Origin of the sequence: Streptomyces sp. CB03234 (assembly GCF_001905885.1) — a bacterium.
In the GTDB taxonomy this organism is placed as follows: domain Bacteria; phylum Actinomycetota; class Actinomycetes; order Streptomycetales; family Streptomycetaceae; genus Streptomyces.
In genome coordinates this window covers 111,564-166,228 of sequence record NZ_LIYH01000002.1, presented here as the reverse complement: position 1 = coordinate 166,228, position 54,665 = coordinate 111,564, and the positions used below count along the sequence as shown (strand labels likewise).

Sequence of the window (54,665 nt, the reverse complement as noted above, 5' to 3'; positions counted from 1 at the left end):
GCCGCAGCACGGTCACCGGTCGCGAAGACCAGGACCCGGGCGGTCTTACCGGTGCCGTGCGGAAGGTTCACGGTGCCACGGACCATCTGGTCGGCCTTGCGCGGGTCAACGCCCAGGCGGAAGGCGACCTCGACGGTGCCGTCGAACTTGGTGGCGGCGGTGTCCTTGGCGAGACGGACGGCCTCGAGGGGGGCGTAGTTACGCTCCCGGTCGATCTTGGCGTCCGCGCCGCGGAGTGCCTTGCTGCGCTTCACTGCTTCTCCTGGTGTGGTTCAGGTGTGGAGTTGTGGTCCGGGCCAGCGCGTGGCCCTCCCACAGGTCGTACGGGGGCTGCTCAGCCCTCGACCGTGATGCCCATGGAACGGGCGGTGCCGGCGATGATCTTCTCGGCGGCGTCCAGGTCGTTGGCGTTCAGGTCGGGCAGCTTGACCGAGGCGATCTCGCGGACCTGGGCGCTCGTGAGCTTGGCGACCTTGGTCTTGTGCGGCTCGCCGGAGCCCTTGTCCACACCCGCGGCCTTGAGGATCAGCTTGGCGGCCGGCGGAGTCTTGGTGATGAAGGTGAAGGAGCGGTCCTCGTAGACCGTGATCTCCACCGGCACGACCATGCCACGCTGCGACTCGGTCGCGGCGTTGTAGGCCTTGCAGAACTCCATGATGTTGACGCCGTGCTGACCCAGGGCGGGGCCGACCGGCGGAGCCGGGTTGGCCGCGCCGGCCTGGATCTGGAGCTTGATAAGCCCCGTGACCTTCTTCTTCTTGGGAGGCATTGCTCTCTCCGGGTCCTAGTGAGAGTTTTCAGCCGCCATCCGACGTCATCCGGATGGAGGCATACCGCACAACGATAACGGGTATCCATGCGCGGCCAAAAACCGAGCAGGTCAGAACGGGCACGGAGCCCGGTCTGACCTGTTCGGAAACCTTGCGAACCGTAGGTCCAGAAAGAAGCTAGTTCTTCTGGATCTGGTCGAAGCTGAGCTCGACCGGGGTCTCGCGGCCGAAGATCTCGACGAGGCCCTTGACCTTCTTCGAGTCGGCGTTGATCTCGTTGATCGTGGCCTGCAGCGTCGCGAACGGGCCGTCGGTGACGGTGACCGAGTCGCCGACCTCGAAGTCCAGCACCTGGACCTCGACCTTGCGGGCCGGAGCCGGCTTGCCCTCGGCCTCGGCGGCCTCGCGGGCGGCCTTCTCCTCGGCCTCCGGGGCGAGCATCTTGACGATCTCGTCCAGGGTCAGCGGGTACGGGTCGTAGGCGTTGCCCACGAAGCCGGTGACACCGGGGGTGTTGCGGACGACGCCCCAGGACTCGTTCGTCAGATCCATGCGGACCAGAACGTAACCGGGCAGCTTGTTCTGCCGGACGTTCTTGCGCTCGCCGTTCTTGATCTGGACGATCTCTTCCTCGGGGACCTCGGCCTGGTAGATGAAGTCCTCGACGTTCAGCGAGACGGCGCGCTGCTCCAGGTTGGCCTTCACGCGCTTCTCGTAGCCCGCGTAGGTGTGGATGACGTACCACTCGCCGGGAAGACCGCGCAGCTCATCGCGGAGTGCCGCGATCGGGTCGACCGGAGCCGCCGGCTCCTCCTCGACCTCGGCAGCGGCCTCAACCTCGGCGGGCTCGTCGACCTCGGCGGCGGCCTCGGCGGACTCGTCGGCGCCCTCGGCCTCGACGGCCTCCTCGTCCGCGCCCTCGTCCTCGACGTGGAGCGCGGCGTCCTCGGCGGCCTCGCCGACAGCGGCGTCCGCAGCTTCCGCCTGGTCCTCGTCGGCCGCCTCGACGACGTCGAGCTCGTCCTGGGCGGACTCGTTCAGGTTCGGGTCAGACACGGTGGCTGCTTCTTCCTGGATACAGATGGGGTGGAACATGCGAAAAGGGGCGCCGGGGTAGGCGCCCTCCGCGGGAATCAGCCGAAGACGTACTTGACTGCTTCCTGGAAGCCGAGGTCAATCACGGTGACCAGACCGATCATGATGACGACGAAGACGATAACGACGGTCGTGTACGTCGTCAGCTGGCTGCGAGTCGGCCAGACGACCTTGCGCAGCTCGGCAACGATCTGACGGTAGAAGAGCGCGAGACGGCCCAGCGGGCCCTTCTTTCCGCGCTTGCCGCCCTTGCGGCTCTTCTTCTTCGACTCCTGTGCTTCGTCCTCGGCATCAGGCATGTCGATGGAGCCTACGGCATCCGTCACGTCTCTCACCTGATTCCGGGTCGGCCGTGCCGCGCCCGGGTGGAGCCGCACGGCGGTGCAATGAAGTACATACCTGCGCACACAACCTGGCGGTGTGTGTAGCAGGGCCGGAGGGACTTGAACCCCCAACCGCCGGTTTTGGAGACCGGTGCTCTACCAATTGAGCTACGACCCTTTGTCGTTCTCCCCCAACCTACCGCATCCATGGAGGTGGTCGGTGAGGGCCAACGAGCAGAGAGTGTACGTGGTCAGCGGCGCCGCGTCGAACAGATAGCTCCTGACACGGCCCGCACACCCGCCGTGCCCCCACTGTCCGCACGGTGAAACCTGTGTGCCGCGCTCTTTCCCGGTCTGGGACGATGGGCCGCATGAGCGCTGCAACCCCTCCCACCGAGCGCCGGGTCTCCGCCCGAGTCGGCGCGATCTCCGAGTCCGCGACCCTCGCCGTCGACGCCAAGGCCAAGGCCCTCAAGGCCGCCGGGCGTCCGGTGATCGGCTTCGGCGCGGGTGAGCCCGACTTCCCGACGCCCGACTACATCGTCGAGGCGGCGATCGAGGCCTGCCGAAACCCCAAGTACCACCGCTACACGCCGGCCGGCGGTCTGCCCGAGCTGAAGGCCGCCATCGCCGCGAAGACGCTGCGGGACTCCGGTTACGAGGTCGACGCCTCGCAGGTCCTGGTGACCAACGGCGGCAAGCAGGCGATCTACGAGGCGTTCGCCGCGATCCTGGACCCGGGTGACGAGGTCATCGTCCCGGCCCCGTACTGGACGACGTACCCCGAGTCGATCCGCCTCGCCGGCGGTGTCCCGGTGGAGGTCGTGGCCGACGAGACCACCGGTTACCGGGTCTCCGTGGAGCAGCTGGAGGCGGCCCGTACGGAGCGGACCAAGGTCGTCCTGTTCGTCTCCCCGTCCAACCCGACCGGCGCCGTCTACAGCCAGGCCGATGCCGAGGCGATCGGCCGCTGGGCCGTCGAGCACGGCCTGTGGGTCCTGACGGACGAGATCTACGAGCACCTGGTGTACGGCGACGCGACGTTCACCTCGCTGCCGGCGCTGCTGCCCGACCTGCGCGACAAGTGCGTCGTCGTCAACGGTGTCGCCAAGACGTACGCCATGACCGGCTGGCGCGTGGGGTGGATCATCGGCCCGAAGGACGTGGTGAAGGCCGCGACGAACCTCCAGTCGCACGCCACGTCCAACGTGTCGAACGTCGCGCAGGTCGCCGCGCTGGCCGCCGTGTCCGGCAGCCTGGACGCGGTCGCGGAGATGCGCGCCGCGTTCGACCGCCGCCGCCAGACCATGGTGCGGATGCTCAACGAGATCGAGGGCGTCTACTGCCCGACGCCGGAGGGCGCGTTCTACGCGTACCCGTCGGTCAAGGGGCTGCTGGGCAAGGAGATCCGCGGCAAGCGCCCGCAGACGTCGGTGGAGCTGGCGGCGCTGATCCTGGACGAGGCCGAGGTGGCGGTCGTCCCGGGTGAGGCGTTCGGTACGCCGGGCTACCTGCGGCTGTCGTACGCGCTGGGTGACGAGGATCTGGTGGAGGGTGTGTCGCGGATGCAGAAGCTGCTGGCGGAAGCGCGCGACTGAACCCACTCACGGTGAGTAGGTGGCGGGCCCCCGATCCGGGGGCCCGCTTTTCCGTTCCCACGAGCACCCGATCGGTGAAAGGGGCTCCCGCGCGGTCAGGGGTTTTGGCAAGATCCCGGGATGGAGCACGTTCGAGATCTGCGGCTGTTGCCCAAGGCCCATCTGCACCTGCACTTCACCGGGTCGATGCGGCCCGCGACGCTGCTGGAGCTCGCCGACAAGTACGGCGTCCATCTGCCCGACGCGCTGACCGGGGGTGAGCCTCCGAAGCTGCGGGCGACCGACGAGCGGGGCTGGTTCCGCTTCCAGCGGCTGTACGACATCGCCCGGTCCTGCCTGCGCACGCCCGAGGACATCCAGCGGCTGGTGCGCGAGGCGGCCGAGGAGGACGTCAGGGACGGCTCCGGGTGGCTGGAGATCCAGGTGGACCCGACCTCGTACGCCCCTCGTCTGGGCGGGCTGATCCCGGCGCTGGAGATCATCCTGGACGCCGTGGACACGGCGTCGCGGGAGACCGGCCTGGCGATGCGGGTCCTGGTGGCGGCGAACCGTATGAAGCACCCTCTGGACGCCCGTACGCTGGCGCGCCTCGCCGTGCGGTACGCGGACCGGGGGGTGGTCGGGTTCGGGCTGTCGAACGACGAGCGGCGGGGCATGGCGCGCGATTTCGACCGGGCGTTCGCGATCGCGCGCGAGGGCGGCCTGCTGGCGGCGCCGCACGGGGGCGAGCTGACCGGCCCCGCCTCCGTACGGGACTGCCTGGACGACCTGCGGGCGGCGCGCATCGGGCACGGGGTGCGGGCGGCGGAGGACCCGCGACTGCTGCGGCGGCTGGCCGAGAAGGGCGTGACGTGCGAGGTGTGCCCCGCGTCGAACGTCGCGCTGGGCGTGTACGAGAAGCCCGAGGACGTGCCGCTGCGGACGCTGTACGAGGCGGGCGTCCCGATGGCCCTCGGGGCGGACGATCCCCTGCTCTTCGGCTCCCGGCTGGCGGCGCAGTACGAGATCGCCCGCGTCCACCACGGCTTCACGGACGAGGAGCTGGCGGAGCTGGCCCGCCAGTCGGTGCGTGGTTCGGCGGCGCCCGAGGAGGTCAGGGCGAAGCTGCTGGCGGGCATCGACGACTGGCTGGCCGGCTAGGCCTGCCGGCCGATCCCCGCCAGCAGCGTGCGGGCGAGGCCGGCGGCGAAGGCGTCCACGTCCTGCGGAGGTTCCTTGCCGACCGTCGCGTCGTACGCGAAGGCGCGCTGCGCGCACGCGCCGAGGAGCAGGGAGGCGGCCGCGAAGGTGTCGGCGTCCGCGCGGATGCGTCCGGCGTCGCGCTCGGCGCGCAGGTAGGCGTCCAGGGCCTCGATGGGCAGGTGCGGCCCCGTACCGAGGTCCCGCATGGCGGCGTCGTGGCGCGCCTTCAGTCTGGTCTCGGCGTACAGGGAGGCGGCGATCGGGAAGCTCTGGGCGTAGAAGTACGCGGCCTGGCGGGCGATCTCGGTGAGGTTCTCCTCGACGCCGCGGTCGCCGGGGTCGGCGGCGAGGCTGTGGAGCAGCGGGGCGAGGCGGGGCAGGCGCTCGCGCAGGACGCCGATGAAGAGCTCTTCCTTGCTGCCGTAGTACTTGTACAGCGCCGCCTCGGAGCACTGCGCCGCCTTGGCGATCTCCTTGGTGGTGGTACGGGCGAGCCCGACGTCGAGCCAGAGGGCGTGGGCGGCGTCGAGGATCCGTTCCCGGGCGGGCTTGGCGCTTGACGGGTGAGTGGTCACCCACCCACTCTAGAGGTGAGTGAGCACTCACCCACCTGAGGGGGACCATGAAGCTGACCGTGTTCGGAGCGACCGGCGGTATCGGGCAGGAGATCGTCAAGCAGGGGCTGGCGGCGGGCCACCACGTCACGGCGGTGGTACGCGACCCGGCGCGGCTGGCGGTGAAGGGCGAGCGCCTGGAGGTCGTCACAGCGGCTTCGCTCGACGACGCGGAGGCGCTGCGGCCGGCGGTCTCGGGGCGGGACGCGGTGCTGTCGGGGCTCGGCCCGCGCACCCGCAAGCAGGTCGGCGTCGCGTCGGCGCTGACGCGCCCGATCCTGCGGGCGCTGGAGGCGGAGGGCACCCGCCGGTTCCTGGCGGTGAGCGCGGCGCCGCTCGGTCCGGTGCCGCAGAACGAGACGCTCTTCCTGCGGATCGCCACGCCGATCGTCTCGCGCGTGCTGCGCGACCACTACGACGACCTGCGGGTCATGGAGGACGACATGCGGCGCAGCGCGACGGACTGGACGTCGGTGCGGCCGCCGCAACTGCTCGACAAGCCGCTGACCGGCCGCTACCGCACGGCGGTGGGCACCGGCCTGCGGGGCGGCGCGAAGATCTCCCGCGCGGACGTGGCCCACGCGATGCTGGCGGTGATCGACGATCCGGCGACCGTGAAGCAGCCGGTGGCCGTCGCGTACTGATCCCTCAGAGGCTGACGCCGACCGTCACCGGTTCGTTGACCAGCGTGACGCCGAAGGCGTCCCGTACCCCCGCCACGACCTCGCGGGCCAGGGCCAGGAGGTCCTCGGTGGTGGCATCGCCGCGGTTGGTGAGCGCCAGGGTGTGCTTGGTGGAGATACGGGCGGGACCGGTGCCGTATCCCTTGGTGAAGCCGGCCTTGTCGATCAGCCAGGCCGCGGAGGTCTTGACCCGGCCGTCGTCGCCGGCCGGGTAGGCGGGCGGGGTGACGTCGGGACCGAGCCGGTCACGGACGCGGCCGAGGAACTCCTCGTACCGCTCCCGCTCCAGGATCGGGTTGGTGAAGAACGACCCGGCCGACCAGGTGTCGTGGTCCTCCGGGTCCAGGACCATGCCCTTGCCCGCCCGCAGCTTGAGCACCGTCTCGCGGGCGGTGGCGGCCGGAACGCGGTCGCCCGGCTCCACGCCGAGCGCGCGGGCCGTCTCGGCGTACTTGATGGGCGCGCTCATCCCCCGCGCGTCCTCCAGCTCGAAGCGGACGCGCAGCACGACGAACCGGTCGGGGTCGGCCTTGAACCGGCTGTGGCGGTACGAGAAGTCGCACGCGGCGTTCGGGATGGTCACCGTCTCGCCCGCGCGGCGGTCGTACGCCACGACCTCCGTGATGGTGGCCGAGACCTCCTGGCCGTACGCCCCCACGTTCTGGATCGGGGTGGCGCCCGCCGAGCCGGGGATACCGGCCAGGCACTCGATGCCGGCCAGCCCGGCCTCCACCGTGCGGGCCACGGCGTCCGTCCACACCTCGCCCGCCGCCAGCTCCAGCCGCGTACCGTCCAGGGCGAAGCCCCGGGTGGCGATGCGCAGGGCGGTGCCGTCGAAGCCCTTGTCGCCGATGACCAGGTTGGACCCGCCGCCGATGACCAGCAGCGGGGTCCCGCTCTCGTCCGCCTCGCGCACGACGGCGACGACCTCGTCGTCGGTCGCGGCCGTGACGAGCCGGGCGGCGGGCCCGCCGAGCCGGAAGGTGGTCAGCGGGGCGAGGGGAGCGTCATGGAGTTCCTGCACGCGCCCAAGACTACGGGGCGGCTCAGGAGCGAAAGGTGGCGTCCGACGAACGACGGCCGGGGCGGGGCCGTGCAGGGTCGCCCCCGCAGAGGTTGGCGGCTCCGGGCGGGCTCCCTACCGACGTAACCCAGGGCCGCCGGCCTCGAGGAGGTGAGCCCGGAGGGGCCACGCCCCCACCCCCCGGCAGGCGGCCGAGCCGCACCGCGCCACCGGCGGTGCGCTCAGCGACGGCGGCCAGGTGGCGAACATCACGCACGGGCGTACCGGGCACGAAGTCAGCCGCTGCCCCGAGCGCCGCCCTGCACCGCCCCAGCGACCGGGCCCCGCAGCGGCCGGGCCCCGGAGCCACCACCGCCGGCCCCTGGAGCGGCGGGGCCCTGGAGCCACCGCGTACGGGAGGACACCCGCGGCCCGGCCGTCAGGTGGCGGGTCAGGCCAGCTGCACCACCGCGCGGGACATGCCCAGGACCTTCTGCCCCGCGCTCATGGCGGTCAGGTCCACCCGCACCCGGTTGTCGTCCAGCTTCGCGGCGACCTTGCCGCTGACCTCGATCAGCGCGCCCGTCTCGTCGTTCGGCACGACGACCGGCTTGGTGAACCGCACGCCGTACTCGACCACCGCACCGGGGTCGCCCGCCCAGTCGGTCACCACACGGATGGCCTCGGCCATGGTGAACATGCCGTGCGCGATGACGTCGGGCAGCCCGACATCCTTGGCGAACTTCTCGTTCCAGTGGATCGGGTTGAAGTCCCCCGAGGCGCCCGCGTACTGCACCAGCGTGGCGCGCGTCACGGGAAAACTCTGTGCCGGCAGCTCGGTGCCGACCTCGACCTCGTCGAATGCGATCTTCGCGGTCATCGCCTCACGCCTCCTCTGCCACCGCACGGGCCACGAGCTTCGTCCACGCCGTCACCACGTGCTCACCGGCCTCGTCGTGGACCTCGCCGCGGACGTCGAGAATGTCGTTCCCGGCGAGCGATTTGATCGCCTCGATGGTCGAGGTGACCGTCAGCCGGTCCCCCGCCCGTACGGGGCGGCTGTACGCGAATTTCTGGTCGCCGTGCACCACACGGCTGTAGTCCAGGCCCAGCTGCGGGTCCGCGATCACCTGCCTCGCCGCCTTGAACGTGATGGCGAACACAAAGGTCGGCGGCGCGATCACATCCGGGTGACCGAGCGCCTTGGCGGCCTCCGTATCGGTGTACACCGGATTCGTGTCCCGGATCGCCTCGGCGAATTCGCGGATCTTTTCACGGCCGACCTCGTACGGCGCGGTGGGCGGATACGTCCGCCCCACGAAGGACTGATCGAGCGCCATGGACTCGCTACCTCCTGGGTGTGTCTTCGAACAAACGACACGAGGCCGCCCCCTGACGGGGACGGCCTCGTGTACGAGCCTGATTCAGCGCGTTTCGCGGTGCGCGGTGTGCGCGTTGCAGCGCGGGCAGTGCTTCTTCATCTCAAGACGGTCCGGGTTGTTACGCCGGTTCTTCTTGGTGATGTAGTTCCGCTCCTTGCACTCCACGCAGGCCAGCGTGATCTTCGGGCGGACGTCGGTGGCAGCCACGTGAGTGCTCCTTGGACGGACGTTGGACGGATGAACGCATGAAAGAGTAGCCGATCGAAGGACCGACCCCACAATCGGCTACTGTGTGTAGCGGTGACCGGACTTGAACCGGTGACACAGCGATTATGAGCCGCTTGCTCTACCGACTGAGCTACACCGCTTTGATACGGAGTCCCTCACCCGAAGGTGAGGGCTACCGCACCAGAGCCCCAATACGGAATCGAACCGTAGACCTTCTCCTTACCATGGAGACGCTCTGCCGACTGAGCTATTGGGGCGAGCGATGAAGACATTACACGGTCGGCCGCCGTTCGCCCAAATCCGATTCCCGGCGGCCATCCCGCCCGCTCCCCGGGGCGCCCACCCCCGCTCACAGGAGGCTCACGGCCCGCTCCGCCGACGCCCGTCTCTTCCTGCCCCGTACGCCACTCGTGCCCCACGCCAGTACGACTATTCCGCTCCTCCTCGATGCCCAGTCGGACGGCCCCTAGGCTCGGCTCACGCTGCGTGATCGTGCCCGTACGTCCACTCAAGCCACCGACCGAGCCACCGAGCCACCGAGCCCGCCAGGAGCCCGATGTCCTCCGACAGCCAGCAACCGCAGCCGCCCGAGGGCGCCACCGCCGACACCACCGCGCTGCTGCTGTGCGGCGCCCGCCTCACCGACGGCCGGACCGTCGACGTACGGCTCAGCGGCGGGCGCATCGAAGCGGTGGGCACCGCGGGCAGCCTGCCCACCCACGGCGCCCGTGTCGACCTCGCCGGCTACCTGCTGCTGCCCGCCCCCGCCGAACCGCACGGCCACGCCGACACCGCGCTCAGCGCCGACTGCCCCGGCCCCGTCTCGTACGCCACCGAGGACGTCCAGCGCCGCGCCACCGAGGCCGCCCTGCTCCAGCTGGGGCACGGCGCGACCGCGCTGCGCGCCCACGTACGCATCGACGACGTCCAGGGGCTCGGCCCCCTGGAGGCGGTCCTCCAGGCGCGGCGCTCGCTGCGCGGGCTGGCCGATCTGACGGCGGTGGCCGTGCCGCGGCTGCTGACCGGCGTGGCGGGGGCGGACGGGCTCGCGATGCTGCGCGACGCGGTGAAGATGGGCGCCGGTGTGGTGGGCGGGTGCCCGGACCTGGATCCGGACCCGGCCGGGTACACCGAGGCGGTGCTGGAGGTGGCGGCCGAGCACGGCTGCCCGGTTGACCTGCACACGGACGGCGACGACTCGGCGCGGCTCGGGCGGCTGGCCGCCATGGCGGGCGGGCTGCGGCCGGGGGTCACCATCGGGCCCTGTGGGGCGCTGGGGCGGCTCCCCGGGGACCTGGTGGGGCGCGCGGCCGACCAGCTCGCGGCGGCCGGTGTGACGGTCGTGTGTTTGCCGCAGGGGGGCTGTGGCGGTACGGAGGTACGGGGCGTCGCGCCCGTGAGGCTGCTGCGGGCGGCGGGGGTGCGGGTGGCGGCCGGGAGCGGTGCGCTGCGGGACGTGGCCAATCCGGTGGGCCGGGCTGATCCGCTGGAGGCGGCGTACCTGCTGGCCTCGCAGGGCGGGCTGCGGCCGACGGAGGCGTACGGGGCGGTGAGCGGGGCTGCGCGGGAGGCGATGGGGCTGCCGGCCGTGCGGGTGGAGGCGGGGTTCCCGGCGGAGCTGCTGGCGGTGCGGGGGGAGCGGCTGTCGGGCGTGTTGTCACTGGCGTACAGCAGAATCGTGGTGCACCGCGGTCGGGTGGTGGCGCGGACGAGCGCGGTGCGGGAGTACTGCGACTCGGCGGCGGCGCTCGAACTGCCGCGCCAGGGGCGGCCGGACGCCCGTCCGTGACCGGATCCTGAGCGCTTTCCGCTGCGACGTCGTACGGTCGAGAGCATGCGCATTGTCATCGCTGGAGGACACGGTCGGATCGCCCTGCGGCTGGAGCGGCTGCTCTCGGCGGGCGGGCACGAGGCCGCGGGCATCATCCGGAACCCGGAACAGGCGGAGGCCCTGCGCGAGGCGGGGGCCGAACCGGTCGTGATGGACCTGGAGTCGGCCACGGTGGAGATGGTCGCGGCCGCGCTGACGGGAGCGGACGTGGTGGTCTTCGCGGCGGGCGCCGGCCCGGGCAGCGGCGCCGAACGGAAGGCCACCGTGGACCGGGGCGCGGCGGTTCTCTGCGCGGACGCGGCGGAGCGGGCGGGCGTACGGCGCTACCTCGTCGTGTCGTCGATGGGCGCCGACCCGGACCGCCCGGGGGACGAGGTCTTCGACGCGTACCTACGGGCGAAGGGCGCGGCGGACGACTACGTACGGGCCAAGCGCGGGCTGGACTGGACGATCCTCAAGCCCGGCATGCTGACGAACGACGCCGGCACCGGCCTCGTACGGCTGGAGGCGTCGACCGGGCGCGGGCCGGTGCCGCGCGACGACGTGGCGGCGGTGCTGGCGGAGCTGGTGGAGACGCCGGCGACGGCGGGGCTGACGCTGGAGCTGGTCAGCGGCTCCGTACCGGTGGCGGTCGCGGTGAAGGCCGTGGCGGGCGAGTGATGCCGCCCTCCGCGTCGCCCTTCCCCGAACCGGTCGTGGTGGAGCGGGCCGAGCAGCCGTACGTCTTCATGCGGCGCTCGGTGACGTGGGACGGTTTCGCCGAGATCGCCGACCGGCTGCCGGAGGTGGTGGGGTGGCTGGCGGCGCGGGGTATCGAGGTCGCGGACGCGCCGTTCTTCCGCTTCAACACCGTGGCCATGGCGGGCGAGTCGGAGGTGGAGGCGGGCGTTCCGGTCGCCTCGCCGCCCCCTGAGCCGGAGGGCGACATCGGCGTGGCGCTGCTGCCGGCCGGCCGCTACGCGACGCTCACGCATGTCGGCCACCCCGAGCGGCTGTTGGCGGCGGCCGCCGCGCTGCGGGAGTGGGCGGACGAGCGGGGCCTGGAGTGGGACATGCGGGAGGTGGACGGCGTCGAGCGGTGGGGCTGCCGCATCGAGGCGTACCGCACGGATCCGCGCGTGGAGCCGGACCCGTCGCGGTGGGAGACGGAGCTGGCGATCCGCCTCTCCGACTGACCGTCCCGGCCTCTTGCGCGCAAATGGCCCCTGGTCCGCGTTTCCGCAGATCAGGGGCCATTCATCACGTGGCGGCGCCAGGATTCGAACCTGGGTAGGCTAAGCCGACGGATTTACAGTCCGCTCCCATTGGCCACTCGGGCACACCGCCATGGGATGTCGCCGTGGGGTGACCGCTTTTCGGCGGTGCTCCCCGGCAACGACGTAAACGATACCTGATGTCCGGGGGTGGTTCGCCACCGGATTGATCAGCGCTCGTGGTGGGCGGGATGGCTAGGCTTTGCGATGGCGGTCCGGGGAGCTGGGCCGTACCTCTAGGCAACCTCTACGTACGCGACCCAAGGAGCCACAGGACATGGCCGACTCCAGTTTCGACATCGTCTCGAAGGTCGAGCGGCAGGAGGTCGACAACGCCCTCAACCAGGCGGCGAAGGAGATCTCGCAGCGCTACGACTTCAAGAACGTCGGGGCCTCCATCGCCTGGTCCGGCGAGAAGATCCTGATGCAGGCGAACTCCGAGGACCGGGCCAAGGCCATCCTCGATGTGTTCAAGTCCAAGCTGATCAACCGCGGCATCTCGCTGAAGGCGCTGGACGCCGGTGAGCCGCAGCTGTCCGGCAAGGAGTACAAGATCTTCGCCTCCATCGAGGAGGGCATCTCCCAGGAGAACGCCAAGAAGGTGGCGAAGATCATCCGCGACCAGGGCCCGAAGGGCGTCAAGGCGCAGGTGCAGGGCGACGAGCTGCGGGTCAGCTCCAAGAGCCGTGACGACCTCCAGGCCGTGATCGCGCTGCTGAAGGGGCAGGACTTCGACTTCGCGCTCCAGTTCGTGAACTACCGGTAGGCCGTTGGACGGTCGTGGGCCGTCGAGGACCGTCGAGGGCTGTCGAACCCGTCGAGGAGCCTCGTGTCCGAAATCCGCCAGCCTGTGGGGTGGGTGCCGACACAGACTGGTGGGGACGCGAGGAAGGGAACGGATCATGACGGTGTACGCGTACGTCGACGGCCCGCTGGGCGAGATGCTGCTGGTCGGCGAGGAGTCCGCCGCCACGGGGCACGGCGGCCCGACCGCGCTCGCCTCGCTCTCCCTGCCGGGACAGAAGGGCGCGGCGGTCGTCCAGGACGGGTGGCGGCACCGCCCCGAGGCGTTCGAGGGCATCGCGGCGCAGCTGCGGGCGTACTTCGCGGGCGAGCTCACCCGTTTCGAGCTTGCGCGCACCGGCGCCGGCACGGACTTCCAGCGGCGTGTGTGGCGGGCGCTGGAGGACATCCCGTACGGCACGACCGTGACGTACGGGGAGATCGCCGCGCGGGTCGGTGCGCCCGGTGCCGGGGTACGGGCGGTGGGGACCGCGATCGGGCGCAACCCGCTGCTGGTGGTGCGGCCCTGTCATCGGGTGATCGGGGCGGACGGGGCGCTGCGGGGGTACGCGGGCGGGCTGGAGCGCAAGGAGCGGTTGCTGGGGCTGGAAGGCGCGCTCGTACGGTGACGGACGGGCTCTTTCCGGTGCGGCGTGAGCGGGCGGAGGTCGCGCCCGGCGCGGTGCATGTGCCGGGGTGGCTGTCGTTGGAGCGGCAGCGGGAGTTGGTCGAGGCGTGCCGGGAGTGGGCGCGGGGGCCGGTGCCGATGCGGCACACGGTGCTGCCGGGCGGCGGGGTGATGTCGGTGCGGACGGTGTGCCTCGGCTGGCACTGGCGGCCGTACCGGTACTCGCGGACGGCCGATGACGTGAACGGCGCCCCTGTGGCCCCTTTCCCCGGCCGGCTGGCCGACCTGGGGCGGGCGGCGCTGGTGGCGGCGTACGGGGACGGGGACGGGGACGGTTACGACGGGGACGGTTACGACGGGGCTTACGCGCCGGACACAGCGCTGATCAACTTCTACGAGGCCGGTGCGCGGATGGGCATGCACCAGGACAAGGAGGAGCGGTCCGGTGCCCCGGTGGTGTCGTTGAGCATCGGGGACAGCTGCGTCTTCCGGTTCGGGAACACCGTGACGCGGGGCCGTCCGTACACGGACGTGGAGCTGGTGTCGGGCGACCTGTTCGTCTTCGGCGGCGCGTCGCGCTTCGCGTACCACGGCGTGCCGAAGGTCCGTCCGGGGACGGCCGATCCGACGGTGGGGATGGCCTCGGGCCGGTTGAACATCACGCTGCGGGAGACGGGGCTCACGGGCTGAGCCCCGGCGTTCAGCGGGATCGGGAGTGGCCGAACAGGATGCGGTAGGCGACCAGCAGCACGAGCGAGCCGCCGATTGCCGCGAGCCAGGTGGGGCCGTCGTAGAACTGGTTGCTGATGGGCCGGTCCAGGAAGCGTGCCGATATCCAGCCGCCGACGAAGGCGCCCGCGATGCCGATGAGCGTCGTGCCGATCAGGCCGCCGGGGTCACGGCCCGGAAGGAGCACCTTGGCGATGACGCCGGCCAGCAGCCCCAGGATGATCCAGCTGAGGATGTCCATGCCATGAACCTGCCTTTCGTGCGGTGTTGTCCGCGAGGACGCCCGGGGTGCGGGGGGTGGTTGCGTGGATCAGTAGGGTGCGACGCATGACACAGGAGCTGCGGCGGTCGCTGGGCGTCTTCGACGCGGTCGTCATCGGGCTGGGCTCGATGGTCGGAGCCGGGATCTTCGTGGCGCTCGGGCCGGCGGCCGGGGCGGCCGGGAGCGGACTGCTGCTGGGGCTGGCGCTGGCGGGGGCGGTCGCGTACTGCAACGCCATGGCGTCGGCGCGGCTGGCCGCCCGCTATCCGGCGTCGGGCGGCACGTATGTGTACGGGCGCGAACGGCTGGGTCCTTTCTGGGGTTACCTCGCGGGCTGGGGTTTCGTGGTCGGCAAGACCGCCTCGTGCGCGGCGATGGCGCTCGCGGTCGGGTCGTACGTGTGGCCGGAGCAGGCGCACGCGGTGGCGGTCGCGGCGGTGGTGGCGCTGACCGCCGTGAACTACGGGGGCGTTCAGAAGTCGGCGCTGCTCACGCGCGTCATCGTGGCGGGGGTGCTGGCGGTCCTGGTCGCGGTGATCGTCTCCTGTCTCGGGTCGGGTGCGGTGGAGTTCGGGCGGCTGGAACCGGCCGGGGACGCGTCGGCGGGCGGGGTGTTGCAGGCGGCGGGGCTGCTGTTCTTCGCGTTCGCCGGGTACGCGCGGATCGCCACGCTGGGCGAGGAGGTGCGGGATCCGGCGCGGACCATCCCCCGGGCGGTCCCGCTGGCACTGGGCATCGCGCTGGTCGTGTACGCGGGTGTGGCGGTCTCCGTCCTGTCGGTGCTGGGCGCGCGCGAGTTGGGCGACTCGGTGGCTCCGCTCGCGGACGCGGCGCGAGCGGCGGGTGCGGGCTGGCTGGTACCGGTGGTGCGGGTGGGCGCGGCGGTGGCCGCGCTGGGTTCACTGCTGGCGCTGATCCTCGGGGTGTCCCGTACGACGCTGGCGATGGCGCGCGACGGTCACCTGCCGCGCACGCTCGCCGCCGTGCACCCGCGCTTCCAGGTGCCGCACCACGCGGAGCTGGCGGTGGGGCTGGTCGTCGCGGTGGTGGCGGCGACGGCGGACGTGCGTGGGGCGATCGGCTTCTCGTCGTTCGGGGTGCTGGTGTACTACGCGATCGCCAACGCTTCGGCGTGGACGCTCGGTTCGGGGCGCGTCCTCGCGGCGACCGGGCTGGCGGGCTGCCTGGCGCTCGCGTTCGCCCTGCCCCTGTCGTCGGTCCTGGCGGGCACGGCGGTGCTGGCGGCGGGTGCGGTGATGTACGCGGTGCGGCGCGGCTAGCGCGCCGCACGCGTCATATTCGGGTGCGCGCCTCGGCCGCGACCCGGCCCGGCACCTGCTCGTCCTCGGTCATGTGTTCATGGTGCACCACGGCACTGACAGGGCGGGGCCGTGGCTCAACGGGTGGCGAAGGGCCGGTCGCTCGGGACGATCTCCTTGCCCAGCGGCAGCAGGGAGACCGGGATGAGCTTGAAGTTCGCGATGCCCAGCGGGATGCCGATGATGGTGACGCACAGGGCGATGCCGGTGAGGACGTGCCCGAGCGCCAGCCACCAGCCGGCGAGGACCAGCCACAGCACGTTGCCGAGGCAGGACGCCGCGCCCGCGTCACGGCGGTCGACGACGGTCTGCCCGAAGGGCCACAGGGCGTAGAGGCCGACGCGGAAGGCGGCCAGGCCGAAGGGGATGCCGATGACGGTGATGCAGAGCAGCAGGCCCGCGACCATGTAGCCGAGGAACAACCAGAAGCCACCGAAGATCAGCCATATGAGGTTGAGGATTGCTTTCATGGGCGGCGACCTGCCATCTGTTCGAGTCGGGCGATGCGTTCCGCCATCGGCGGGTGGGTCGAGAACATCTTGGCGAACCCCTGACCGGGGCGGAACGGGTTCGCGATCATCATGTGGCTGGCCGTCTCGATCCTGGGCTCGGGCGGCAGTGGGAGCCTCTTTGTGCCCGCCTCGAGCTTGCGCAGCGCGCTGGCCAGGGCGAGCGGGTCGCCGGTGAGCTGCGCGCCGGAGGCGTCCGCCTCGTACTCCCGCGAGCGGCTGATGGCCAGCTGGATCACCGATGCGGCCAGCGGGCCCAGCAGCATGATCAGCAGCATGCCGACCAGGCCCGGACCGTCGTCGTCATCGGAGCGGCCGACCGGGATGAGCCAGGCGAAGTTCACCAGGAACATGATCACCGAGGCGAGGGCCCCGGCGACCGACGAGATCAGGATGTCCCGGTTGTAGACGTGGCTCAGTTCGTGGCCGATGACGCCGCGCAGTTCGCGCTCGTCGAGGAGCTGGAGGATCCCCTCGGTGCAGCACACAGCGGCGTTGCGCGGATTGCGGCCGGTCGCGAAGGCGTTGGGGGCCTGAGTCGGCGAGATGTAGAGGCGGGGCATCGGCTGGCGAGCCTGCGTGGACAGCTCCCTGACCATCCGGTACAGCTGCGGCGCCTGGAACTCGCTGACGGGGCGGGCCCGCATGGCGCGCAGCGCGAGCTTGTCGCTGTTCCAGTACGCGTAGGCGTTGGTGCCGAGGGCCACGAGGAGCGCCACGACGAGACCCGTACGGCCGAAGAAGCTGCCGATCAGGATGATGAGTGCGGACAGTCCCCCGAGGAGTACGGCGGTCTTCAGCCCGTTGTGCCGGCGGTGCACGGTACGCCCTCCAAATGGTGCGGCAGGGGAACCCTTTGCCTGGTGCTGGTCCACTGTTCAGTGGACCCTCCCGTACTGGTCAACGCCAGGCGGGCATGGCGGGTTCCCTTGTGCGCCGGGAGCGGGGTGTGGGCCGTCCGGGTGACTCGGGTGCCTCAGCGCGGGGCGGGCAGTCCGGCCTTCCGCAGGGCCTCCTGGACCGGTTCCACCTCGCTGGTGCAGTGGGCGCAGCGGCTGGCGACGGCCGGGATCTCGGTGAAGCAGCGCGGGCAGTCCCGTACGGCGGCCTTGATGTCGAAGGGCTCGTCGCGCTTGAAGCGGGTCTGGATCTTCATCATCGGGACGACGACGCAGAAGTAGAGCACGGCGGCGGTGATCACGAACGCGAGGGCGGCGCTGATGAACAGGCCGTAGGGGAACTTGGTGTCGCTGACCACGAAAGAGGAGTGGCTGAAGTCTCCGACGGTGCCGGTCGCGAGGCCGATGAGCGGGGTGATGAAGGCGTTGCTGAAGGCGGTGACGACCGCCGTGAAGGCCGCGCCGACGGCCAGGCCGATCGCCATGGAGATGACGTTTCCACGGAGGATGAAGTCCTTGAAACCGTTCAGCACGGCCGTGCTCCTAGAAAATGCGTGGGGGCTGCGGGGGTCAGAAGAGAGTGTCGCCGGCGAAGCGCAGCACCAGCTCGGGGTAGCCCGACAGCACCACGCCGGCGGCGGCCGTCACGACGATGGCCACGGTGACGGGCATGGGCGCGGGCTCCCTGACGGGGGCGCCCTCGGGTGCGCCCTCGGGTGCGCGGAACAGTACCGCCGTCCACTGCAGGTAGTAGTAGAGGGCGATGACGACGTTGACGCCCATGACGACGGCGAGCCAGCCCAGGCCGGCGTCGACCGCCGCCGAGAAGACCGTGACCTTCGCGAAGAGGCCGATGATGCCCGGTGGCAGGCCGGCCAGGCAGAGCAGGAAGAAGCCCATGACCAGCGCGGCCGCCGGCCGGGTGGCGTACAGGCCCCGGTAGTCGGAGATCCGGTTCAGCGGGTGCGTACGGGCGACCAGGGCGGCGACCGCGAAGGCGCCGAGGTTCACGACGGCGTACATCAGGGCGTACGCGACCGTGGCGCCGATCTGGTCGTCGCCGGAGTAGGCGGCGGACGCGATCGGCACCAGGAGGTAGCCCGCCTGGGCCACCGAGGACCACGCCAGCAGCCGTACCGCGCTCCACGCGCGCGTGGGGACCTGCCGGAGGGCGGCGACGTTGCCGGCGGTCATGGTGAGCGCGGCGAGCACCGCGAGGGCCGGGCCCCACACGTCCGCGTACGTCGGGAAGGCGATGACGGTCACCAGGATGAGGCCGGTGAAGCCGACGGCCTTGCCGACGACCGAGAGGTAGGCGGCGATGGGCAGCGGCGCCCCGACGTAGGTGTCGGGGACCCAGAAGTGGAACGGCACGGCGGCCGTCTTGAAGGCGAAGCCGACGAGAGTGAGGGCGACACCCGCCTTGGCGAGGTTCTCCAGCCGCGCCGGGACGTCGTCCAGGTTCTGGGCGATCTCGGTGAGGTGCAGGGTGCCGGTCGTGGCGTACACGAAGCTCACGCCGAGGAGCATCACGGCGGTGGCGGTGACGGAGGAGAGGAAGAACTTCAGCGCCGCCTCGCCGGACATGCGGTCGCCCCGCTTGAGACCGACGAGCGCGAAGGCGGGCAGCGAGGCGACCTCCAGGGCGACGACCAGCGTCGCCAGGTCCCGGGAGGCGGGCAGCAGCGCGGCACCGGCGGCCGAGGAGAGCAGCAGGAACCAGAACTCTCCCGCCGGAAGCCTCTCCTCGGTGTCGTGCAGCGACAGCAGGGCCGTCAGGAGCGCGCCTCCGAGCACCAGGAACTGGATGACCAGGGTGAAGTGGTCGGCGGTGTAGCTGCACGCGTCGGCGTCGGTGGTCAGGCAGAAGGTGTTCCGGTCGCCCTTGCGCAGCGGCAGGAGGGTGAGGATCGCGGCGACGAGTCCGGCGATCGCGCCCCAGCCGAGGAGCTGCTTGCGCTCCTTCGGTACGAAGAGGTCGGCGACGAGCACGAGCAGACCGACGACGGCGGCGATGGTGGGCGGCGCGATGGCGGCCCAGTCGACCGACTGGACGAGGTCGGCCGCGCTCGTGGCGCTCGTGGCGCTCGTGGCTGCGAGGGTCACGACTTGCCTCCTGCGAGGAGCTTCTGCACGGCCGGGTCGGTGAGGCCGAGGAGGACCGCGGGCCAGAGGCCGGCGACGACCGTGAGGACGGCCAGCGGCGACCAGGCGGCGACTTCGTACGTCTGGATGTCGGCGAGCGGCGGCTGGTCGGCGGCGGGCCTGGCGCCCATGCAGACGCGGCGTACGACGACGAGGAGGTACGCGGCGGTGAGCAGCGTGCCGAACGCGCCGACGGCCATGAAGGTGAGGAAGGCGGGGCGGCTGAGGCCCTCGGCCGGCTGGAACGCGCCGAACAGGGCGAGCATCTCGCCCCAGAATCCGGCGAGGCCGGGCAGTCCGAGCGAGGCGACGGCGGCGAACGCGAGGAGGCCGCCGAGGCGGGGCGCGCGGCCGTAGAGGGCGGCGCCGGTGGCTCCGGCGAGGGTGTCGAGGTCGGCCGTGCCGTACCGGTCCTTGATCGCGCCGACCAGGAAGAACAGCAGGCCGGTGATGAGGCCGTGGGCGATGTTGGCGAAGAGCGCGCCGTTGACGCCGGTGGGCGTCATGGTCGCGATGCCGAGGAGGACGAAGCCCATGTGGCCCACGGAGGAGTACGCGATCAGGCGCTTGAGGTCGCCCTTCGCGCCGGTGCGGGCGAGGGAGAGGCAGGCGAGCGACCCGTAGATGATGCCGGCGGTGGCGAACGCGGCGAGGTAGGGCGCGAGGATGTGCATGCCGTCGGGCGTGATCGGCAGGACGATCCGGACGAATCCGTACGTACCCATCTTCAGCAGGACACCGGCGAGGAGCACCGAGCCGACGGTCGGCGCGGCGGTGTGGGCGTCCGGCAGCCAGCTGTGCAGCGGCCACATCGGGGTCTTCACGGCGAGCCCGATCCCGATCGCGAGAACCGCGATGACCTGCACGGATGTGGTGATGTCGCGGCCGTTGTCAGTGGCGAGTGCCACCATGTCGAAGGTGCCGGCCTTCAGCCCGACGAGCAGGAGGCCGAGCAGCATGACGACCGAACCGAGCAGCGTGTAGAGGATGAACCGCCAGGCGGCCGGCTGGCGTCCCTCGCCGCCCCAGCGGGCGATGAGGAAGTACATCGGGATGAGCACCATCTCGAAGGCCAGGAAGAACAGCAGCAGATCGAGGACGGCGAAGGTCGCCAGCGTGCCGGACTCGAGGACCAGCAGCAGGGCGACGAATGCCTTCGGGGAGGGGCCCGCGGGCATCTTGAAGTAGGTGTAGAGCGCGCAGAGGAAGGTCAGCAGCGCGGTCAGGACCAGGAGGGGGAGGGAAATGCCGTCGATGCCGAGGTGGATCCGCACGTCGAGCGCCGGGATCCAGCTGATGTCCGTCGTGGCCTGCATCTTCGACGGCTGGTCGTGGTCGAAGCCGAGCGTGAGGACGACCGCGGCCGCGAGGATCGCACCGGTGACGGTCACACCGTGGCGGAGCACGGCCTGGTCCGGGGACTTCCCCTTCAGCCCGGGTGGCGCCGGGAGGAGGGCCGCCGCGGCGCCGATGAGCGGGCCGACGACGATGAACGCGAGGAGGAACTGCATCACGGATTCGCTGATATCGATCACGGCTCACGCTCCGGCGGCGACGAGGACGGCGGCGATCGCCAGGACGACGGAGCCGGCGAGCAGGGCGCTGAGGTAGGTCTGCACGTTGCCCGTCTGGGCGCGCCGGACGGCCCACCCGAGCAGGTTCGTGCCGCTGCCCGCTCCGCGTACGTACGTCTCGACGACCTCGCGGTCGAGGAAGCTGACGAGTGAGGCCGCCGCCCTGACGGGGCGTACGAAGAGGGCGGAGTAGACGGCGTCGACATGGAAGCCGGCGGCGGCGTGGCGGTGCAGTGGGCCGAGCAGCAGGCGTCCGGGGTCGGCGGGGTCGGGGGCCGCGGCGATGTCGCCGTAGGCGGGGGTGTGCGTGGTGATCGCCTCGGCCTCGGAGACGGCGGGTTCGGCCTCGGGGTGGGCGGCGACCGCGCCGAGCGGCGTACGGGCCGCCAGGGCCGTGGTGTGCCGCCAGGCGCCGTACGTGACGAGCCCGCCGACGAGGGCGATCCCCGTGCCGAGCACGGCCGTGGTGACGGTGGGGGTCAGCGCGTGGCCGTCGAACCAGTCGCCGAGCACTCCGACGCTCAGGCCGAAGGCGAGGGAGGGGATCGCGAGCACCCACAGGACGGCGTTCATGGCGATCGGCTGCCTGCCGTGCTGGGGGGCTTCGGCACCCCGGCCACGGAAGGCCAGCAGCCACAGACGTGTCGCGTACGCGGCGGTGAGGAGGGCGGTGAGCAGACCGGACACGAGGACGATCCAGCCCGCCCCGGCCGGGGCGACCGTCCGGTCGCCGAGGGCGGTGTGCTCGGCGGCCACGAGGACGGCTTCCTTGGAGAAGAAGCCGGCGAACGGCGGGATCGCGGCGAGCGCGAGCAGGGCGACCGTCATCGTCCAGTACGCGTCGGGGATGCGGGCGGCCAGACCCCGCATGCGGGACATGGCGGCCAGCGAGTTCGTACCGGCGGCGTGGATGATCACGCCGGCGGCGAGGAACAGCAGCGCCTTGAAGGCGCCGTGCGACAGGAGGTGGAAGACGGCGGCGCCCCGGTCACCGACGGCAAGGGCGCCCGACATGTAGCCGAGCTGGCCGATGGTCGAGTAGGCGAGCACCCGCTTGATGTCGTCCTGCGCGAGGGCGGCGAGTCCGGAGCCGACCATCGTGACCGCGGCCATCACGGCGAGCACGGTCATGGCGGCCGCGGAGGCGGCGAAGACGGGAAGGAGCCGGGCCACGAAGTACACACCGGCGGCGACCATCGTCGCGGCGTGGATCAGCGCGGAGACCGGCGTCGGGCCGGCCATGGCGTCCGGGAGCCAGGTGTGCAGCGGGAACTGGGCGGACTTGCCGGCCACGCCCGCGAGCAGGAGCAGCGCGATCAGGGTGGGGTGGTCGATGCCGCCTGCGGCGACGGCACCGAGGATCCCGGTGATCCGGAACGTGCCGGCGTCGGCGGCCAGCGCGAACAGACCGATCAGGAAGGGGACGTCGCCGAGCTTGGTGACCAGGAAGGCCTTGAGGGAGGCTGCGCGCGCCTCGGGCGTCTCCCAGTAGTGGCCGACGAGGAAGTACGAGCAGATGCCCATGATCTCCCAGCCGACCAGCAGCACCATCAGGTCGCCGGAGTAGACGACGAGCAGCATCGCGGAGGTGAACAGGGAGACGAGCGCCGCGTACGAGGGGTAGCGCGGGTCGTCGCGGAGGTAGCCCGTCGAGTAGATCTGCACGCACGAGGCGACGACGCCGACCAGGACGGCGGTCAGGGCGGCGAAGCCGTCCAGGTGCAGGGCGAGGTCGATCGGTACCGAGCCGGTCGGGGTGAGCTGGGTAGCCGCGTCGATCGCCTTGCCGCCGCCCTGGCGTACGGCGACGAGCACGGCGAGCACGAGGGCGGCCAGCGTCGGAAGGACGGCCAGCGGGCGCACGAAGCCGGGGGCGGTGCGGCCGAGGAGCAGTCCGGTGAGGGCGCCGAGGAACGGAAGGAGGGGGACGAGGACGGCGAGGGTCGTGGTGGTCACGCGGTGGCCTCAGCCTTCTCGTCGGGGCCCGCGGTCTCGTCGGTGCCTGCGGTGTCGCCGGTACCTGCGGTGTCGTCGGCGGTCGCGGTCTCGGCGTTGTCGCGGAGCTTGTCGATGTCCGAGGTGCCGCGGTTGCGGTAGACCATCAGGACGATCGCCAGACCGATGCCGATCTCGGCGGCGGCGATGGCGATGGTGAAGAGGGTCAGCGCCTGGCCGGCGTGCAGGGCGTCGCGCAGCCACACGTCGAAGGCGACGAGGTTGAGGTTGACGGCGTTGAGCATCAGCTCGACGGACATCAGGACCAGGATCGCGTTGCGGCGGGCGAGCACCCCGTACAGGCCGGTGCAGAAGAGCAGGACGGCGAGGACCGCCGGATAGGCGAGGTGCATCAGTTGTCGCCCTCCCGCTCGCGGCCCTTGCGGGACAGGACGATCGCGCCGACGAGCGCGGCCAGGAGGAGGACGGAGAGCGCCTCGAAGGGCAGCACCCAGTGCCGGAAGAGGATCGAGCCCGACACCTTGGTGGAGCCCTGGGCCGGTCCGTCGAGGTCGATCCAGGTGGTGCGGAACGCGTCCACGACCACCCAGATGAGCGCGGCCGCGGCGGCGGCCGCGACCGCGAGGGCGGCCGGGCGGTTGCCGGAGTCGGCGTCGGGTGAGCGGCCGATGGGCGCCTTGGTGAGCATCAGACCGAAGAGGAGGAGGACGACGACGGAACCGACGTAGATCAGGACCTGGACCCAGGCGATGAACTCCGCCGTGAGGAGGAGGTACTCGACGGCGATCCCGCCGAGCGCCACGACCAGCCACAGGGCGGCGTGCACCAGTTGCTTGGTGGTGACCGTGACGACGGCGGCGCCGAGGGTGACGATGCCGACGAGGAGGAAGGCGATCTCGACGCCGGTGGGAGACAGGAAGCCGTTGGTGGCGGCGAGCGTCACGCGGTTCCTCCCTCGGCCGGGCGCTGCGGCTGGTCGGCGCCGGCGGTGTGCGCCGCGTCCGCCTCGGCGGCCGGGGCGGCTTCGACAGCCGGGGCGGCTTGGGCGGCGGCGAGCTTCTCCGCGGCCTTTCGGGCGGCGGCGATCTCCTTGGGCTCCTCGGCACCGGGGTCGAGGGCGGGTGGTTCGGGGACCGTCCACATCCACTCGCGGAGCTTGTCCCGCTCGTGGGTGAGGTCGTGGATGTCCGTCTCCGCGTACTCGAACTCCGGTGACCAGAACAGCGCGTCGAAAGGACACACCTCGATGCAGATACCGCAGTACATGCACAGGGCGAAGTCGATCGCGAACCGGTCCAGGACGTTGCGGCTGCGCTCGCGGCCACCGGGGGTCGCGGCGGGGATCGTCTCCTTGTGGGAGTCGATGTAGATGCACCAGTCGGGGCACTCGCGGGCGCAGAGCATGCAGACCGTGCAGTTCTCCTCGAACAGTCCGATCACGCCGCGCGTGCGGGGTGGGAGTTCGGGCTGGGCGTCGGGGTACTGCGCGGTGTGGCTCTTCTTCGTCATCGTGCGGAGGGTGACGGCCAAGCCCTTGGCGAGGCCGGAACCTGGGATGGGGGCCATGGTCAGGAATTCACCACCTTGACGATGCCGGTGAGGGCGATCTGGGCGAGGGCGAGCGGGACGAGGGTGGTCCAGGCGAGCTTCTGCAGCTGGTCCTCACGCAGCCGCGGGTAGCTCACGCGCAGCCAGATCACGATGAAGGCGAGCACGGCCGTCTTGAGCAGGGTCCACACCCAGCCGAGGCCCTCGGCCCCGAAGGGGCCGTGCCAGCCGCCGAGGAACAGGACGGTGGTCAGACCGCACAGGACGACGATGCCGGCGTACTCCGCGAGCAGGAACAGCGCGAAGCGCAGGCCGGTGTACTCGGTGTACGCGCCGAAGATGATCTCCGAGTCGGCGACCGGCATGTCGAACGGCGGGCGCTGGAGTTCGGCGAGGCCGGCGATGAAGAAGACGAGTGCGCCGACGATCTGCCAGGGCAGCCACCACCACTCGAAGGCGTTGACGATGCCGGGGAGGGAGACCGTCCCGGCCGCCATCGCGACGGACGCGGCGGCGAGCAGCATGGGCAGCTCGTACGCGAGGAGCTGAGCGGCGGTGCGCAAGCCCCCGAGGAGGGAGAACTTGTTGGCGGACGCCCAACCGGCCATCAGCGAGCCGAGCACGCCCACGCCCATGACGGCGAGCACGAAGAAGATGCCCGCGTCGACGACCTCGCCGACGGCTCCTTCGCTCGGGCCGATCGGGATGGCGACCAGGACGAGGAGGTACGGGAGGAGGGCGACGGCGGGGGCGAGCTGGAAGATGCGGCGGTCGGCGTTGGCCGGGACCACGTCTTCCTTCTGCGCGAACTTCACGCCGTCGGCGACGAGCTGGGCCCAGCCGTGGAACCCACCGGCGTACATGGGGCCGAGGCGGCCCTGCATATGCGCCATGACCTTGTGCTCGGTCTGGCCGATCACCAGGGGCAGGACCAGGAATACGGCGAAGACGACGAGCAGCCGGAAGGCGACGTCGAGTACGTCGTTCACGCGTCTCCTTCGTTGTTCGTTCGTCGTGTTTCGGGTGCGGGTGCGGTGTCGTCGGTCTCGGGCGCGGCTTCAGGGCCGGGCACGGCCGCAGGGCCGGCGCCCGGGGCCGCCTCGGGCTCGGGCACGACTTCAGGGCCGGCGCCCGGGGCCGCCTCGGGCTCGGGTGCGGCTTTCGGCGACGCGGGCGTGGGGAGCGTGTCCGGCTCGGGTGCGGCTTCCGGCTCCGGTACGGCCTGCGGCTCGGGGGACGGCGGGGTGGCCGTCTCCGGGGCCGGGGCGGAGGTGTCGTCGAAGGCGGGGCGCGGGTTGTTCCAGGGGGCGTCCGTGCTGCGGGTACGGGGCGGTGGCGTCGGGGACGTCTCCGTCGCGGGTTCCGTGCCGCGCTGACTCGCCGAGCCCGCACTCGCGCTGCGCGTGCGGCGCGGGCCGGCCGGGGCGGCCGGCTGGCTCGCGGAGCCTTCCGAGGCGCTGCGCGTGCGGCGCGGCGGGGCCGCCTCCGTCGCGGCCGCCTCCGTCACGGCCGGTTCCGGTGCCGCCTGGCTTGCGGAGCCCTCGCCCGCCGTGCGCGTGCGCCGGACCGGGCGGTCGCCGGCGGGGCGCGCGGCGCGGGCCGGGCGGGCCGGGGCAGGGGGGAGCTGGCCCTTCAGGGGGCCCCAGTCGTTCGGGTCGGGGACGCCCGGCGGCAGCATCTGGCGCCGCTTGGGCCCGCCGTGCTCGGACTCGCCCGGCTCCTTGGCGCCAGGCCACGCCTTGGCCACGCGGGCGGCCAGGACGAAGTCCTTGCGCAGCGGGTTGCCCTCGAAGTTCTCGGGGAGCAGGAGGTGGACCAGGTTCGGGTGGTCCTCGAAGCGGATGCCGAACATCTCGTACGTCTCGCGCTCGTGCCAGCCGGCGCCCGCGTAGACGCCGATGGCGCTCGGCAGGGCGGGCGCGTCGTGCGGCACGGTCGTACGCAGCAGGAGCCGCCGCACCCGGCCGCCGCCCAGGGCGACGACATGGGCGCAGACGCGGAAGCCGGTGCCGGGCTCGTCGACCGCGCTCAGCCAGTCGAAGTAGGTGCAGCCCAGCTCGTCCCGGGCGGTCTCCAGCGCGGCGATCCAGGAGGCGACGGGGACGTCGACGGTCAGCAGTTCGTACGCCTGCTCGGCCGTGGCGCCCTCGCCGAAGATCTCGGTGACGGATTCGGGGAGTCGGTCGTACGCGGTCACGCCGTACCTCCCGGAGGGGTCACCAGGCCGCTGCGCAGCTGGCCGACCGACGACGAGCGCCCGTGGCCGTACCGCTCACCCAGCGACTCGCGGGCGATCTTCTCCTGGAGCTTGAGGATGCCCTGGAGCAGCGCCTCCGGCCGCGGCGGGCAGCCGGGTACGTACACGTCGACCGGGATGATCTGGTCGACGCCCTTGGTCACGGAGTACGAGTCCCAGTACGGGCCGCCGCAGTTGGAGCAGGCGCCGAAGGAGATGACGTACTTGGGCTCGGGCATCTGCTCGTACAGCCGCTTCACCGCGGGCGCCATCTTGTCCGTGACCGTGCCCGACACGACCATGAGGTCCGCCTGGCGCGGTCCGGGCGCGAACGGGATCACGCCGAGCCGGATGAAGTCGTGCCGGGCCATCGACGCGGCGATGAACTCGATCGCGCAGCAGGCGAGCCCGAAGTTGAAGACCCACAGGCTGTAGCGGCGGCCCCAGTTCAGGACCACCTTCATCGGCTCGGGGGCGAGCCGGGCGAGGGCTCCGAGCCTCTTCGGCTCGGGAAGATCGACAGGGGTCACGTCCATGTCAGGACGCCCTTCTTGTACGCGTAGAGCAGTCCTACGGCCAGGAAGCCGAGGAAGATGAACATCTCGACCAGCGTCGTGGCGCCGTAACCGGGTGCGGCGAAGACGGTCGCCCAGGGGAAGAGGAAGATCGAGTCCACCGCGAAGATGACGTACAGAAAAGCGTAGACGTAGTAGCGGACCTGCGTGTGGGCCCAGCCCTCGCCCACCGGGTCGACGCCGCACTCGTACGTCAGCAGCTTCTCCGGCGTCGGCACGACGGGCCGCAGCAGCCGCCCGGCCGCGAAGGCCACGGCGACGAACAGCACGCCGATCAGGGCGAGCAGGCCGACGACCGAATAGCTCTGGAAATAGTCGACGGCGAGTACGGTCGGTACGGTGCGTACGGTCGGTTCCGGCACGTCCGTGTCCCTCGCTCCCTGTCCTCGCGGCGATGCTTATGCGATCTGTACGCACGGGAGTCTAGGCCCTGGCAAAGCGCGGGTAATCAGCCGTGCCGCACTTCAGGTGGGGTTAGCCCTACTTCCCCTCCTCCCACGAGCCCCATGGCGTGCGCCGGCCGGGCCCGGCAGGCTGGTCCGCATGACCGCACGCATCGCATTCGACCGGCATGTATGGAAGGAAGTCGCCCACCTTCTGGCCAACCTCCCGATCGCCCTGATCGGTTTCGTCTACGTGGTGGTCGTGGTGTCCGTGGGCGCGGGGCTGTCGGTGACCGTCGTCGGGCTGCCGCTGCTCGCGGCGGGTCTGGCGGGGGCGCGGTGGCTGGGCCGGGCGGAGCGGGCGAGGGCGCGGGCGCTGCTCGGCATACGCGTCGATGAGCCGAGCGCACTGCCGCACAGGCCGGGCGGCGGTTTCTTCCCCTGGCTGTGGACGGTGCTGAAGGACCCGGTGGCGTGGCGGACGGTGCTGTACGGGTTCATACGGCTGCCGTGGGGGGTGCTGACGTTCACCGTGACCCTGGTGGGCCTGGTGGTGCTGTGGCCGGTGCTCCCGTACCTCGCCCGGGGGCTGGCCGGCGCCGACCGGGCGATGGTGCGGGGTCTGCTGTCGCCGTCCGACGAACTGGAGCGGCGGATCGCGGAGCTGGAGTCGGACCGGGGCGTGGTCGTCGACACGGCCGCGGCGGACCTGCGTCGGATCGAGCGGGACCTGCACGACGGTGCCCAGGCCCGGCTGGTGGCGCTCGCCATGGGGCTCGGACTGGCGAAGGAGAAGTTGCTGGAGGACCCGGAGGCGGCCGCGGCCATGGTCGACGAGGCGCACGGCGAGGTGAAGCTCGCCCTGCAGGAGCTGCGGGACCTGGCGCGCGGCATCCACCCGGCCGTCCTGACCGACCGGGGACTGGACGCCGCACTGTCCGCCGTCGCCTCCCGCTGCACCGTCCCGGTCACGGTGAGCGTCGACCTGGCGGAGCGGCCCGCCCCGGCGATAGAGGGCATCGCCTACTTCACCGTCTCGGAGCTGCTCCAGAACGTCTCGAAGCACTCGCGGGCGCGCACCGCCGCGGTGGATGTGTGGCGGTCGGACGACCGGTTGCTGATCCAGGTGACCGACGACGGGCTCGGGGGCGCCCGGCTCGACGGGGGCACGGGCATGGCGGGCCTGGCGGAGCGGCTGGGAGCGGTGGACGGCCTGTTCGTCCTGGAGTCGCCGGTCGGCGGGCCGACGACGGTCACCGCCGAGCTGCCCTGGCGCCGCCGGGCCACGGCGCACCCCCGCCAGGTAGGGATAACCCCCGGTTGAAGACGGATACGGGCCTCATGGTGCGCGTCCGCCCGGGCCAGCAGTCTTGAGACAACGCACACGCGGTGACCACGCGGCCGGCGCGGATACGGCACGCGGCGACGACGAGAAATGGACGGACGACCGATGGCCCTGGCTTATGGACCGGAGACCCGGCACCACCGCCTTCCCGCGGCGCTGCGGGCGCCCTTCGAGGCCCGCACGTGGCGCGAGTTCGGCTACCTCCTGATCGGCCTTCCGCTGAGCGTCTTCTACTTCGCCTTGTCCATAGCCATGGTGTCGCTCGGCGCCGGTCTGGTCGTCACCTTCCTCGGCATTCCGGTGCTCGCCGCCGCCCTCGCCATGTGCCGTGGTTTCGGCATGGTGGAGCGGGCGCGGGCGCGCGGCCTGCTGGGGGTGGAGATCGCCGATCCCTCGCCGGTGCGGAGCCGGTCAGCGGGCGGGCTGATGGGCTGGGTGGGCGGCGTCCTGAAGAGCGGCGAGTCCTGGCGGCACTTCCTCTACGCGGTGCTGCACATGCCATGGGCGGTCTTCGCCTTCTCCGTCGCGGTGGTCTTCTGGACGTACGGCTGGGGTCTGCTGACCTATCCGCTGTGGCGGTGGGTGTTCCCGGTGTACGCGGGGGTGGACGGTCTTCAGCTGTACGGGGACGGGACACACGACTTCTACCTGGACTCGCCCGTGGAGATCGCCGTCACCAGCTTGTTCGGCCTGTTCTTCGTGCTCGTCACGCCGTGGGTCGTCCGGGCGCTGGCGGCGGTGGACCGGCTGCTGGTGACCGGCCTGCTGAGCCCGTCCCGGCTGGCGACCAGGGTGTCGGAGCTGGAGTCGGACCGGGGCGTGGTCGTCGACACGGCGGCGGCGGACCTGCGCCGGATCGAGCGGGACCTGCACGACGGCGCCCAGGCCCGGCTGGTGGCGCTCGCCATGGACCTGGGCCTGGCGAAGGAGAAGATGACCGAGGACCCGCAGGCCGCGGCGCGCATGGTCGACGAGGCGCACGGCGAGGTGAAGACCGCGCTGCAGGAGCTGCGGGACCTGGCGCGCGGCATCCACCCGGCCGTCCTGACCGACCGGGGACTGGACGCCGCCCTGTCCGCCGTCGCCTCCCGCTGCACCGTCCCGGTCGAGGTGGACGTGGACCTGCCGACGCGGCCCGCCCCGGCGATAGAGGGCATCGCCTACTTCACCGTCTCGGAGTTGCTCCAGAACGTCTCCAAGCACTCCCGAGCGAGCCGTGCCACGGTCGACGTATGGCGAGTGGAGGACAGGCTGATGCTCCAGGTGACGGACAACGGTCGCGGCGGGGCCGACATATCGGCCGGCAGCGGCCTGGCGGGGCTGACCGAGCGGCTGGACGCGGTGGACGGCATCCTCGCCGTGCATTCGCCGGCCGGTGGCCCGACGACGATCACCGCGGAGCTGCCCTGGCGGGGCTGACCCCGCGTTCCTCCGGCAGTTACTGCCGCACCTGCCCCACCCTTCCGGCCCGATCGGCCGCGGCGGACCCCCGTCCGCGAGTTGTCCACAGACCAGCCCGAGCGGATCCGGATGCTGGGATGCTGGGCGCAGACGCGGGAATCGCGTGGTGCACATCGATTCATGGGGGATGCGGGCTCGTGGTGAACGACAGGGTGCGAGTGGTCATCGCGGAGGATTCCGTGCTCCTTCGGGAGGGTCTGACCCGGCTGCTGACCGACCGGGGGCACGACGTCGTCGCCGGCGTCGGGGACGGTGAGGCGCTGGTGAAGACGGTGGGCGAACTGGCGGACGAGGGGCAGCTGCCCGATGTGGTGGTCGCGGACGTACGGATGCCGCCGACCCACACCGACGAGGGCGTGCGGGCGGCGGTGCAGCTGCGCAAGCGGTATCCCGGCCTCGGGGTGCTGGTGCTGTCGCAGTACGTGGAGGAGCGGTATGCCACCGAGCTGCTGGCCGGCAGCAGCCGTGGGGTGGGGTACCTGCTGAAGGACCGGGTCGCCGAGGTGCGGGAGTTCGTGGAGGCGGTGGTGGGGGTCTCCCGGGGCGGCACCGCGCTGGACCCGGAGGTCGTGGCCCAGCTGCTGGGCCGCAGCCGGAAGCAGGACGTGCTGGCGGGGCTGACACCGCGTGAGCGGGAGGTCCTAGGTCTGATGGCCGAGGGCAGGACCAACTCGGCGATCGCGCGCCGGCTGATGGTGAGCGAAGGTGCGGTGGAGAAGCACGTCAGCAACATCTTCCTGAAGCTCGGACTGTCGCCGAGCGACGGGGATCATCGACGGGTACTCGCCGTGCTGACCTACCTGAACAGCTGACGTGCGGGGCCCCCGGGGCCGGCACGGCCCGCTGCGGGACCTGCCGCACGGCCTAGAACCAAAGGATGAGTCGGGAGCGTCGTTACCGGAGTACGTGGGGGGAGACAAAGCATGATGAGTCCGGGCGTACGGACGTCTCAGAATGGCGTCCACATGGTGAGCGGTCCAGGGAAGGCGACCCTTACGGACGTAGGGTGGGCCTTGGGGCGGCCGGTGGGCCGGCTGTCTCCCGAGCGTTCCCCCGCCGACGGCGGGGAGGCCCCTTGTCTCGAGGGAGGTCCAGTTCAGTGACCAGCCAGGTCAGTAGCCCAGCCGATCAGGCCGACGGGTCCGATGAGACCAACAAGGCCGGCGAGGCTGTCGTCGGGGAGCAGCGTGGCGGCCCCGGACAGCGTGGTGTGGAGAAGGAAGTACGCCGCCTGGACCGTGTGATCATCCGTTTCGCGGGTGACTCGGGCGACGGTATGCAGCTGACGGGTGACCGTTTCACGTCGGAGACGGCGTCGTTCGGGAACGACCTGTCGACCCTGCCGAACTTCCCGGCCGAGATCCGGGCCCCCGCCGGCACCCTGCCGGGTGTCTCGTCGTTCCAGCTGCACTTCGCCGACCACGACATCCTCACGCCGGGCGACGCGCCCAACGTGCTGGTCGCGATGAACCCCGCCGCGCTGAAGGCCAACATCGGTGATGTGCCGCGCGGCAGCGAGATCATCGTCAACACCGACGAGTTCGCCAAGCGGGCCATGGCGAAGGTCGGCTACGAGACCTCGCCCCTGGAGGACGGCTCGCTGGACGGGTACCGGGTCCACCCGGTGCCGCTGACGACGCTGACGATCGAGGCGCTCAAGGACTTCGGCCTGTCCCGCAAGGAGGCCGAGCGTTCCAAGAACATGTTCGCGCTCGGGCTGCTGAGCTGGATGTACCACCGGCCCACCGAGGGCACGGAGACGTTCCTGCGGCAGAAGTTCGCCAAGAAGCCGCAGATCGCCGAGGCGAATGTGGCCGCGTTCCGCGCGGGCTGGAACTTCGGCGAGACCACCGAGGACTTCGCCGTCTCCTACGAGGTCGCCCCCGCCACGAAGGCGTTCCCGGCCGGCACCTACCGCAACATCTCCGGGAACCTGGCCCTGGCCTACGGTCTGATCACCGCGTCGAGGCAAGCGGACCTGCCGCTGTATCTCGGCTCGTACCCGATCACCCCGGCGTCCGACATCCTGCACGAGTTGTCCAAGCACAAGAACTTCGGCGTGCGGACGTTCCAGGCGGAGGACGAGATTGCCGGTATCGGTGCCGCGCTGGGCGCCGCCTTCGGCGGGTCCCTGGCGGTCACCACCACCTCCGGACCGGGTGTGGCGCTGAAGTCCGAGACGATCGGGCTCGCGGTCTCGCTGGAGCTGCCGCTGCTGATCGTCGACATCCAGCGCGGCGGCCCGTCGACCGGTCTGCCGACCAAGACCGAGCAGGCGGACCTGCTCCAGGCGATGTACGGGCGCAATGGTGAGGCCCCGGTGCCGGTGGTGGCGCCGAGGACGCCGGCGGACTGCTTCGACGCGGCGCTGGAGGCGGCGCGTATCGCGCTCACCTACCGCACCCCGGTCTTCCTGCTCTCCGACGGCTACCTCGCCAACGGCTCCGAGCCGTGGCGCATCCCGGACCTGGACGAGCTGCCCGACCTGGGGGTGCGGTTCGCCACCGGGCCGAACCACACCCTGGACGACGGCACCGAGGTCTTCTGGCCGTACAAGCGCGACCCGCGGACCCTGGCCCGCCCGTGGGCCCTGCCCGGCACGCCGGGGCTGGAGCACCGCATCGGCGGCATCGAGAAGCAGGACGGCACGGGCAACATCTCCTACGACCCGGCCAACCACGACTTCATGGTCCGCACCCGCCAGGCCAAGGTCGACGGCATCGACGTCCCCGACCTGGAGGTCGACGACCCGAGCGCCGCCGCCCGCACCCTGGTGCTGGGCTGGGGCTCGACGTACGGGCCGATCACGGCGGCCGTGCGGCGGCTGCGCGCGGCAGGCGAGTCCATCGCCCAGGCCCATCTGCGCCACCTCAATCCGTTCCCCAGGAACCTCGGGGATGTGCTGAAGCGGTACGACAAGGTCGTCGTGCCGGAGATGAACCTGGGCCAGCTCGCCACTCTCATCCGGGCGAAATATCTGGTGGACGCGCAGAGCTACAACCAGGTGAACGGCATGCCGTTCAAGGCCGAGCAGCTCGCAGAGGCTCTCAAGGAGGCCATCCATGAATGAGGCGCTGAAGCTGGTGCCCAAGGCCGAGGCCAAGCAGTCCATGAAGGACTTCAAGTCCGACCAGGAAGTGCGCTGGTGCCCCGGTTGCGGTGACTATGCGATCCTCGCCGCCGTGCAGGGGTTCATGCCCGAGCTCGGCCTGGCGAAGGAGAACATCGTCTTCGTCTCCGGTATCGGCTGCTCCTCCCGCTTCCCGTACTACATGAACACGTACGGGATGCATTCGATCCACGGCCGCGCCCCCGCGATCGCGACCGGCCTGGCCTCCTCCCGCACCGACCTGTCCGTCTGGGTCGTCACCGGTGACGGCGACGCGCTGTCCATCGGCGGCAACCACCTGATCCACGCCCTGCGGCGCAACGTCAACCTCAAGATCCTGCTGTTCAACAACCGGATCTACGGCCTGACCAAGGGGCAGTACTCGCCGACCTCCGAGGTCGGCAAGATCACCAAGTCGACGCCGATGGGCTCGCTCGACGCGCCGTTCAACCCGGTCTCCCTCGCCATCGGCGCGGAGGCGTCCTTCGTGGCCAGGACCGTCGACTCCGACCGCAAGCACCTCACCGAGGTACTGCGGCAGGCGGCCGACCACCCCGGCACAGCGTTGGTGGAGATCTACCAGAACTGCAACATCTTCAACGACGGCGCCTTCGACGTACTGAAGGACAAGGAGAAGGCACAAGAGGCGGTGATCCGCCTGGAGCACGGGCAGCCGATCCGCTTCGGCCCTGACGGCGGCAAGGGTGTCGTCAGGGATGCGGACACCGGCGACCTGAAGGTCGTCACGGTCACGCCGGAGAACGAAAGCCGGGTCATCGTCCACGACGCGCACAGCGCGAGCCCCACCACGGCGTTCGCCCTGTCCCGGCTCGCCGACCCGGACACGCTGCACCACACGCCCATCGGTGTGTTCCGGGCCGTCGAACGACCCGTCTACGACACGCAGATGGCCGACCAGCTCGACACGGCCGTGGAGCAGTACGGCAAGGGCGACCTGGCCGCCCTGCTGGCGGGCAACGACACCTGGACGGTCATCGGCTGACGTCCACCACGCCACCGGCCGGCCCACCGAAGGCCCGGGTCTCCCTGACATCAGGAGGCCCGGGCCTCGTGCTGCGGCCTCGGCTCCGGCGCGGTCGCCGACACGGTGGCCGAGGCGCTCCACCGGCTGTGACGTATGCGTCATGACCGTATGGCAGTACGGGCATGACATGCCGCCTCGTCCGGCGTTACCTTCGTCCGCAGGGCATGTGCAGAACAGGGCAGGGCGGCGGAAAGGCGGCGGCCAGTGGCGGCGAAGAGCGGCGGCGAGCAGCGGGCAGGACTCCTGTACGGCATGGGCGCCTACGGCATGTGGGGGCTCGTGCCTCTCTTCTGGCCGCTGCTGAAGCCGGCCGGGGCCGTCGAGATCCTGGCCCACCGCATGGTGTGGTCCCTGGCCGTCGTCGGTGTCGCGCTCCTCGCGCTGCGCCGCTGGGGCTGGATACGTGAGCTGCTGCGGCAGCCGCGCAAGCTCGGCCTGATCACGGTCGCCGCCGCAGTGATCACGGTCAACTGGGGCCTGTACATCTGGGCCGTGAACTCCGGCCAGGTGGTGGAAGCCTCCCTCGGCTACTTCATCAACCCGCTGGTCACCATCGCCATGGGCGTCCTGCTGCTGCAGGAGCGGCTGCGCCCCGCGCAGTGGGCGGCGGTCGGCACCGGCCTCGCGGCGGTGGTGGTCCTGGCCGTGGGGTACGGGCGGCCGCCGTGGATCTCCCTGATCCTCGCCTTCTCCTTCGCCATCTACGGCCTGGTGAAGAAGAAGGTCAACATCGGGGGCCTGGAGTCGCTGGCGGCGGAGACGGCCGTCCAGTTCCTGCCGGCGCTCGCGTTCCTGCTGTGGCTGGGCTCCCAGGGCTCGGCCCACTTCGGAACGGAGGGTGCGGGCCACGCCGCGCTGCTCGCCGCGACCGGCGTGGTCACCGCCGCGCCGCTGGTGTGCTTCGGCGCGGCGGCGATCCGGGTCCCGCTGTCCACGCTGGGGCTGCTGCAGTACCTGGCGCCGGTGTTCCAGTTCCTGCTCGGTGTCGTCTACTTCAACGAGGCCATGCCGCCCGAGCGGTGGGCGGGCTTCTCGCTGGTCTGGCTGGCCCTGACGGTCCTGACCTGGGACGCGCTGCGGACGTCGCGGCGTACGAGGGCGAAGGCGGCGGCACTGCGCCTGGCGGCGGAGGCAGCTGGCGCGGCGGACGCGGCCGGGGCGGCGGAGGCGGCCGGCGCGGCCTGCGCGGCCGGGGGTGTCGCGCGGCCGGTGGACCAGTCCCTGGACCAGCCGCGCGCGGACGCGCCCAGGGTCTAGGCCCGCGGCGCGTCGGGCACCAGCGCCTCGGCCACCCGGCGCATGACGCCCTGCCAGTGCGTACGGCGCTGCTCGCGTTCCTCCGCGCTCGCGAGGCGTTCCTGGTGGAAGCGGAGGACGGCCTTCCCGGGGCCGGCCGCCGAAACGGCGACCTGAACCGTCGTACCGCCGTAGGTGAGGCGCACACGGTCGCCGGGCCGGTACCCGCGCACCTCGCCCGTGACGCCGTCGGCCGTCTCGTACGCCGTGCCCTTCTCCGTCGGCAGCCCGCCCTTCACGCCGCCGAGCCAGAGCGCCACACCTTCCGGGCTCGCGATGAAGCTCCAGACGGCGTCGGCCGGCAGCGGCAGGGTCTTCGAGACGCCGATCTCCCAGCCCGCGTCGCGGGTCAGTCCCGTCGGTCCAGTGGACATCACCCTTCTCCTTCGCTCTGGGTACGGGCGCGGTGGGTGCGGACCTTGTGGCGGTTGCCGCACCGTTCCATCGCGCACCAGCGACGGCGGCCGGGGCGGGAGGTGTCGACGAAGAGCAGGGCGCAGTCGTGGGCACCGCACTCGCGGATCCGGCCGGCCGCCGCGTAGGGGCCGGTGAACAGGTCGATCGCGTCCCGGGCGATGGTCGACACCAGCCCGGCCACGCTCGCGCCGGGCGCCCACGCGCGCTGCCCGGCCGCCGTCATGCGCACGGCCAGCGGCGGTCCGGCCGCCGCCGCGTTCACCACGGCGAGATCGGCGGCCGCGAGGGCGCGGTCGTGCGCCCGGGCGGCGGTGAGCCCGTGCAGGGCGTCCCGCACCTCCCGTACCGCGGCGAGGTCCGCCTCGCCGACGGGCGGCAGCCGGAGGCCGGGCGGCGCGAGGCGGCTGGCCGCCACCCAGTCGAGGAGCCCGGCGGGCGTGTCGAGCACCTCGAATCGGGCGAGCGGGCCGGGACCGCCGGTGAGCAGCAGCTCCAGGCACAGCGCCCCCGGATCGAAGCGGAACGATCCGCCATCCGGCGGGTGCAGGGTCAAACCTGTTGCGGAATCACTCACGTAACCAATATAAGGGGTTACATGACACCGCTCCACTGGAAGCTCGTGATCGACGCGGCCGACCCGCACCCCCAAGCCGACTTCTGGGCCGATGCCCTGGGTTACGTGGTCGAGGACAACAGCGCCCACATCGACCGGCTGATGGCACTCGGGTACGTGACGGACGCGATGACCGTCGACGTGCACGGCCGGCGCGCGTTCCGGGATCTGATCGCCGTCCGGCATCCGGACGACCCGTACGACGAGGAGACCGGCACCGGGCTCGGCAGGCGGCTGCTCTTCCAGCGCGTACCGGAGCCGAAGACCGTGAAGAACCGCCTCCACCTCGACCTGCACGCCGGGCCCGGCCGGCGGGCGGCGGAGGTGGCACGGCTGGAGGCACTGGGCGCGACGGTGCTGCGCCAGGTCAAGGAACCGGGTGGTGAATGGACGCTCATGGCGGACCCGGAGGGCAACGAGTTCTGCGTGCAGTAGACGTGTAGCCCTACGGCTCGTCGTCCTCGTCCCAGCGGAACCCGCTCAGGCCGACGTCCTCGCCCTCGTCGTCGGGGTGCGTCGGCCGGACCTGCCGCGTCCAGTACGTGAGGGCGCAGATCACCACCGCGCACAGGCACAGCATCACGAAGGCGAAGTTCACCGCGATGTGCGCGAAGTACACCAGCAGCCCGTCGAGCATGAGAAACGGGTCGAGGTTCACGGCCGCTCACCATCGCCCGGCCCTCTGCGGGGCCGTCGCGGCCGGCGCGAGCCGAGGAAGACGACGACGGCCAGGACGGCGAGCAGCACGAGCATCGCCACCAGCACGTCGACGGTGCCCCACTCCTCGAAGCGCTCCCAGACGCCGGGCATTTCCTCGGGGCCGTGCACGTGCTGCCGCATACGGGCAGCATGCCCGCCACCGGGCCCGGCGGGAACGGCCGTGGCCGAACGGCCGCGTGGCGGTGCTCATTCCGCGACGTTCATTCCGCGACGTTCGTTCCGCGACGTTGATTCCGCGACGTTGATTTCGGGAGGATCGTTTCGCCATGTTCATTTCGCGACCACTTCACACGCAGAACGCTCCGATATCCGAACGGTCGTGACCGGATTCATCTCTTGACGGTGAGTCAGGCTCTCGCTGAACATGCAGCACGCGCATCGCACCAGTAGCTCCAACGCCCCGCGCCGACAACGGCCCGGGGCGTCTCGCACGTTCCGTCCCATCCCCGTACGGAATCCCCGGAGCCCCCACATGAACCTCTCCAGACGCACCGCCGCAGCCTCCGCGGCTCTCACCCTCGCCGCCCTCCTCGCGACCGCCGCCCCAGCCGCCACCGCGGCGCCCACCGCAGCACCCACCGCCGCCCCCGACATACCCGTCGCCAACGTCAAGGCGCACCTCACCCAGCTCCAGTCCATAGCCGGCGCCAACGGCGGCAACCGCGCCCACGGCCGCGCCGGCTACAAGGCGTCGGTCGACTACGTGAAGGCCAAGCTGGACGCGGCCGGATTCACCACCACCGTCCAGCAGTTCACGTACAACGGCAGCACCGGCTACAACCTGATCGCCGACTGGCCCGGCGGCGACACCAACCAGGTCCTCATGGCCGGCGCGCACCTCGACTCGGTCTCCTCCGGCGCCGGCATCAACGACAACGGCTCCGGCTCCGCCGCCGTCCTGGAGACCGCGCTCGCCGTCTCCCGCGCCCAGCTCAAGCCCGCCAAGCACCTCCGCTTCGCGTGGTGGGGCGCCGAGGAGCTCGGTCTGGTCGGCTCCAAGTACTACGTCAACAACCTGCCGGCGACCGAGCGTTCCAAGGTCAAGGGTTACCTCAACTTCGACATGATCGGCTCGCCGAACCCCGGCTACTTCGTCTACGACGACGACCCGGCCATCGAGAAGACCTTCAAGGACTACTTCGCCGGCCTCGGCGTCCCGACCGAGATCGAGACCGAGGGCGACGGCCGCTCCGACCACGCCTCGTTCAAGAACGCCGGCATCCCGGTCGGCGGCCTGTTCACCGGCGCGAGCCGTACGAAGACCAGCGCGCAGGCGCAGAAGTGGGGCGGTACGGCCGGCCAGGCCTTCGACCGCTGCTACCACTCCTCGTGCGACACCACGTCCAACATCAACGACACCGCGCTCGACCGGAACAGCGACGCGGTCGCGCACGCCGTCTGGGCGCTGTCCGCCGGTACGACGGAGCCGCCGACGGGCGACACGTACGAGAACACCGCCGACGTCCCCATCCCCGACAACGGCGCCGCCGTGACGTCGACCGTCACCGTCTCCGGCCGTACCGGCAACGCCCCGGCCACGCTGAAGGCGGGCGTCGACATCGTCCACACCTGGCGCGGCGACCTGGTCGTGGACCTGCTCGCGCCCGACGGCACGGCGTACCGGCTCAAGAACTCCAGCGGCAACGACTCGGCCGACAACGTCCGGACGACCTACACGGTGGACGCGTCGGGCGAGGCGGCGAACGGCGCGTGGAAGCTGCGCGTCCAGGACGTGGCGGCCCAGGACACGGGCTACATCAACGCCTTCCGCCTCACGTTCTGAGCACATGAGGGTGCCCCTCCCGGAGACCTTTCCGGGAGGGGCACCGGGGCGCCGCTACTTCTTGCCGTTGGCCGCGTCGACCAGGGTCTCGGGGGTCACCGCGCCCACGTAGACCTTGCCGTCGTCGGTCAGCAGGGCGTTGACCAGGCGGGTCTCGAAGACGGTGCCGGAGCCGAACTTCCCGGTCACCTTGTCGCCGAGGGCGTCCAGGAACTGCTGCGCCTCCGGCGGGGCGTCGGACGGGAGGTCGGACGGTACGCCGCCGGCCGGACCGGTGAGCTGGGCGACCGACGTCCAGCCCTCGCCGATGACGTTCAGGCCCTCAAAGCCCTGGAGGTCTTCCGGGGCGGCCGAACCACCGTGCTCAGGAGCATCCGCCGGCTCCTCCGTCACCTTGACGCCCTTCGGCGGCGCGAAGTCGAACGTCGACGCGGCCGGCTTGGCGAAGTCCACCTTCGTGAACCCGGCGTCGATCGCCGCCTTGCCGCCCCCGCTCGGCGTGAGCGTGAACTTCAGCGGTACGCCGTTGTCCGCGTCCACCGCGACCTTGATCGACCCGATCGTCGAGCCGCTCTGCTTGGGCTTGATCACCAGCTGGTACGCGTCGCGCCCGGCGATCCGCGCCGTACCGTCGACCGTCACCGACGTCGTGTCGTCGACGGCCTTCAGCGCCTGCTCCGCCAGATCCTTCGGCGTGGCCGGAAGCTCGCGCTCCGGGGCGGTCCCGCTGCCCGCGCCGCCCTCGGTGGAGTGGACCGCCTCCTTCGACGCGCCGTCGTACGCCCAAACGTCGTTCCCGTCGCGTATCAGGCTGTACTCGGCGGAGGCGTCGTCCACGAGGGTCAGCCGCTGCTTGTCGGGGCCGTCGGCCGCCACCCGGAGGGTGTGCGTGCCGGACGCCAGCTCCATCAGCTTGCCGGCCTCGGCGCCTTCCGCGCCGCCCAGCCCCGCCAGGGGCGGGAGGCCGAGGTCGGTCGTCACCTTCACCGTGCCGGACAGGTGCTGTACGTCCGACGCGGCGATCTTCTCCACCAGTTGCTGTGCCGTGATCTCCGGCAGTTCGGGGTCCCCGGATGCCGCGAGCGCCGGGACGAGCCCGATCGTCGCCGCCGCCACCCCCGCCACCGCGACCGGGACCGCGTACCGTGCCGTCCTCCGGCGCCCGGCGCTGTCGTTCGGTGCCATGTGTGCCTACCTCCGTGGTCAGCGAGCCGTCTGCCTCAACGTCCGGCATCCATCTGACCAAGGCGGCACCCCCCGGGGCGTCAGCCCGCGGGCTCAACTTCCCTACTGCTACGGGATGACACGACCCCCGACACCCCTACCACGGCACCCTTACCCCGGGACGCCCCGGGACGCCCACCCCGGGACGCCTAGCCCGCGCGGTGCACCACCAGGTCGCACAGCTCCTCCAGCGCGGCCTTCGCATAGCAGTCCGGCAGCGGTGCCAGCGTCGCCCGCGCCTCCTCGGCGTACCGCACGGTGTCCCGCCGCGCCTGCTCCAGCGCCGGGTGGACACGCAGCCGCCGCAGCGCGTCCGCGTGCCGCACGTCGTCCGTCAGGTCGCTGTCCAGCAGCTCGACCAGCGCCAGGTCCTCCGCCGCCGCACCGCCCGAGGCCGCCCGCGCGCGCAGGTGCAGCACCGGCAGCGTGGGGATGCCCTCCCGCAGGTCGGTGCCCGGGGTCTTGCCCGACTCGTGGGAGTCCGAGGCGATGTCCAGGACGTCGTCGGCGAGCTGGAAGGCGACGCCGAGCCGCTCGCCGTACTGCGTGAGGATGTCCACGGTCCGCTCGTCGGCGCCCGACATCATCGCGCCGAAGCGCCCCGAGACGGCGATCAGCGAGCCGGTCTTGCCGGCGATGACGTCCAGGTAGTGCTCGACCGGGTCGCGCCCGTCGCGCGGGCCGGCCGTCTCCAGGATCTGCCCCGTGACCAGGCGTTCGAAGGCCTCCGCCTGGATGCGGACGGCCTCCGGGCCGAGGTCCGCCAGGATGTGTGAGGCGCGCGCGAAGAGAAAGTCACCCGTCAGGACCGCCACCGAGTTGCCCCAGCGGGCGTTGGCGCTGTCCACCCCCCGGCGTACGTCGGCCTCGTCCATCACGTCGTCGTGGTAGAGCGTCGCCAGGTGGGTCAGCTCGATGACGACGGCCGAGGGCACGACACCGGGCGCGTGGGGGTCGCCGAACTGGGCGGCCAGCATCACCAGCAGCGGACGGAAACGCTTGCCACCGGCCCGTACCAGGTGCTGCGCCGCCTCCGTGATGAACGGCACGTCACTCTTGGTGGCATCGAGGAGCCCTGCCTCGACGGCCGCCAATCCGGCCTGGACATCGGCCTCAAGAGCCTGGTCCCGCACGCTCAGCCCGAACGGCCCGACTGCGGTCACGAGGGGGTCTCCTGTCTGCTGACGATCACACGGATTGTCGATGTGTCGCTGGATTCACTCAAGTCAGCGTATCCGGTCCCCTTTCGATCACCGTGGGCGCCTTCCACCCTCCCCCGGTATGTTCAAGAACAGCTTATATGGCAACGAATTGCCCATTTGCGACGAGACGGGCCCCGAGGTCCCCATGAAGATCCGCACGTCCTTCCCGTACGAGACGGACCATGAAGACGTCCGCATCCCCCTCGCGGACGGCACGACGCTCTACGCCCGCGTCTGGCGCCCCCTCACGGACATCCCCGTCCCGGCCCTCCTCGAATACTCACCCCACCGGCTGACCGACTGGACCGCGCCCCGCGACTGGCAGCGCCACCCCTGGTACGCGGGCCACGGTTACGCCTCGGTACGGGTGGACGCGCGCGGCCACGGCAACAGCGAGGGGCTGCCGGGCGACCCGTACGCGGAGGCCGAGCCCGCCGACGGCGCCGAGGTGATCGACTGGCTCGCCGGCCGGCCGTGGTGCGACGGCCGCGTCGGGATGATCGGGCTCGGCCGGGACGGCTCCACCGCGCTCCGGACCGCCGCCCTCGCCCCCGAGCCGCTCAAGGCGGTCGTCGCCGTCTGCTCCACCGACGACCCGTACGACGGCGACGCCCACTACCTGGGCGGCTCGGTCCTCGCCACCGGTATGCACTCCCGGGCGGCCACCATGCTCGCCTTCGCCGCACGCCCGCCGGACCCTCTGTACGTCGGTGACGCCTGGCGCGACATGTGGCTGACGCGCCTGGAGGGGATGGAGCCGCTCGTCCACACCTGGCTCGCCCACCAGACCCGCGACGACTACTGGCGCCGGGGCGGCGTCCGGGAGGACTACGGCGCCATCCGGGCGGCCGTCCTCGCCGTGGGCGGCCGGCACGACCCGTACCGCGACACCGTCCTCCGGCTGGTCGAGCACCTGCCGGGCGACCGGGTCCGGGGCATCATCGGGCCCTGGTCGCACCAGTACCCGGACCGGGGGCTGCCCGGCCCGGCGATCGGCTTCCTCCAGGAGACGCTGCGCTGGTGGGACCACCACCTCAAGGGCGAGCCCACCGGCATCATGTCCGAGCCGCTCCTCCGCTCCTGGATCAGCGCGTCCCACGCGCCCGCCGCCGGCCACCCGGAGCTGCCCGGCCGCTGGGTCGGCGACGGGACCTGGCCCTCCCCGAACGTCACACCGGTCACGTACGCCCTCCAGGGCCCGCCCGTCCTCGTCCGCTCCCCGCAGCACACGGGCCTGGACGCCGGCCGCCTGGTCCCGTCCGGCGACGACGCCGGCCTGCCGCCCGACCAGCGCGCCGAGGACGCCCACTCGGCCTGCTTCGACTTCCCCGTCCCGCCGGACGGCGCCCCCGTCGAGATCCTCGGCCGCCCCCGCGTCACCCTCGCGCTGCGCAGCGACGCGCCCGCCGGCCAGGTCGTCGCCCGGCTCTGCGACGTCGCCCCGGACGGCGCCTCCACCCTGGTCACACGCGGCGCGCTCACCCTCTCCGGCAAGGAGCACGTCTTCGAACTGAACGGCGCCGGCCACACCTTCCCGCCCGGCCACCGCGTCCGGCTCGCGGTCTCCTCCGCGTACTGGCCCTGGATCTGGCCCCGCCCGCACGCCGCCGGCTTCACGCTCGACCCCGACGGCAGCGCGCTCCTGCTCCCCATCCGGAGCCGCACCGCCGACACCGTCACCTTCGAGGACCCCGAACAGTCCGAGCCCCTCGGCGTCACCGTCCCCACCACCCTCGACGACACCGACACCCGGCGCCCCGAGCGCCTGATCGTCCGCGATGTCGCCCAGGGCGAATGGCGCCTGGAGACGACCCCCCGCCCCGCCGGCACGCGCCACTACCCGGACGGCCTGGAACTCACCGAGGAGTCCCTGGAGACGTACACCGTCCAGGAGAGCGACCCCCTCTCCCCCCGCACCCGCTCGGTGTGGAGGATCCGCCTGCATCGCCCGGACATGCCCTGGAACGTCACCATCGACACCCGCTCCGAGATCGCCTGCGACGCCACCCACTTCCTCACCTCCGACGAGGTGATCTGCACGGCGGGCTCCGAGGTCCTCTTCCACCGCACCTGGGAGAAGCGCATTGCCCGTACGGCAGGCTGATCTAACGTGTCCCCCACACACGTGGAAAGCGAGGCAAGCACCGATGCCCGAGCAGTCCGAGCAGAGCCCGCTCGACCTGACCGAAGGCGACCCCTTCGGCCCGCACAACCTTCCGTACGGCGTCTTCAGCACCGCCGACGAGCCCGGCCGCCGCCGGCTCGGGGTCCGCGTCGGCGACCACGTCCTGGACGCGGGGGCGGCGGCGCACGCGCTGGGCTCCCCGTACGCGGCGCTGCTGGCACAGCCGAGCCTGAACCCGCTGCTCGCGGCCGGCCGCACCGCCTGGCGCGACGTCCGCCGGGCGCTCACCGCCTGGGTGACCGTTCCGGCCCACCGCCCGGACATAGAGCCGCTGCTGCACCCCCTGTCCGCCGTGACCCTCCACCTGCCGTACGAGGTGGCGGACTACGTCGACTTCTACGCGTCCGAGCACCACGCCACCAACGTCGGCCGGATCTTCCGCCCGGACGGCGAGCCGCTCACGCCGAACTGGAAGCACCTGCCGATCGGCTACCACGGCCGCTCCGGCACGGTCGTGGTCTCCGGCACCGACATCGTGCGGCCCTCGGGCCAGCGCAAGGCCCCCGCCGACCCGGCGCCCGTCTTCGGCCCGTCGGTGAAGCTCGACATCGAGGCCGAGGTCGGCTTCCTGGTCGGCACCCCCTCCGCACTCGGCGAGCGAGTCCCCCTCACCGCCTTCCCCGACCACGTCTTCGGCCTGACCCTCCTCAACGACTGGTCGGCGCGCGACATCCAGGCGTGGGAGTACGTCCCGCTCGGCCCGTTCCTCGGCAAGTCCTTCGCGACCTCCGTGTCGGCCTGGGTGACGCCGCTGGAGGCCCTGGACGCCGCCCGGGTCTCGCCGCCGGACCGCGACTTCGCCCTCCTGCCGTACCTGGACGACAGCTCCGAGGAGGAGCCGGGCGGCTTCGACCTCCGTATCACCGTACGGATCAACGGGGAGATCGTCTCCGAGCCGCCGTTCTCGACCATGTACTGGACGGCGGCGCAGCAGCTGGCCCATATGACGGTCAACGGCGCTTCCTTGCGTACGGGCGACCTCTTCGGCTCCGGCACGGTCAGCGGCCCGGAGGTCCACCAGCGCGGCTCGCTGCTCGAACTCACCTGGAACGGCCAGGAGCCGCTCGAACTGCCCGACGGCAAGCGGACGTTCCTGGAGGACGGCGACGAGGTCACGCTCACGGCCTGGGCGCCGGGCCCGGACGGCACGAAGGTGGGCCTTGGCGAGGTGACGGGCCGGATCGTTCCCGCGCACTGACCCGCGGACGGCGTACGGCGCGGGCGGGGAACCGTTCCGGCGCCGTACGCCGCAGGCCGCGCGCCGCAGGCCGTACGCGTAGGCCGCGCGCCGTACGCCGCGCGCCGCCGCCCCGCGAGCGTCAGCCGAACGGCCCGCCGGACGTGCACCACGGCGCACCCCACCCCAAGCTGACCAGTGGGCAGCGGGGGGAGCCCACCCGTACTCCCCCACCCCTGGAGCAGCCGCATGCACCCCCGCCCGCTCATAGCCGCGCTCGCCCTCACGGCTCTCGCCTCCTTCGCCCTGGGCATCGCCCCGGCCGCCCCGGCGCCCGGCGCCCGCGACGACACGGTCCGGGCGGACCTGCTGAAGGCGTACCGCGCGACGGTGAAGTACCAGTCCGTGGAGCGTGCCGTCGCCGACGGCTACAAGCCCATGCGCGGCTGCGTCTCCCGGCCGGAGGGCGGTATGGGCTACCACTACGTCAACAAGGCCCGTAACAACTCCACCGACCCGGCGAAGCCGTCCGCGCTGATGTACGAGGACACCGAGAACGGCAAGCGGCTGACCGGCATCGAGTTCTTCGTCGAGGACCGCGACCAGAAGGTCGCGACGGACGACGACCGCCCCACCATGTTCGGGCAGCCCTTCCTGGGCCCGTCGCCCGGCGTCGAAGCGGGCGTACCGGTCCACTACGACCTGCATGTCTGGCTGTACAAGCACAACCCCAGAGGCATGTTCACGGAGTGGAACCCGAAGGTCCGCTGCCCCGGCGAAGCCTGAGCCCGCACCCCCCATCCCCCCACCTTGGAGCACGACATGCACCGCAAACCGCTCATAACAGCTCTCGGCCTCGTGTCCCTCGCCTCGATGGCGCTCGCCACCGCCCCGTCGCCCGGCCAGGCCGACTCCGGCGCCAAGAGCCGCCACGCCCAGCTGACGAGGGCCTATCAGGCCACGGAGAAGTACCGCGACGAGTCCCGCGCCATCAAGGACGGTTACGTACGCACGAACGACTGCGTGTACTCGTCGGAGGGCGGCATGGGCTACCACTACGTCAAGGAAGCCCACATCAACTCCACCGATCCCGCCAGGCCCGCGGCGCTGCTCTACGAGCCGGGGCCCGGCGGCAAGCGGCGGCTCGTCGCCGTGGAGTACGTCACCATCGACCGCGACCAGGACCTGGCGACGGACCCGGACCGCCCCAGGATGTTCGGGCGCGGCCTCAACGGGCCGATGGCGGGTCATGCGCCCGGCATGCCGAACCACTACGACCTTCATGTCTGGCTGCACAAGAAGAACCCGAAGGGCCTGATGGCGGACTGGAACCCGACGGTCCGCTGTCCCGGGGACGAGTAGCCGGCACACACACGCGTGCGGCGGGGCGCCCCCTGGCACCCCGCCGCACGCTCGCCGGTTTCCGTCAGCGGACGAAGACGCCCGCCTGCCCCGCGAGATCGAGGAAGTACTGCGGCGCGACGCCCAGCATGAGGGTCACGGCGACGCCGACCCCGATCGTCGTCATCGTCAGCGGCGACGGCACGGCGACCGTCGGCCCCTCCGGCTTCGGTTCGCTGAAGAACATCAGCACGATGACCCGGATGTAGAAGAACGCGGCGATGGCGGACGAGATGACACCGACCACCACCAGCGCCCCAGCGCCGCCCTCCGCCGCCGCCTTGAAGACGGCGAACTTGCCCGAGAACCCGGAGGTCAGCGGGATGCCTGCGAAGGCCAGCAGGAACACCGCGAAGACGGCCGCGACGAGCGGCGAACGCCGCCCGAGCCCCGCCCACTTGGACAGGTGGGTCGCCTCACCGCCCGCGTCCCGCACCAGCGTGACGACCGCGAACGCCCCGATCGTCACGAACGAGTACGCGCCCAGGTAGAAGAGCACCGACGAGACGCCGTCGGGCGTCGCCGCGATGACACCGGCGAGGATGAACCCGGCGTGGGCGATCGACGAGTAGGCGAGCAGCCGCTTGATGTCGGTCTGGGTGATGGCGACGATCGCGCCGGCCAGCATGGTGACGATGGCGACGCCCCACATGACGGGCCGCCAGTCCCAGCGCAGCCCCGGCAGCACCACGTACAGCAGCCGCAGCATCGCGCCGAACGCCGCGACCTTCGTGGCGGCCGCCATGAAGCCGGTGACCGGTGTCGGGGCGCCCTGGTAGACGTCCGGCGTCCACATGTGGAACGGCACCGCGCCGACCTTGAACAGCAGCCCCATCAGCACCATCGCGAAGCCGATGAGCAGCAGCACGTCGTTGCCCATGGTCTGGGCGAGCGCCGGGGTGACTCCGGTGACCGACCCGTCGACCACGTCGGCGATGCGCGCGTACGACACCGAGCCGGCGTACCCGTACAGCAGCGCGATGCCGAACAGCAGGAACGCCGAGGAGAAGGCGCCCAGCAGGAAGTACTTGACCGCTGCCTCCTGCGACATCAGCCGCTTGCGGCGGGCGACGGCACACAGCAGGTACAGCGGCAGCGAGAAGACCTCCAGCGCGATGAAGAGCGTCAGCAGGTCGTTGGCCGCCGGGAAGACGAGCATGCCGCCCACGGCGAACAGCACCAGCGGGAAGACCTCGGTGGTGGTGAAACCGGCCTTGACGGCGGCCTTCTCGTGGTCGCTGCCGGGTACGGCGGCGGCTTCGGCGGCGAACGAGTCGACCCGGTGCCCGTGGTGGGCGGGGTCGAGCCGCCGCTCGGCGAAGGTGAAGACGGCGACGATCGAGGCCAGCAGGATGGTGCCCTGCAGGAACAGCGCGGGCCCGTCGACCGCGATGGCGCCCATCGCGGCGATGCCCGCCTTGGTGGTGGCATGGCCGCCGACCGCGAGGCCGACCACCGCCGCGAAGGCAGCGGCGAGGGCCACGACGGTCAGGAAGACCTGCGCGTAGTAGCGGGCGCGGCGCGGGACGAGGGCCTCCAGCAGGATGCCGACCACGGCGGCGCCCACCACGATCAGCGTGGGTGCCAGCTGGGCGTACTCGATGGCCGGCGCCCCGATCTTGTCGACGGCGGCCGGTTCGGCCGCTGTCGTCCACAGGCTGTGGACAGCGGATGTACTCACTTGGCTGCCTCCACCTCGGGCCGGGGGTCCTTCTGCTGTACGTCGGACATGGTGTGCCGCACGGCCGGGTCGACGATCTCGGTCAGCGGCTTGGGGTAGACGCCCAGGAAGAGCAGCAGGGCGATCAGCGGGGCGACCACGGCCAGTTCACGCACCTTGAGGTCGGGCATCGCCCGCACCTCCTCCTTCACCGGCCCGGTCATGGTCCGCTGGTAGAGCACCAGCGTGTAGAGCGCGGCGAGCACGATGCCGAAGGTGGCGATGATCCCGGCCACCGGGTACCGCGCGAACGTGCCGACCAGAACCAGGAATTCGGACACGAACGGCGCCAGGCCCGGCAGCGACAGCGTGGCCAGGCCGCCCACCAGGAACGTCCCGGCGAGCACCGGTGCCACCTTCTGCACGCCGCCGTAGTCGGCGATGAGCCGCGACCCGCGCCGCGAGATCAGGAATCCGGCCACCAGCATCAGCGCGGCCGTCGAGATCCCGTGGTTGACCATGTACAGGGTGGCCCCGGACTGGCCCTGGCTGGTCATCGCGAAGATGCCCATGATGATGAAGCCGAAGTGGGAGATCGACGCGTACGCGACCAGCCGCTTGATGTCCCGCTGGCCGACCGCCAGAAGCGCCCCGTACACGATGCTGATCAGCGCCAGGACGATGATCGCGGGCGTGGCCCACTTCGACGCCTCCGGGAAGAGCTGGAGGCAGAAGCGCAGCATCGCGAACGTGCCGACCTTGTCGACGACCGCGGTGATGAGCACCGCCACCGGCGCGGTCGCCTCGCCCATCGCGTTGGGCAGCCAGGTGTGCAGCGGCCACAGCGGGGCCTTCACCGCGAAGGCGAAGAAGAACCCGAGGAACAGCAGCCGCTCGGTGTTGGTCGCCATGTCCAGCTCGCCGCTCGCCCGCGCCGCGGCGATCTCCGTCAGGGAGAAGTTCCCGGCGACGACGTACAGCCCGATGACGGCGGCCAGCATGATGAGCCCGCCGACCAGGTTGTAAAGCAGGAACTTGACCGCGGCGTACGACCGCTGGGCCGCCGCGTTCTCGTCGGTGCCCGCGTGGGCCCGGTCCCCGAAGCCACCGATGAGGAAGTACATCGGGATGAGCATGGCTTCGAAGAGGATGTAGAAGAGGAAGACGTCGGTGGCCTCGAAGGAGAGGATCACCATCGCCTCGACCATCAGGATCAGGGCGAAGAAGCCCTGTGTGGGCCGCCACCGCTTGGACTGGGTCTCCAGGGGGTCGGCGTCGTGCCAGCCGGCCAGGATGATGAAGGGGATCAGCAGCGCGGTGAGCGCGATCAGCGCCACCCCGATGCCGTCGACGCCCAGTTCGTAGCGCACACCGAAGTCGGCGATCCAGGCGTGCGACTCGGTGAGCTGGTAGCGGTCGCCGCCGGGCTCGAAACGGACGGCCACCAGCGCGGCCAGGACCAGCGTGGCCAGCGAGACCAGCAGCGCCAGCCACTTGGCGGCCGTGCGGCGCGCGGCCGGGACGGCGGCGGTGAGGATCGCGCCGACGGCCGGCACGGCGGCCGTCGCGGTCAGGAGGGGAAAGCCCGCGTTCACGACATCGGACATGGTGCTCACACTCCCCTCATCAGCAGGGTCGCGGCGATCAGCACCGCCGTACCTCCGAACATCGAGACCGCGTAGGAGCGGGCGAAGCCGTTCTGCAACAGGCGCAGCCGGCCGGACAGTCCGCCGACGGAGGCGGCGGTGCCGTTGACCACCCCGTCGACCAGGGTGTGGTCCATGTAGACCAGCGAGCGGGTGAGGTGCTCTCCGCCGCGGACCAGGACGATGTGGTTGAAGTCGTCCTGGAGGAGGTCGCGCCGGGCGGCGCGGGTGAGCAGCGAGCCGCGCGGGGCGACGACCGGCACGGGCCGGCGGCCGTACTGCGCGTACGCGATGCCGACGCCGATGAGCAGGACGACGACCGTGGACGCGGTCACCGCGCCCGCGCTGATCGGCGGGTGCCCGTGCTCGAACTCGGTGACGGGCTTCAGCCAGTTGACGAACGCGCTGTTGAGCGAGAAGAGCGCGCCCGCGAAGACCGACCCGAAGGCCAGCAGGATCATCGGGATCGTCATGGACTTCGGGGACTCGTGCGGGTGCGGCATCTCGCCGGGGTGGACCTCGATGCCCGGCTCCACGCTGGGCGCCGTGTCGGGGTCGGGGGCGGGCTGCCAGCGCTTCTCGCCGAAGAACGTCATGATCATCACGCGGGTCATGTAGTACGCGGTGATGCCCGCGCCCAGCAGGGCGACCCCGCCGAGGATCCAGCCCTCCGTACCGCCCTTGGCGAAGGCCGCCTCGATGATCTTGTCCTTGGACCAGAACCCGGACAGCCCCGGGAAGCCGATGATCGCCAGGTACCCGAGCCCGAAGGTGACGAAGGTGACCGGCATGTACTTCCGCAGCCCGCCGTACTTCCTCATGTCGACCTCGTCGTTCATGCCGTGCATGACCGACCCGGCGCCGAGGAACAGCCCCGCCTTGAAGAAGCCGTGCGTCACCAGGTGCATGATCGCGAAGGCGTACCCGATCGGGCCGAGCCCGGCCGCCAGGATCATGTAGCCGATCTGCGACATCGTCGAACCGGCCAGCGCCTTCTTGATGTCGTCCTTGGCGCAACCGACGATCGCACCGAAGAGGAGCGTGACCGCGCCGACCACCACGACCGCCAGTTGCGCGTCCGGCGCGGCGTTGAAGATCGCGCCCGAGCGGGTGATCAGGTAGACGCCCGCGGTCACCATCGTGGCCGCGTGGATCAGGGCCGAGACCGGGGTCGGGCCCTCCATCGCGTCACCCAGCCAGGACTGCAGCGGCACCTGCGCCGACTTGCCGCAGGCGGCGAGCAGCAGCATCAGCCCGATGGCCGTCAGCATCCCCTCGGACGTCTCGCCCGTCGCCGAGAGCACCGGCCCGAAGGTGAACGTCCCGAAGGTGGTGAACATCAGCATGATGGCGATGGACAGGCCCATGTCGCCGACCCGGTTGACCAGGAAGGCCTTCTTCGCGGCGGTGGCCGCGCTGGGCTTGTGCTGCCAGAAACCGATCAGCAGGTAGGACGCCAGACCGACGCCCTCCCAGCCGAAGTACAGCAGCAGGTAGTTGTCGGCCAGGACCAGCAGCAGCATCGCCGCGAGGAACAGGTTCAGGTAGCCGAAGAAGCGGCGCCGGCGCTCGTCGTGCGCCATGTACCCGATCGAGTACACATGGATGAGCGTGCCGACACCGGTGATGAGCAGGACGAACGTCATCGACAGCTGGTCGAGCTGGAAGGCGATGTCCGCCCGGAAGCTCTCCACCGGCACCCAGCTGAACAGGTGCTGGTGCAGCGCCCGTTCCTCGGCGCCCTTGCCCAGCATGTCGAAGAAGAGCACCGCCCCGATGGCGAAGGAGGCGGCGGCGAGCAGGGTGCCGAGCCAGTGCCCGGCCCGGTCCAGCCGACGGCCGCCGCACAGCAGGACGGCCGCTCCCAGCAGAGGCGCCGCGACGAGCAGCGCGATCAGATTCTCCACGATTCAGCGACCCCTTACAGCTTCATCAGGCTGGCGTCGTCGACCGAGGCCGAGTGGCGGGAACGGAACAGCGACACGATGATCGCGAGCCCGACCACGACCTCCGCGGCGGCGACGACCATCGTGAAGAAGGCGATGATCTGGCCGTCGAGATTGCCGTGCATACGGGAGAAGGCGACGAGCGTGAGGTTGCAGGCGTTGAGCATCAGCTCGACACACATGAACACCACGATCGCGTTCCGCCGGATCAGCACCCCGGCCGCACCGATCGTGAACAACAGGGCGGCCAGGTACAGGTAGTTGACCGGATTCACTGCGCGTTCTCCTCCTCACGGTCCGAGGCCTCGTGGCCACGCCCCAGGCGCTCCTCCGCGCGCTGCTCCAGCGCCTTGAGGTCCTCCAGCGCCTGCCGCGACACATCACGGATCTGGCCGCGCGCCCGCAGCGTCTTGCTGACGGTGAGCTCGGACGGCGTGCCGTCGGGCAGCAGACCCGCGATGTCCACCGCGTTGTGCCGGGCGTAGACCCCGGGCGCGGGCAGCGGCGGCAGCTGCTTCCCCTCCCGTACGCGCTGCTCGGACATCTCCCGCTGGGTACGGGCCCGCTCGGTCCGCTCGCGGTGCGTCAGCACCATCGCGCCGACTGTCGCGGTGATCAGCAGCGCGCCGGTGATCTCGAAGGCGAAGACGTACCTGGTGAAGAGGAGTGCCGCGATGCCCTCCACATTGCCCCCGGCGTTCGCCGTGCCGAGGCCGTCGAAGGTGTCCAGCGAGGCCCTGCCCAGCCCGGCGACCAGGAGGATGCCGAAGCCGAGCCCGCAGGCGGCGGCCAGCCAGCGCTGCCCCTTGATGGTCTCCTTCAGCGAGTCGGCGGCCGTGACGCCGACGAGCATGACGACGAAGAGGAAAAGCATCATGATGGCGCCGGTGTAGACGATGATCTGCACGACACCCAGGAAGTACGCCCCGTTGGCGAGGTAGAACACCGCCAGGATGATCATCGTCGCGGCCAGGCTCAGCGCACTGTGCACGGCCTTCTTCATCAGGATGGTGCCCAGCGCGCCGACGACGGCGATGGTGCCGAGCACCCAGAACTGCACGGCCTCACCCGTGGACGTGGTGGAGGCGGCCAGCGTGGTGGCGAGTGCGCTCATGCCCCGATCACCTTCTCCGAGGCGGGCTCGCCCTCACCGAAGTCCGAGGCACCCTCCTGGGGCTTCTGGTCCTTGCTCACGGCCGCCTGCCGGACCGTGCCGGGCGCGGCCTCGGTGACCAGGCCCCGGTAGTAGTCCTGCTCCGTCATGCCCGGGAAGATGGCGTGGGGCGTGTCGACCATGCCCTCGTCCAGGCCCGCGAGGAGCTGCTCCTTCGTGAAGATCAGGTTCGCGCGGGAGGTGTCGGCCAGCTCGAACTCGTTCGTCATCGTCAGCGCCCGGGTCGGGCAGGCCTCGATGCACAGTCCGCAGAAGATGCAGCGGGCGTAGTTGATCTGGTAGACGCGGCCGTACCGCTCACCCGGCGAGTAGCGCTCCTCGTCCGTGTTGTCCGCGCCCTCCACGTAGATGGCGTCGGCCGGGCAGGCCCAGGCGCACAGCTCGCAGCCGACGCACTTCTCCAGGCCGTCCGGGTGCCGGTTGAGCTGGTGCCGGCCGTGGAAGCGCGGCGCCGTCGTCTTCTGCTGCTCCGGGTACTGCTCGGTCAGCCGCTTCTTGAACATGGCCTTGAAGGTCACGCCGAAGCCGGCCACCGGATTCTGGAAGTTGCTGTCAGACACCGTCGACCTCCTTTCCGTCACTGTCAGTATTGCTTCCACCACTGACAATCAACTCGCGCTCGGAGCGCGGCCGTCGCCGGGGCACCGGCGGCAGGGTCTGACCGGGCAGCGGCGGTACCGGGAACCCGCCGGCCATCGGGTCGAACTCGCCGGGCGGAGCGGCCGCCTCCGCCTCCTGCTCGGCCTTCTTGTCGCGGAAGATGTCGACGACGAAGGAGAGCAGGAGCACCACGATGACCGCGCCCGCGACGTACAGCACGATCTCCTGGAAGTCGTAGTTCTCGTTCCGCAGCGCCCGCACGGTGGCGACCAGCATCAGCCAGACGACCGACACGGGGATGAGGACCTTCCAGCCGAGCTTCATCAGCTGGTCGTAGCGGACGCGGGGCAGCGTGCCGCGCAGCCAGATGAAGAAGAACAGCAGCAGCTGCACCTTGACGACGAACCAGAGCATCGGCCACCAGCCGTGGTTCGCGCCCTCCCAGAGAGTGGAGATCGGGTACGGGGCCCGCCAGCCGCCGAGGAACAGCGTCACCGACACCGCCGAGACGGTCACCATGTTCACGTACTCGGCGAGCATGAACATCGCGAACTTGATGGAGCTGTACTCGGTGTTGAAGCCGCCGACCAGGTCGCCCTCGGACTCGGGCATGTCGAACGGGGCGCGGTTGACCTCACCGACCATCGTGACGATGTAGATGATGAAGGAGACCGGCAGCAGGATGATGTACCAGCGGTCCGCCTGCGCCTCGACGATCGCCGAGGTCGACATCGACCCGGAGTAGAGGAAGACGGACGCGAAGGCGGCGCCCATCGCGATCTCGTAGCTGATCATCTGCGCGCACGAGCGCAGGCCGCCGAGGAGCGGGTAGGTCGAGCCGGACGACCAGCCGGCCAGCACGATGCCGTAGATGCCGACGGAGGCCACCGCGAGGATGTAGAGCATCGCGATCGGCAGGTCGGTCAGCTGCATCGTGGTGCGCTGCCCGAAGATCGACACCTCGTTGCCGGCCGGGCCGAAGGGAATCACCGCGATCGCCATGAACGCGGGGATGGCGGCGATGATCGGGGCGAGGATGTAGACGGCCTTGTCGGCCCGTTTGACGACCACGTCCTCCTTCAGCATCAGTTTGATGCCGTCCGCGAGGGACTGGAGCAGACCCCAGGGGCCGTGCCGGTTGGGGCCGATGCGG

The 54,665-nt window shown here is 71.1% G+C and carries 58 protein-coding genes and 4 tRNA genes (2 of these 62 cut by a window edge); 22 read left to right on the top strand and 40 right to left on the bottom strand.

What is annotated here, in order from left to right; all coding sequences use genetic code 11:
- The 5 genes from rplA to AMK26_RS07540 form a co-directional block, all read right to left on the bottom strand.
- A protein-coding gene (rplA, locus tag AMK26_RS07560; RefSeq protein ID WP_064069965.1) for a 50S ribosomal protein L1 crosses the window boundary here: on the bottom strand, positions 1–254 show its 5' end (the start). It extends 475 nt beyond the left edge of the window; the window shows 254 of its 729 coding nt (coding positions 1–254); it begins with the start codon at positions 252–254; its stop codon lies off the left edge, out of view.
- A gap of 80 nt (positions 255–334) precedes the next feature.
- Positions 335–769: a 50S ribosomal protein L11 gene (gene rplK, locus AMK26_RS07555; RefSeq protein WP_064069966.1), complete on the bottom strand. Its 435-nt coding sequence runs from the start codon at positions 767–769 to the stop codon at positions 335–337.
- A 178-nt stretch (positions 770–947) separates the two neighbouring features.
- Positions 948–1,826, bottom strand: coding sequence for a transcription termination/antitermination protein NusG (gene nusG / locus AMK26_RS07550; RefSeq protein WP_073754705.1), 879 nt, complete (start codon positions 1,824–1,826; stop codon positions 948–950).
- Positions 1,827–1,903: 77 nt separating this feature from the next.
- Positions 1,904–2,191 carry a preprotein translocase subunit SecE gene (gene secE / locus AMK26_RS07545; RefSeq protein ID WP_073753440.1) on the bottom strand — a complete coding sequence of 96 codons (288 nt, stop codon included), beginning with the start codon at positions 2,189–2,191 and terminating at the stop codon, positions 1,904–1,906.
- A gap of 102 nt (positions 2,192–2,293) precedes the next feature.
- Positions 2,294–2,366, bottom strand: a tRNA-Trp gene (locus AMK26_RS07540).
- Between the two features lie 193 nt (positions 2,367–2,559).
- Between AMK26_RS07540 and AMK26_RS07535 the strand changes: the two genes are divergently transcribed.
- On the top strand, positions 2,560–3,786 hold the full coding sequence (locus AMK26_RS07535) for a pyridoxal phosphate-dependent aminotransferase (RefSeq protein ID WP_073753438.1): 1,227 nt from the start codon (positions 2,560–2,562) through the stop codon (positions 3,784–3,786).
- A gap of 120 nt (positions 3,787–3,906) precedes the next feature.
- Positions 3,907–4,926 (top strand): adenosine deaminase, encoded by a 1,020-nt coding sequence (locus AMK26_RS07530; protein WP_073753436.1) that lies wholly within the window; start codon positions 3,907–3,909, stop codon positions 4,924–4,926.
- Here the strand turns inward: AMK26_RS07530 and AMK26_RS07525 are convergent.
- The gene (locus AMK26_RS07525; protein WP_073753434.1) at positions 4,923–5,543 is read right to left on the bottom strand and encodes a TetR/AcrR family transcriptional regulator; all 621 of its coding nucleotides are present in this window, start codon (positions 5,541–5,543) and stop codon (positions 4,923–4,925) included. The genes AMK26_RS07530 and AMK26_RS07525 overlap by 4 nt on opposite strands.
- A 47-nt stretch (positions 5,544–5,590) precedes the next feature.
- On the opposite strand from AMK26_RS07525, the gene AMK26_RS07520 reads away from it, so the two are divergent.
- Positions 5,591–6,226 carry an NAD(P)-dependent oxidoreductase gene (locus tag AMK26_RS07520; RefSeq protein ID WP_073753432.1) on the top strand — a complete coding sequence of 212 codons (636 nt, stop codon included), beginning with the start codon at positions 5,591–5,593 and terminating at the stop codon, positions 6,224–6,226.
- A gap of 4 nt (positions 6,227–6,230) precedes the next feature.
- Here the strand turns inward: AMK26_RS07520 and AMK26_RS07515 are convergent, their stop codons facing one another.
- The 6 genes from AMK26_RS07515 to AMK26_RS07490 form a co-directional block, all read right to left on the bottom strand.
- Entirely contained in the window at positions 6,231–7,289 is a 1,059-nt protein-coding gene (locus AMK26_RS07515) for a UDP-N-acetylmuramate dehydrogenase (RefSeq protein ID WP_073753430.1), read from the bottom strand.
- Between the two features lie 430 nt (positions 7,290–7,719).
- Positions 7,720–8,148 (bottom strand): MaoC family dehydratase, encoded by a 429-nt coding sequence (locus AMK26_RS07510; RefSeq protein ID WP_073753428.1) that lies wholly within the window; start codon positions 8,146–8,148, stop codon positions 7,720–7,722.
- A gap of 4 nt (positions 8,149–8,152) precedes the next feature.
- Positions 8,153–8,608 carry a MaoC family dehydratase N-terminal domain-containing protein gene (locus AMK26_RS07505; RefSeq protein WP_073753426.1) on the bottom strand — a complete coding sequence of 152 codons (456 nt, stop codon included), beginning with the start codon at positions 8,606–8,608 and terminating at the stop codon, positions 8,153–8,155.
- An 84-nt stretch (positions 8,609–8,692) separates the two neighbouring features.
- The gene (gene rpmG / locus AMK26_RS07500) at positions 8,693–8,857 is read right to left on the bottom strand and encodes a 50S ribosomal protein L33 (protein WP_003948671.1); all 165 of its coding nucleotides are present in this window, start codon (positions 8,855–8,857) and stop codon (positions 8,693–8,695) included.
- 88 nt (positions 8,858–8,945) lie between these two features.
- Positions 8,946–9,018: transfer RNA gene (locus AMK26_RS07495), tRNA-Met, on the bottom strand.
- 44 nt (positions 9,019–9,062) lie between these two features.
- A tRNA-Thr gene (locus tag AMK26_RS07490) sits at positions 9,063–9,135 on the bottom strand.
- A 299-nt stretch (positions 9,136–9,434) separates the two neighbouring features.
- Here AMK26_RS07490 and AMK26_RS07485 point away from each other — a divergent pair.
- Genes AMK26_RS07485 through AMK26_RS07475 form a run of 3 tightly spaced genes read left to right on the top strand, consistent with a single transcriptional unit; the run spans position 9,435 to position 11,884 of the window.
- A complete protein-coding gene (locus AMK26_RS07485; RefSeq protein ID WP_073753424.1) occupies positions 9,435–10,667 on the top strand; it encodes an amidohydrolase family protein in 1,233 nt (410 codons plus the stop codon).
- Between the two features lie 45 nt (positions 10,668–10,712).
- The gene (locus tag AMK26_RS07480) at positions 10,713–11,369 is read left to right on the top strand and encodes an SDR family oxidoreductase (RefSeq protein WP_073753422.1); all 657 of its coding nucleotides are present in this window, start codon (positions 10,713–10,715) and stop codon (positions 11,367–11,369) included.
- A complete protein-coding gene (locus tag AMK26_RS07475) occupies positions 11,369–11,884 on the top strand; it encodes a GyrI-like domain-containing protein (RefSeq protein WP_073753420.1) in 516 nt (171 codons plus the stop codon). The genes AMK26_RS07480 and AMK26_RS07475 overlap by 1 nt, the downstream gene beginning before the upstream one ends.
- Positions 11,885–11,953: 69 nt before the next feature.
- On the opposite strand, the gene AMK26_RS07470 is transcribed toward AMK26_RS07475, so the two are convergent.
- A tRNA-Tyr gene (locus AMK26_RS07470) sits at positions 11,954–12,035 on the bottom strand.
- A 204-nt stretch (positions 12,036–12,239) separates the two neighbouring features.
- Here AMK26_RS07470 and AMK26_RS07465 point away from each other — a divergent pair.
- From AMK26_RS07465 to AMK26_RS07455, 3 genes are all read left to right on the top strand, one after another.
- Complete coding sequence (locus AMK26_RS07465) at positions 12,240–12,728, top strand: YajQ family cyclic di-GMP-binding protein (protein ID WP_073753418.1); 489 nt, start codon at positions 12,240–12,242, stop codon at positions 12,726–12,728.
- A 136-nt stretch (positions 12,729–12,864) separates the two neighbouring features.
- Positions 12,865–13,374, top strand: coding sequence for a methylated-DNA--[protein]-cysteine S-methyltransferase (locus tag AMK26_RS07460; protein WP_073753416.1), 510 nt, complete (start codon positions 12,865–12,867; stop codon positions 13,372–13,374).
- Complete coding sequence (locus tag AMK26_RS07455) at positions 13,371–14,063, top strand: alpha-ketoglutarate-dependent dioxygenase AlkB family protein (RefSeq protein ID WP_073753414.1); 693 nt, start codon at positions 13,371–13,373, stop codon at positions 14,061–14,063. Before AMK26_RS07460 ends, AMK26_RS07455 begins: the two co-directional genes overlap by 4 nt.
- Positions 14,064–14,073: 10 nt before the next feature.
- On the opposite strand, the gene AMK26_RS07450 is transcribed toward AMK26_RS07455, so the two are convergent.
- The gene (locus AMK26_RS07450) at positions 14,074–14,343 is read right to left on the bottom strand and encodes a GlsB/YeaQ/YmgE family stress response membrane protein (protein ID WP_073753412.1); all 270 of its coding nucleotides are present in this window, start codon (positions 14,341–14,343) and stop codon (positions 14,074–14,076) included.
- Positions 14,344–14,429: 86 nt separating this feature from the next.
- On the opposite strand from AMK26_RS07450, the gene AMK26_RS07445 reads away from it, so the two are divergent.
- A complete protein-coding gene (locus AMK26_RS07445; protein ID WP_073753410.1) occupies positions 14,430–15,644 on the top strand; it encodes an APC family permease in 1,215 nt (404 codons plus the stop codon).
- A gap of 116 nt (positions 15,645–15,760) precedes the next feature.
- Here AMK26_RS07445 and AMK26_RS07440 read toward each other — a convergent pair whose 3' ends face one another.
- The 13 genes from AMK26_RS07440 to AMK26_RS07380 all read right to left on the bottom strand — a co-directional run bounded on the left by AMK26_RS07440 (position 15,761) and on the right by AMK26_RS07380 (position 27,487).
- Positions 15,761–16,153, bottom strand: a complete 393-nt coding sequence (locus AMK26_RS07440; protein ID WP_073753408.1) for a YccF domain-containing protein — start codon at positions 16,151–16,153, stop codon at positions 15,761–15,763.
- Positions 16,150–17,013 carry a zinc metalloprotease HtpX gene (htpX, locus tag AMK26_RS07435; protein WP_073753406.1) on the bottom strand — a complete coding sequence of 288 codons (864 nt, stop codon included), beginning with the start codon at positions 17,011–17,013 and terminating at the stop codon, positions 16,150–16,152. Before htpX ends, AMK26_RS07440 begins: the two co-directional genes overlap by 4 nt.
- A gap of 155 nt (positions 17,014–17,168) precedes the next feature.
- Complete coding sequence (gene mscL, locus AMK26_RS07430) at positions 17,169–17,624, bottom strand: large conductance mechanosensitive channel protein MscL (protein ID WP_073753404.1); 456 nt, start codon at positions 17,622–17,624, stop codon at positions 17,169–17,171.
- Positions 17,625–17,661: 37 nt separating this feature from the next.
- Entirely contained in the window at positions 17,662–19,197 is a 1,536-nt protein-coding gene (locus tag AMK26_RS07425; protein WP_073753402.1) for an NADH-quinone oxidoreductase subunit N, read from the bottom strand.
- Entirely contained in the window at positions 19,194–20,771 is a 1,578-nt protein-coding gene (locus AMK26_RS07420) for an NADH-quinone oxidoreductase subunit M (protein ID WP_073753400.1), read from the bottom strand. Before AMK26_RS07420 ends, AMK26_RS07425 begins: the two co-directional genes overlap by 4 nt.
- 3 nt (positions 20,772–20,774) lie before the next feature.
- Positions 20,775–22,766 carry an NADH-quinone oxidoreductase subunit 5 family protein gene (locus AMK26_RS07415; protein WP_073753398.1) on the bottom strand — a complete coding sequence of 664 codons (1,992 nt, stop codon included), beginning with the start codon at positions 22,764–22,766 and terminating at the stop codon, positions 20,775–20,777.
- Positions 22,763–23,158 (bottom strand): NADH-quinone oxidoreductase subunit NuoK, encoded by a 396-nt coding sequence (gene nuoK, locus AMK26_RS07410; protein WP_073753396.1) that lies wholly within the window; start codon positions 23,156–23,158, stop codon positions 22,763–22,765. Before nuoK (AMK26_RS07410) ends, AMK26_RS07415 begins: the two co-directional genes overlap by 4 nt.
- The gene (locus tag AMK26_RS07405) at positions 23,158–23,709 is read right to left on the bottom strand and encodes an NADH-quinone oxidoreductase subunit J family protein (RefSeq protein WP_073753394.1); all 552 of its coding nucleotides are present in this window, start codon (positions 23,707–23,709) and stop codon (positions 23,158–23,160) included. Before AMK26_RS07405 ends, nuoK (AMK26_RS07410) begins: the two co-directional genes overlap by 1 nt.
- The gene (locus AMK26_RS07400; RefSeq protein WP_073753392.1) at positions 23,706–24,332 is read right to left on the bottom strand and encodes a NuoI/complex I 23 kDa subunit family protein; all 627 of its coding nucleotides are present in this window, start codon (positions 24,330–24,332) and stop codon (positions 23,706–23,708) included. Before AMK26_RS07400 ends, AMK26_RS07405 begins: the two co-directional genes overlap by 4 nt.
- Positions 24,333–24,334: 2 nt before the next feature.
- Positions 24,335–25,303 (bottom strand): complex I subunit 1/NuoH family protein, encoded by a 969-nt coding sequence (locus AMK26_RS07395; RefSeq protein WP_073753390.1) that lies wholly within the window; start codon positions 25,301–25,303, stop codon positions 24,335–24,337.
- Positions 25,300–26,511: an NADH-quinone oxidoreductase subunit C gene (locus tag AMK26_RS07390; RefSeq protein ID WP_073753388.1), complete on the bottom strand. Its 1,212-nt coding sequence runs from the start codon at positions 26,509–26,511 to the stop codon at positions 25,300–25,302. The genes AMK26_RS07395 and AMK26_RS07390 overlap by 4 nt, the downstream gene beginning before the upstream one ends.
- Positions 26,508–27,086 (bottom strand): NADH-quinone oxidoreductase subunit B, encoded by a 579-nt coding sequence (locus tag AMK26_RS07385; RefSeq protein WP_073753386.1) that lies wholly within the window; start codon positions 27,084–27,086, stop codon positions 26,508–26,510. Before AMK26_RS07385 ends, AMK26_RS07390 begins: the two co-directional genes overlap by 4 nt.
- Positions 27,077–27,487: an NADH-quinone oxidoreductase subunit A gene (locus AMK26_RS07380; protein WP_073753384.1), complete on the bottom strand. Its 411-nt coding sequence runs from the start codon at positions 27,485–27,487 to the stop codon at positions 27,077–27,079. Before AMK26_RS07380 ends, AMK26_RS07385 begins: the two co-directional genes overlap by 10 nt.
- A 181-nt stretch (positions 27,488–27,668) precedes the next feature.
- On the opposite strand from AMK26_RS07380, the gene AMK26_RS07375 reads away from it, so the two are divergent.
- The 6 genes from AMK26_RS07375 to rarD all read left to right on the top strand — a co-directional run bounded on the left by AMK26_RS07375 (position 27,669) and on the right by rarD (position 35,725).
- Positions 27,669–28,832, top strand: coding sequence for a sensor histidine kinase (locus AMK26_RS07375; protein WP_073753382.1), 1,164 nt, complete (start codon positions 27,669–27,671; stop codon positions 28,830–28,832).
- 126 nt (positions 28,833–28,958) lie between these two features.
- Positions 28,959–30,272: a sensor histidine kinase gene (locus AMK26_RS07370; protein ID WP_073753380.1), complete on the top strand. Its 1,314-nt coding sequence runs from the start codon at positions 28,959–28,961 to the stop codon at positions 30,270–30,272.
- 194 nt (positions 30,273–30,466) lie between these two features.
- Positions 30,467–31,126, top strand: a complete 660-nt coding sequence (locus tag AMK26_RS07365; RefSeq protein ID WP_338015574.1) for a response regulator transcription factor — start codon at positions 30,467–30,469, stop codon at positions 31,124–31,126.
- Between the two features lie 287 nt (positions 31,127–31,413).
- Positions 31,414–33,384, top strand: coding sequence for a 2-oxoacid:acceptor oxidoreductase subunit alpha (locus AMK26_RS07360; RefSeq protein ID WP_073753378.1), 1,971 nt, complete (start codon positions 31,414–31,416; stop codon positions 33,382–33,384).
- A complete protein-coding gene (locus AMK26_RS07355) occupies positions 33,377–34,426 on the top strand; it encodes a 2-oxoacid:ferredoxin oxidoreductase subunit beta (protein WP_073753376.1) in 1,050 nt (349 codons plus the stop codon). The genes AMK26_RS07360 and AMK26_RS07355 overlap by 8 nt, the downstream gene beginning before the upstream one ends.
- 294 nt (positions 34,427–34,720) lie before the next feature.
- Positions 34,721–35,725, top strand: coding sequence for an EamA family transporter RarD (rarD, locus tag AMK26_RS07350; protein ID WP_073754703.1), 1,005 nt, complete (start codon positions 34,721–34,723; stop codon positions 35,723–35,725).
- Here rarD and AMK26_RS07345 read toward each other — a convergent pair.
- The gene (locus tag AMK26_RS07345) at positions 35,722–36,138 is read right to left on the bottom strand and encodes an activator of HSP90 ATPase 1 family protein (RefSeq protein ID WP_073753374.1); all 417 of its coding nucleotides are present in this window, start codon (positions 36,136–36,138) and stop codon (positions 35,722–35,724) included. The two genes, rarD and AMK26_RS07345, sit on opposite strands and share 4 nt — an antisense overlap.
- Positions 36,138–36,755 carry a CGNR zinc finger domain-containing protein gene (locus AMK26_RS07340; protein ID WP_073753372.1) on the bottom strand — a complete coding sequence of 206 codons (618 nt, stop codon included), beginning with the start codon at positions 36,753–36,755 and terminating at the stop codon, positions 36,138–36,140. Before AMK26_RS07340 ends, AMK26_RS07345 begins: the two co-directional genes overlap by 1 nt.
- Before the next feature lie 21 nt (positions 36,756–36,776).
- On the opposite strand from AMK26_RS07340, the gene AMK26_RS07335 reads away from it, so the two are divergent.
- Complete coding sequence (locus AMK26_RS07335; protein ID WP_073753370.1) at positions 36,777–37,229, top strand: VOC family protein; 453 nt, start codon at positions 36,777–36,779, stop codon at positions 37,227–37,229.
- A 10-nt stretch (positions 37,230–37,239) separates the two neighbouring features.
- Here AMK26_RS07335 and AMK26_RS07330 read toward each other — a convergent pair whose 3' ends face one another.
- Together AMK26_RS07330 and AMK26_RS36610 are read right to left on the bottom strand one after the other, a co-directional pair.
- A complete protein-coding gene (locus AMK26_RS07330) occupies positions 37,240–37,452 on the bottom strand; it encodes a hypothetical protein (protein WP_073753368.1) in 213 nt (70 codons plus the stop codon).
- Positions 37,449–37,634, bottom strand: a complete 186-nt coding sequence (locus tag AMK26_RS36610) for a hypothetical protein (protein WP_143608476.1) — start codon at positions 37,632–37,634, stop codon at positions 37,449–37,451. The genes AMK26_RS07330 and AMK26_RS36610 overlap by 4 nt, the downstream gene beginning before the upstream one ends.
- Positions 37,635–37,986: 352 nt before the next feature.
- Here AMK26_RS36610 and AMK26_RS07325 point away from each other — a divergent pair, with 352 nt between their 5' ends.
- Positions 37,987–39,297 carry a M28 family metallopeptidase gene (locus AMK26_RS07325; RefSeq protein WP_073753366.1) on the top strand — a complete coding sequence of 437 codons (1,311 nt, stop codon included), beginning with the start codon at positions 37,987–37,989 and terminating at the stop codon, positions 39,295–39,297.
- Between the two features lie 54 nt (positions 39,298–39,351).
- Here the strand turns inward: AMK26_RS07325 and AMK26_RS07320 are convergent, their stop codons facing one another.
- Positions 39,352–40,482 (bottom strand): LolA family protein, encoded by a 1,131-nt coding sequence (locus AMK26_RS07320; protein ID WP_073753364.1) that lies wholly within the window; start codon positions 40,480–40,482, stop codon positions 39,352–39,354.
- Positions 40,483–40,670: 188 nt separating this feature from the next.
- Positions 40,671–41,684 carry a polyprenyl synthetase family protein gene (locus tag AMK26_RS07315; RefSeq protein ID WP_073753362.1) on the bottom strand — a complete coding sequence of 338 codons (1,014 nt, stop codon included), beginning with the start codon at positions 41,682–41,684 and terminating at the stop codon, positions 40,671–40,673.
- A gap of 184 nt (positions 41,685–41,868) precedes the next feature.
- Here AMK26_RS07315 and AMK26_RS07305 point away from each other — a divergent pair, with 184 nt between their 5' ends.
- From AMK26_RS07305 to AMK26_RS07290, 4 genes are all read left to right on the top strand, one after another.
- Positions 41,869–43,827 (top strand): CocE/NonD family hydrolase, encoded by a 1,959-nt coding sequence (locus AMK26_RS07305; protein ID WP_073753358.1) that lies wholly within the window; start codon positions 41,869–41,871, stop codon positions 43,825–43,827.
- Positions 43,828–43,870: 43 nt separating this feature from the next.
- Complete coding sequence (fahA, locus tag AMK26_RS07300; protein ID WP_073753356.1) at positions 43,871–45,106, top strand: fumarylacetoacetase; 1,236 nt, start codon at positions 43,871–43,873, stop codon at positions 45,104–45,106.
- Positions 45,107–45,334: 228 nt separating this feature from the next.
- The gene (locus AMK26_RS07295; protein ID WP_073753354.1) at positions 45,335–45,871 is read left to right on the top strand and encodes a hypothetical protein; all 537 of its coding nucleotides are present in this window, start codon (positions 45,335–45,337) and stop codon (positions 45,869–45,871) included.
- A 36-nt stretch (positions 45,872–45,907) separates the two neighbouring features.
- Complete coding sequence (locus AMK26_RS07290; protein ID WP_073754702.1) at positions 45,908–46,447, top strand: hypothetical protein; 540 nt, start codon at positions 45,908–45,910, stop codon at positions 46,445–46,447.
- Between the two features lie 64 nt (positions 46,448–46,511).
- Here AMK26_RS07290 and nuoN read toward each other — a convergent pair whose 3' ends face one another.
- The 7 genes in view from nuoN to nuoH are tightly spaced (at most 14 nt apart) and all read right to left on the bottom strand, a layout consistent with a single transcriptional unit that may run on beyond the window.
- Positions 46,512–48,167, bottom strand: coding sequence for an NADH-quinone oxidoreductase subunit NuoN (gene nuoN, locus AMK26_RS07285; protein WP_073753352.1), 1,656 nt, complete (start codon positions 48,165–48,167; stop codon positions 46,512–46,514).
- Complete coding sequence (locus AMK26_RS07280) at positions 48,164–49,753, bottom strand: NADH-quinone oxidoreductase subunit M (protein ID WP_073754701.1); 1,590 nt, start codon at positions 49,751–49,753, stop codon at positions 48,164–48,166. The genes nuoN and AMK26_RS07280 overlap by 4 nt, the downstream gene beginning before the upstream one ends.
- Positions 49,754–49,758: 5 nt before the next feature.
- Positions 49,759–51,699 carry an NADH-quinone oxidoreductase subunit L gene (gene nuoL, locus AMK26_RS07275; protein ID WP_073753350.1) on the bottom strand — a complete coding sequence of 647 codons (1,941 nt, stop codon included), beginning with the start codon at positions 51,697–51,699 and terminating at the stop codon, positions 49,759–49,761.
- Positions 51,700–51,713: 14 nt separating this feature from the next.
- Positions 51,714–52,013 (bottom strand): NADH-quinone oxidoreductase subunit NuoK, encoded by a 300-nt coding sequence (nuoK, locus tag AMK26_RS07270; protein WP_073753348.1) that lies wholly within the window; start codon positions 52,011–52,013, stop codon positions 51,714–51,716.
- Positions 52,010–52,852 carry an NADH-quinone oxidoreductase subunit J gene (locus AMK26_RS07265; protein ID WP_073753346.1) on the bottom strand — a complete coding sequence of 281 codons (843 nt, stop codon included), beginning with the start codon at positions 52,850–52,852 and terminating at the stop codon, positions 52,010–52,012. Before AMK26_RS07265 ends, nuoK (AMK26_RS07270) begins: the two co-directional genes overlap by 4 nt.
- On the bottom strand, positions 52,849–53,472 hold the full coding sequence (nuoI, locus tag AMK26_RS07260) for an NADH-quinone oxidoreductase subunit NuoI (RefSeq protein ID WP_073753344.1): 624 nt from the start codon (positions 53,470–53,472) through the stop codon (positions 52,849–52,851). The genes AMK26_RS07265 and nuoI overlap by 4 nt, the downstream gene beginning before the upstream one ends.
- Positions 53,465–54,665, bottom strand: the 3' portion of a protein-coding gene (nuoH, locus tag AMK26_RS07255; protein WP_073753342.1) for an NADH-quinone oxidoreductase subunit NuoH. It continues 158 nt past the right edge of the window; 1,201 of the gene's 1,359 nt are visible here — the last part of the coding sequence; its start codon lies off the right edge, out of view; the stop codon is at positions 53,465–53,467. The genes nuoI and nuoH overlap by 8 nt, the downstream gene beginning before the upstream one ends.

Coding starts and splice junctions, on each gene's coding strand:
- AMK26_RS07520 (WP_073753432.1), top strand. CDS start 5,591: ATGAAGCTGACCGTGTTCGGAGCGACCGGCGGTATCGGGCAGGAGATC.
- rarD (WP_073754703.1), top strand. CDS start 34,721: ATGGGCGCCTACGGCATGTGGGGGCTCGTGCCTCTCTTCTGGCCGCTG.
- AMK26_RS07280 (WP_073754701.1), bottom strand. CDS start 49,753: ATGTCCGATGTCGTGAACGCGGGCTTTCCCCTCCTGACCGCGACGGCC.
- AMK26_RS07295 (WP_073753354.1), top strand. CDS start 45,335: ATGCACCCCCGCCCGCTCATAGCCGCGCTCGCCCTCACGGCTCTCGCC.
- AMK26_RS07465 (WP_073753418.1), top strand. CDS start 12,240: ATGGCCGACTCCAGTTTCGACATCGTCTCGAAGGTCGAGCGGCAGGAG.
- AMK26_RS07375 (WP_073753382.1), top strand. CDS start 27,669: ATGACCGCACGCATCGCATTCGACCGGCATGTATGGAAGGAAGTCGCC.
- AMK26_RS07440 (WP_073753408.1), bottom strand. CDS start 16,153: ATGAAAGCAATCCTCAACCTCATATGGCTGATCTTCGGTGGCTTCTGG.
- AMK26_RS07335 (WP_073753370.1), top strand. CDS start 36,777: ATGACACCGCTCCACTGGAAGCTCGTGATCGACGCGGCCGACCCGCAC.
- AMK26_RS07385 (WP_073753386.1), bottom strand. CDS start 27,086: ATGGACGTGACCCCTGTCGATCTTCCCGAGCCGAAGAGGCTCGGAGCC.
- AMK26_RS07530 (WP_073753436.1), top strand. CDS start 3,907: ATGGAGCACGTTCGAGATCTGCGGCTGTTGCCCAAGGCCCATCTGCAC.
- AMK26_RS07305 (WP_073753358.1), top strand. CDS start 41,869: ATGAAGATCCGCACGTCCTTCCCGTACGAGACGGACCATGAAGACGTC.
- AMK26_RS07325 (WP_073753366.1), top strand. CDS start 37,987: ATGAACCTCTCCAGACGCACCGCCGCAGCCTCCGCGGCTCTCACCCTC.
- AMK26_RS36610 (WP_143608476.1), bottom strand. CDS start 37,634: ATGCGGCAGCACGTGCACGGCCCCGAGGAAATGCCCGGCGTCTGGGAG.
- AMK26_RS07370 (WP_073753380.1), top strand. CDS start 28,959: ATGGCCCTGGCTTATGGACCGGAGACCCGGCACCACCGCCTTCCCGCG.
- AMK26_RS07475 (WP_073753420.1), top strand. CDS start 11,369: ATGCCGCCCTCCGCGTCGCCCTTCCCCGAACCGGTCGTGGTGGAGCGG.
- AMK26_RS07445 (WP_073753410.1), top strand. CDS start 14,430: ATGACACAGGAGCTGCGGCGGTCGCTGGGCGTCTTCGACGCGGTCGTC.
- AMK26_RS07535 (WP_073753438.1), top strand. CDS start 2,560: ATGAGCGCTGCAACCCCTCCCACCGAGCGCCGGGTCTCCGCCCGAGTC.
- AMK26_RS07510 (WP_073753428.1), bottom strand. CDS start 8,148: ATGACCGCGAAGATCGCATTCGACGAGGTCGAGGTCGGCACCGAGCTG.
- AMK26_RS07290 (WP_073754702.1), top strand. CDS start 45,908: ATGCACCGCAAACCGCTCATAACAGCTCTCGGCCTCGTGTCCCTCGCC.
- AMK26_RS07355 (WP_073753376.1), top strand. CDS start 33,377: ATGAATGAGGCGCTGAAGCTGGTGCCCAAGGCCGAGGCCAAGCAGTCC.
- AMK26_RS07400 (WP_073753392.1), bottom strand. CDS start 24,332: ATGGCCCCCATCCCAGGTTCCGGCCTCGCCAAGGGCTTGGCCGTCACC.
- fahA (WP_073753356.1), top strand. CDS start 43,871: ATGCCCGAGCAGTCCGAGCAGAGCCCGCTCGACCTGACCGAAGGCGAC.
- AMK26_RS07505 (WP_073753426.1), bottom strand. CDS start 8,608: ATGGCGCTCGATCAGTCCTTCGTGGGGCGGACGTATCCGCCCACCGCG.
- rplK (WP_064069966.1), bottom strand. CDS start 769: ATGCCTCCCAAGAAGAAGAAGGTCACGGGGCTTATCAAGCTCCAGATC.
- AMK26_RS07320 (WP_073753364.1), bottom strand. CDS start 40,482: ATGGCACCGAACGACAGCGCCGGGCGCCGGAGGACGGCACGGTACGCG.
- AMK26_RS07460 (WP_073753416.1), top strand. CDS start 12,865: ATGACGGTGTACGCGTACGTCGACGGCCCGCTGGGCGAGATGCTGCTG.
- AMK26_RS07485 (WP_073753424.1), top strand. CDS start 9,435: ATGTCCTCCGACAGCCAGCAACCGCAGCCGCCCGAGGGCGCCACCGCC.
- AMK26_RS07265 (WP_073753346.1), bottom strand. CDS start 52,852: ATGAGCGCACTCGCCACCACGCTGGCCGCCTCCACCACGTCCACGGGT.
- AMK26_RS07345 (WP_073753374.1), bottom strand. CDS start 36,138: ATGTCCACTGGACCGACGGGACTGACCCGCGACGCGGGCTGGGAGATC.
- AMK26_RS07480 (WP_073753422.1), top strand. CDS start 10,713: ATGCGCATTGTCATCGCTGGAGGACACGGTCGGATCGCCCTGCGGCTG.
- AMK26_RS07450 (WP_073753412.1), bottom strand. CDS start 14,343: ATGGACATCCTCAGCTGGATCATCCTGGGGCTGCTGGCCGGCGTCATC.
- nuoK (WP_073753396.1), bottom strand. CDS start 23,158: ATGCACCTCGCCTATCCGGCGGTCCTCGCCGTCCTGCTCTTCTGCACC.